Source organism: Amycolatopsis sp., assembly GCF_035276945.1.
Lineage (GTDB): Bacteria > Actinomycetota > Actinomycetes > Mycobacteriales > Pseudonocardiaceae > Amycolatopsis_E.
On sequence record NZ_DATELF010000136.1, the window covers coordinates 1 to 56,953 of the forward strand.

Sequence of the window (56,953 nt, forward strand, 5' to 3'; positions counted from 1 at the left end):
CCCGTGTTTCAGTGGCTCTGGTTTGCCGATTCCTTCGTTGCCGCCGCGTCCGATTTCCTTGAGCAGGTCATTGATCCGTTTGAGGACTTTTCGATCCTGAGCATGCCACCAGAGGCAGTCCTCCCGGGCAAGCTCATCCCATACGAGCTTCATTCCGCAAGCTCGTGCTGCGCGCCGCCGCCGGCCTCCAGCCGCTCGATCGCCGTGATGAGGCGGCGCGCGTTCTCCGGACTACGCAGCAGGTAGGCCGTCTCTTTGAGGGACTGGTAGTCGTCAAGCGATACGATCACTACTGGTTCGTGCCCCGCGCGGGTAATCACGACCTCTTCGCGATCATTGACCACGGAGTCGAGGGTTTCCGCGTACTTTGCGCGAGACTCGGAGTAGCTCATGGTCTTCACCAACTCTCTCCCTTCGACGTACGGAATGTTGTACGTCGCGCTCTCCTCGGGGTAACCGCGGCTGTTATGCCTGGTAGGCGGCCGCCTGGAGGATGAACAGGTCGGCGTAGCTGCCGCCCAGCGCCATCAGTTCCTCGTGGGTGCCCTGCTCGGCGAGCTTGCCGTGGTCGAGGACCAGGATCTTCTCGGCCTGTCGCACCGTGGAGAACCGGTGCGAGATGTAGAGGGTGGTGCGTCCGTGGGCGAGTGCGCGCAGGCGGGTGAACAGGTCGTGCTCGGCCTGCGCGTCCAGGGCCGAGGTCGGTTCGTCGAGGATCAGGATCGGCGCGTCACGGAGGAAGGCGCGGGCCAGCGCGACCTTCTGCCATTCTCCGCCGGAGAGGCTGACTCCGTGGTCGAACCAGCGGCCGAGCGGCGTGTCATATCCCTTCGGTAGTTGGTCGATGCGCTCCGCGGTGCCCGCACGGCGCGCGGCCTCCTCGACCCGCTGCCGGTCTTCGAGATGGTCCAGCTGCCCGAGGCCGATGTTCTCCGCGGCCGTCCCCTGGTAGGTCACGTAGTCCTGGAACATCGCGCTGATCCGGGCGCGCAGGTCGTGCGGGTCGAACTCGCGGAGGTCCACCCCGTCGAGCAGGATCCGGCCGGCGGTCGGGTCGTAGAGCCGGCACAGCAGCTTGATCAGCGTCGACTTCCCGGCGCCGTTCCGGCCCACCACCGCGACGGTTTCGCCTGGCCGGATCTCGAAGCTGACGCTGTCCAGCGCGCGTTCGTCAGAGCCGGGGTAGCTGAAGGAAACCTCCTGGAACTCGACGTGGCCGCGCACCTGTTTCGGCAGCGGCCGTGCCTCGGGCGGTCCGATGATCCGCGGTTTCACGGCGAGGAACTGGTAGAGCGTGTCGAGGTAGAGGTTGTTCTCGTACATCCCCGAAAAGCCGTTGAACAGGCCGGACACCGAGGACTGCACAGCCGTCGCGGCGCTGGTGTAGAGCGCGAGGTCACCGATGGTGAGCCTGCCCGCCACCGCCTCCAGCGCGATGTAGAGCGCGATTCCCGAGCCGGCGAGCGTGGACAGCAGGCTCCAGGCGGTGCCGACCAGGTTCCTGGTGGTGGTCAGCTTGCGTTCGCGCGCGTAGTAGGTCTGGCCGAGCCTGCGGAACCGGTCGACCAGGTACGGGCCGAGACCGAAGAGCTTGGTTTCCTTGGCGTAGGTGTCCGTGGTGACCAGCTGTGACAGGTAGTCCATCCGGCGCCGGATCGGCGAGATGAACAGCGCGAGCATGAAGGCGCGTGATCCGTACTTGGACTGGGAGACGAACGCGGGAATCGGGGCGAGCAGGGCGATCGCGGCGAGGAGCGGGCTGATCGACACCAGCAGTCCGACCATGCTCGCGAAGGTGACGGCCGTGCGGCCGAGTCCGAGCACCGAGTTCAGCATCGAGACCGGTCGTGACGGCGCTTCCTGCGAGGCCTGGCGCAACAGGTCGTAGGACACCGAGTTCTCGAAGAACGACAGGTCCATCCGGCTCGCGTGCGCCATCACCTGATGCCGGATGGTCAGCGTCATCCGTTCCTGGAGCATCTGCTGCGCGATGTTGGTGAGCGCGGTGCTGATCGCGGTGAACGTGAAGACGCCGAGCTGGAAGGCGGTCACCTCGACGATCCGCCCGGTCGTGCCGTGTCCCTGCACGGCCGCCACCACGGCGTCGAGCAGGAGCTTGGCCAGGTAGGCGGTGAGCGTCGGCATCAGTCCACTGACCACAGTGGACAGTACGACGACGATGGTCATGGCGGGGCTCGCCTGCCAGGTCAGTTTGGCCACCCTGGGCAGTCCGCGCACGGTGCCGCCGACGGAGGTGCGTAGCCGGTGCAAGCGGGCACGCAGGTCCTTCGGCTCGTTCGCTGGTTTCGGGTCGGGGATTTCGATCGGACCGGTGAGCCCGCTGTCGGCCACGGTGCTGCTCGCCTGCTTCAGTCGCCGCCTCAGCCTGGCATGGGGGCCGCCGCCGTGCATCAGGCGGTCACCGCCCCGTTCAAGAAGGCGTCGACCAGTTCCGCCGCCCGCGCCTGCTGATCATCGCGAACGCGGCTGAGCGGCATGGACAGGAAGATCCTGCCCAACTGCTCGGCGGGCAGGCGGAGGCGGTCGCGGTCCGGTTCGAACAGTTCGGCCACGGCGCCGCGCACGGCCAGGAAGGACTGCCGGCGGTCGGGACGGGGGGCATCGGGGCCGCGGGTGGGCGGCCTGCCCGAGGTTTGCATGGCCGCCACCATGGCACCGATCCGTCGCAGGTGGGCCGAAAGCGCGTCGGCCGCCTCTTCGAGCCGGTCGGCCAGTGGCTGGTCGAGCGAAATTTCCGCGACTGCTCGCAGCACGTCGTCCGGACACAGTGCTTCGAGCACGCATGCCTCGATCAGTTCGTTCTTGTCCTTGAACGCGCGGAAGACGGTGCCTTCGCCGATTCCGGCGGCGCGGGCGACCTGGGCGGTGGTGACCGCGGCGCCGTGTTCGATCACCAGGGGCAGTACCGCGCGGACGATCATCTTGCGGCGCATGTCCTGGCTCATCCCGGGGGCACTCCGCCTGGTTGTGGCGAGGTCATGCCTCCAGCTTGACGGAGTGAGTACTCACTCCGTCAAGTGAATTTGGCTCCGGGCCGCCTTGGTCGTGCCAAGACGGCCCAGCGCAGGACGTCAGTAGGTGATGGCCACACCCGGATCGGCGAGGAGCGCGCCGACGTCGGCGAGGAACTGCGAGCCCTGCTGGCCGTCAACCAGCCGGTGGTCGAAGCTCAGCGCCAGTTGCAGCACCTTCCGGACCTGGATCTGGCCGTCCACCACCCACGGCGTGTCCCGGATGGCACCGAACGCGAGGATCGCCGCCTCACCGGGGTTGATGATCGGCGTGCCGGTGTCGACGCCGAACACCCCGACGTTGGTGATCGTGATCGTCCCGTCCAGCATGTCCGCGGGCGGCGTCTTGCCGTCACGGGCGGTCGTGGTCAGCTGTTCGAGCGCGCGGGCCAACTCCGGTAAGGACATCGCGTGGGCGTCGCGGATCTTCGGCACGACGAGCCCGCGCGGCGTGGCCGCGGCTATGCCCAGGTGCACGTAGTCCTTGTAGACGATCTCACCGGCCGCTTCGTCCCAGGTGGCGTTCACGTCCGGAGTTCGGCTCACGGCCAGGCACACGGCCTTCGCCGCGAACGCCAGCGGGGTGAGCCTGACCCCGGCGAAGTCGGGGTGCTTCTTCAGTTTCTCCCGCAACTCCATCATCGGCGTGACGTCCACCGTGAGGAACTCCGTCACGTGCGGTGCGGTGAACGCGCTCCGCACCATCGCCTGAGCCGTCGCCCTGCGGACGCCCTTGATCGGCACCCGGTGTTCCGCCGCGCCCGTGGCGGGCTTGGTACGCACGGGAGCGGCGGCACGCTGGACGTCCTCCCGCGTGATCACCCCGCCCTCGGCCGACCCGCTCAGCGCGCTCAGGTCGACCCCGAGTTCCTTCGCCAGCTTGCGCACCGGCGGTTTCGCCAGCGGCACGTACCCGCCGGAGGGCGTCACGCTTGGCTTGCTCTGATCCACCGCCGCGGTGCGACGGGGCCGCCGGCGGGCAGTGGTGGCCTTGGAGCCGTAGCCGACGAGGGGCTTCATCTCCTCCTCGGACGGCGCCGGCGCACTGCCGTTCGATGCCGCGGCGCCGGCCGGGTCGACGTCGATGGTGAGGATCGGCGCGCCGACCGCGACCGTCTCGCCGGGGGCGGCCAGCAACTCGGTGACCACCCCGGCCCACGGGATGGGCAGTTCGACCGCGGCCTTGGCGGTCTCCACCTCCACCACGATCTGGTTCACCTTCACCTCGTCGCCCGGCTGGACGCGCCAGCCGAGGATCTCGGCCTCGGTCAGCCCTTCCGCGGTGTCGGCGAGCAGGAACTGCTTGAAGTCGGGCACCTGTCACCACCCCAGCGAACGGTCGACGGTGTAAAGCACACGATCCAGGCCCGGCAGGTAGTGCTCCTCGAGTGTCGATGGCGGGTACGGAGTGTCGAACCCGGTCACCCGCAGCACCGGCGCTTCCAGGGAGTAGAAGCACTCCTGCTGCACCCGCGCGGCGATCTCCGAGGCCAGCGATGACTCCGACGGAGCTTCGCTGACCGCGATCAGCCTGCCGGTGCGGCGCACCGACTCGAACACCGGCGCCAGGTCGAGCGGTGACAGCGTGCGCAGGTCGATGACCTCCAGCGACCGGCCTTCCTCCGAAGCCGCGGTCGCCGCGTCGAGACACACCTTCACCGACGGGCCGTAGGTGACCAGGGTCGCGTCCGTGCCGGACCGGACCACCCGCGAGGCGAACAGCGGGCCGCTCGGCGTCACTGTGTCCACTTCGGACTTCAGCTGGCCGTTGTGGTAGAGCCGTTTCGGCTCGAAGAACAGCACCGGGTCGTCGCAGGCGATGGCCTGCTGGATCATCCAGTACGCGTCGGCCGGGTTCGAGCAGGACACCACCTTGAGCCCGGCGATATGGGTGAACAGCGATTCCGGCGACTCCGAGTGGTGCTCGACCGCGCCGATCCCGCCGCCGAAGGGCACCCGGATCACCACCGGCATCTTGATCCGGCCCTGCGACCGGTAGTGCAGCTTGGCCAACTGGCTGGAGATCTGGTCGAAGCCGGGGAAGATGAAGCCCTCGAACTGGATCTCGCACACCGGGCGGAACCCACGCACGGCCAGCCCCACCGCGGTGCCGATGATGCCCGACTCGGCCAGCGGCGTGTCCAGTACGCGCTGCTCGCCGAAGTCCTTCTGCAGGCCGTCGGTGATCCGGAAGACACCGCCGAGCTTGCCCACGTCCTCGCCGAGGATGATGACCTTGTCGTCGGCCTCCATCGCGGCACGCAGGCCGAGGTTGAGCGCCTTGCCGATGGTCAGCGTCCGTACGTCCGGCCTAAGGTCGTCCACTTTGGACTTCACTGGTGCGGCCATCATCGCTCACCCGCCGCGGCGAAACCGTCGAGATAGGACAGGTACTCCTCGCGCTGGGCCTCCAGCACGGGCGAGGGTTCCGCGTACACCTGCGAGAAGACCCGGTCCGGCGGAGGTTCGGGCATGTTGAAGCAGAAGTCGCGGAGTTCCGCGGCGAAGGTGTCCGCCTCGGCCTGGATCTGGTCGAAGTAGGCCTGGTCGGCCATGCCGTTGCGAGCCAGATGCACCCGGACGCGCTCGATCGGGTCCCGGTGCTTCCACACCTCCAGTTCGTCGGACAGGCGGTAGCGGGTCGGGTCGTCGGTGGTGGTGTGCGCGTCCATCCGGTAGGTGAACGCCTCGATCAGCACCGGACCGCTGCCGTGCCGGCACTCGTCCAGCGCCCAGCGCGTGACGGCGAGGCAGGCCAGCACGTCGTTGCCGTCCACCCGGATGCCGGGGAAGCCGTAGCCGCGGGCGCGCTGGTACAGCGGCAGCCGCGACTGGCGTTCGGTCGGCTCGGAGATCGCCCACTGGTTGTTCTGGCAGAAGAACACCAGCGGCGCGTCGTACACCGCGGCCCAGACGAAGCCCTCGTGCACGTCGCCCTGGCTGGTGGCGCCGTCGCCGAAGTAGACGATGGTGGCTTCATCCGTTTCCGACGGATTGCCGTCGACGTCGGTGTTTCCCACCCGGCCTTCGAACTTCTGGCCCATCGCATACCCGGTCGCGTTGAGCACCTGGTTGCCGATGACGATCGTGTACGGGTGGAAGCCGTGGGCGCGAAAGTCCCAGCCTCCGTGGTCGGTGCAGCGGAAGATGCCGAGCAGTTCGCGGAAGTCGACGCCGCGGGTGAACGCCACGCCGTGCTCCCGGTAGCTGGGGAAGGCCATGTCCTGCGGTTTCAGCGCCCGGCCCGAGCCGACCTGCGCGGCCTCCTGGCCCAGCAGCGGAACCCAGATGCCCAGCTGGCCCTGGCGCTGCATGGCGTTGGACTCACGGTCGGCCCGCCGCACGAGCACCATGTCGCGGTAGAGCCCGCGTAGTGCTCCGGCGTCGACGTCGGAGATATAGCGGTCGAACTGCGGTGAGGTGACTCGCTCACCTTCGGGGGTGAGCAGCTGAGTCAGTTCAGCGCCACCTTCGGTCGTTGCTCGCAAACCGGCGATCACCTGCTCCCGGGACGGTTGCGCGGCCTGCGCGGCCGGTCCTTCACCGGGCTCCGGGTGCGTCCACTGTTCGGGGGACGACATGCGCGTGCTCTCCTCGGTGTCCATGCCGCTGAACTACTTGTGGTGGCCAGCGGCTTACTCCGGCGGCCACCCCCGCATCGATCTGTTGCGCCGGGTCACCGTCGGCCGTGACGGGTTACCTCGCCATCCTGGCACGAACCCGCGTCAGCGGGTGAGTCTTCGATCCGGTTTCGTTCCGTAAAACCCGCAATGAGCTGGGAAAATGCTTGGACTACCGAGTGTGGGCCCGCCGAAGGTCGGGTGTGCTTACCGCGTGTGACCAGGTGAGAGAGAAAGGTGTTGGCGGCGGGCGGCGCGCGTGTGCTCACTTGTAAGTGACCTCTATCACACCATGTCCCGCAATGGGTGAACACGGGAGTGGCAGGATGGGTCCGTGGAGCAGACAACCGTGCACACGACCGTCGCCCGGCTCTGGGCCGGCGAAATCCTGCCGAGCCTCTCCGGCCTCGTCGAGATCCCGGCGCTGTCCCAGGTGTTCGACCCCGAATGGGCCGCCAACGGGCACCTGGCCGCCGCGGTTGAGCACGTCCGGGGCTGGATCGCCGCCCGCGACCTGCCCGGCGCCACGCTCGACGTCGTCAGCGTCGAGGGCCGCAGCCCGGTGCTGCTCGTCGACGTGCCCGCCACACCCGGCGCCGAGGACCGGGGGACAGTACTGCTCTATGGCCACCTCGACAAGCAACCGCCGGTCGGCGGCTGGTCGGCGGGGCTCGACCCGTGGACGCCGGTGATCCGCGACGGCCGGCTCTACGGCCGAGGTTGCGCCGACGACGGGTACGCCGGTTACGCGGCGACGGCGGCGCTCGAGGCCGTTCGTGCCGCGGGCGGGCAGCACGCCCGGTCGGTGATCCTGCTGGAAACCGGCGAGGAGTCGGGCAGCCCCGACCTGCCGGTGTATCTGGAGCGGTTCGAGCGGCGGCTGGGGCGGGTTTCGTTCGTCATCTGCCTCGACGCCGGAGGCAACGACTACGAGCGGCTGTGGCTGACCACCAGCCTCCGCGGGCTGGTCCAGGTGCACGCCACCGTGCGGGTGCTCGGATCGGCGCTGCATTCCGGGCTGGCCAGCGGGATCGTGCCCAGTTCGTTCCGGATCCTGCGGCGCCTGCTGGAGCGGATCGAAGACACCGAGACCGGGCAGATCAAGCTCCCCGAGCTGAACGTGGACGTCCCGGCCAACCGGCGTGCCGAAGCCGCGGCGGCGGCCGAGGCCGCGCCCGGTGCGAACAGGTCGGCCTTTCCGCTGGTGGAAGGCATGCGACCGGTCGTGGAGGACGAGTTGGAGCTCCTGCTGAACAGCTGCTGGCGGCCGACGCTGTCGGTGATCGGCGCGGCCGGCTTCCCGGCCCCCAAGGACGCCGGCAACGTGCTGCGGGAGGCCACCACCCTCGCGTTGAGTTTCCGGCTCCCGCCCACCGCCGACTCCGCGGCCGCGCTGAACGCCGTCGAGAAGGCGCTTACCACCGACGTGCCGTATTCGGCGCAGGTCACGCTGTCCGGCATCGAGCACGCCGGCGGCTGGAACGCCCCGGACGCCGCGCCGTGGCTGTCGAGCGCGCTGGACAAGGTCAGCGACACGGTGTTCGGGGCGCCCGCCGGCAGCCTCGGCCTGGGCGGCTCGATCCCGTTCATGGGCCTGCTGGCCAGGAAGTACCCGGAGGCGCAGTTCCTGGTCACCGGCGCGCTGGGCCCGGACTCCAACGCCCACGTACCCGACGAGTGGCTGCACCTGGCGCAGGCCCAGCGCGTCACCGAAGCCGTGGCCCACATCCTGGACGCCCACGCCCGCGGCTGACCCGCGAGTCCCACACTCGACGCGCGCGAGTTCTGCGTTCCACACATGTGATCAGGTGTACGTCAGAGGTTCGGGTACCTGACCAGGGGAAACACGCTCGGAAGTGACGTGGGTCACAGTTTGGCGAGTCGGGTGGTGCCGGGCGGCGGAGGGTCACCCCCGGCGGGCGGCCACCCGGTCGGTGTAGGACTCGGTGCTCAGGTCCGCGTCGGTGATCCCCAGGTCCGCGAGCACCCCGCGCACGGTCCCCAGGGCGGCCGGTACGTCGTCCGGGTCGGCCATCGTTTCCAGTTCAAGGAACTGCTGTCCGTCGAGTTCGGGTATCCGAACGACGGTGGCGAGTAGGTCCCGGCCTTGGCTGGTGAACCGGTAGTTGGTGCAGTGCTTCTGGAATGAGATCAGCTCAACCAAGCCGAGACCGGCGAAGAGGGTGTGCAACACGTCCGGGCCGGCCACGGTGGTTTCGTGCTCCGGTTTCGCCCCTTCGCCGCCCTCGACCGGCGGTTGCTTGTAGGTCAGCACCACGCGCCGGGTGTCGCCGGTCGTAATGGTGCGCACCCGCAGTTCGTATCCGGCCGCGTCCATTGAATGGTCCGGCCGGTCGTAGTAGGTATCGGCGTGGACGCTCGTTTCTGGCTTCGCGCGTCGGGCGAGTTCGGCCCGCACCCGGTCAGGGCCACGCAACACGGCGGTCAACTCGGCTTCGACGGCCACGGAGGCTCCTTTCAGATCACGCGCCGCGCGGTGCGCCGAAACTCGCCGATCAACCTACGGAATCCCCGGGTATAGCGCGCCATGCGGAGATTCGGTGACCTGGTACATGGGGGAGGTGTGACCTTCGTGGGTGTCGCCGAACGCGGACACGAACAACGTCCCTGGGAAGGCGAGATGCCCTACTGCCAGCAACGCGAGTGCCTTGTTCGGTGGTGGGTGCGGTACGGGATACCGGCGCTTCTCATTGTCGCCGCAATCATCGTTGTCGGCCTGATCGTTGGCGCGCCACCGGGTCAATTCGGGTGCCAACGATCGAAACTTCCTGTATCTCGGGAACGGAAACCGAGACACCGGGGGTGTTGTGTGGGCGCAGCTACGGCTACCGGGGGCTTATCCGACCGATGCAATCTTTCATGGCCGCGTGCAGCGTGTCGAAGACGACAGGCGCGCAGAACGCAAGAACGCCGTCACAGCGTCCGGCCGCCATTTGCGCGGCCTCCTCCAGTACTGCAAGCGCGACCGGTGCATCTTTGTCCGCCTGACCGGTCTGGAGGTCTTTGATCAGCTTCGGGAACTCGACCCGTTCCCGTTGCCGGTAGCGGGAAGCCGAACCGATCTCCCGGTACGGCTTGTCGTGTAGCCGGAAGCCGTACACGTCGCCGTCCTTGGCGTGATGCTTGGCCTGTTCCTCGGGGCTCCGCTCGGTCGCGTGCCGGTTGAGGGACACGCGCTGTAGCTCACGGCCTACCGGTAAGCGGCCGTCGGAGATCAGTTGAGCCAGCTTGGCCAGTGTGCCGGTTGCTTTGTGTACGTTTGCGCTGGTCAGAGGTGCCGTGGGGGCGAACGTACCTTCGCGTACACCCCACGACAAGTTAGGTTCCCGTCGTGCGAGTTCCGCGTTGGGGGATCAGGCCAGCCGGGTCAGCTGCACCGAGACGTCCAGTGTGGACTGGCCGCCCCCGGTGTAGATACCCTTGAGCGGGGCCACGTCGGCGTAGTCGCGTCCGGTGGCGACCCAGACGTGTCGAGGGCCGACCGGGATCGAGTTCGTCGGATCGTGCGCCCACCAGGCGCCGGTCCACACGTCCACCCAGGCGTGACTTTCGCCCTCGACGGTCGTGCCGAGCTTCGCCTCCGGCTGCGTGTGCAGGTACCCCGACACGTAGCGCGCCGGGATGCCGACCGCGCGCAGCATCACCAGCGACACGTGCGCGAAGTCCTGGCAGACCCCCTCGCGTGCCTGCCACGCGTCGCTCGCGGTGCTGTGCACTCCGGTCGTGCCCGGCTGGTACTTCAACTGGTCGTGGACCCACTGGGAGATCGCCAGCGCCGCCTCCGCCGGATCCTTGCCCTTCCGCAGGTCGCGGGCCACGCCGGCGAGTTCCCGATCGTGTGGCGTGTAGGGCGTGACCTGCAGGAACTCGGTGTACTCGTCGATCACCCGGTCGCCGCGCAGGTCCGTCCAGGTCACCTCGCGCACCGGGACGCTGTCGTCCGGTGTTTCCACCACCGACGTCGCCATCACGGTGAACACCGTGTGCGGGGCGTGCAGGTCGAACGAGGTGACCACGGAACCCCAGTAGTCGGTGTACCGGTAGGCCCTGGTCGCGGGGTTGGTCTCGATACGGTTGGCCAGCACGTTCTGCCGCCGGTCCGAGCGCGGGGTCAACCGGGCCTCGTTGTAGGACTGGGTGGCGGGAGTCGCGTAGTGATACCCCGTCTTGTGAGTCACTCGAAGCTGCCAGCTCACAGCTCCCCCTTCGCGGCCTCGCGCGCTTCCGCGATCGCGGTCTGCCGGCGAGAACGCGCACGGTGGTCGCCCTGGTTGCCGCGAACTGAAACAAGTTCCATCAGAGGGAAACCTCCGCCCCTTGCCAGGCCACCCACGGCGAGGTGAGGAAATACTGCATGGACACGGCTTCCCCCACGTCACGGATCGTCGCCTGGAGTTCGCCGAGCCGTTTCGGCAGGTCCTCCAGCAGGTCCTCCGGATGCAGGAACTCCAGCTCGCTGCGGGCCCGGCCGATCATCCGCAGCGCCTCCGACTTCTCGCTGCGCAGCCTGGTCGGCGCCCGGTCAAGCTGTAGGAGGCAGTACTCCGCGCGCTGCAGTGCGTGGAACACCGAGCGCGGGAAGAGGTTGTCCCGCAGCAGGAACTGCACCACCCGCCGGGCGTCCACCGCCCCCCGGTAGGTGCGCAGGTAGGTGTCCTGCGCGCCGGCCGACCGCAGCACGGTCATCCAGCCAGGCGAGGAAGCGCTGTCCGCCACCCGGGACAGCAGCAGCCGGGTCACCATGTCCGCGCGCTCCAGCGAGCACCCGAGCACCATGAACAGCCAGCCGTCGTCCCGGCTCATCGTGGAGTCGGCCAGCCCGGCGAACATCGCCGCCCTTTCCTCCACAAAGGACAGAAAGGCGTGCGGGCCGGCCCGGCGGGCGTACCGCTGCCGGTCGGGCACCGCGTTCCATGTCGCGTTCAGGCATTCCCACAGTTCGGTGGACACCACCTCGCGCGCGCCGCGGGTGTTCTCCCGTGCGGAGTTGATCGAACCCACGATGGAACTCGGGTTGTCCTTGGAGTAGGCGACCAGTTCGGTCAGCTTCCACACGTCGAGCTCGCCCTGGCCCTTCGGCGAGATGCCGAGCACGGCCAGCAACTGGCGGCTGGCGTGGTCCGGGTCGACGGTCGCGTCCTCCAGCAGTTGGTGCACCGACACGTTGAGGATCCGCGCGGTGTCGTCGGCGCGCTCCACGTAGCGGCCGATCCAGTACAACGATTCGGCATTCCGGGCTAGCAAGGGCCGGCCTCCTCATTGCTGTTGTTGCTGGGCGATGGTCAGCTCGGGCCCCTGCTCGGTCGCCAATCCGTCCACGTTGGACACAGAGCCGAGTGCGGGCTGCCCGAGCTCCCGGGCCGCGCCGGAGGATCGGGCGGCGAGCACCCAGGTGTCCTTCGAGCCGCCGCCCTGCGACGAGTTGACCACCAGGCTGCCCTCGCGCAGGGCCACCCTGGTCAGCCCGCCCGGCAGCACGAAGATGTCCTTGCCGTCGTTGACCGCGAACGGGCGCAGGTCGACGTGCCGGGGTGCGAGATAATCGTCCACTTTGGAGGGAACGGTGGACAGCTGGACCACGGGCTGGGCGATCCAGCCCCGCCGGTTCGCGCGGATCTTCCGGCGCAGTGCGGCCAGTTCCCTGGCGCTCGCGTCCGGCCCGAACACGATCCCGTAGCCGCCGGAGCCCTCGACCGGCTTGATCACCAGCTCGTCCAGGTGCGTCAGCACGTGATCCAACTCGTCGGGCAGCCAGCAACGGAAGGTATCGACGTTGGGCAGCAACGGCTTCTCGTCGAGGTAGTACTTCACCATCTCCGGCACGTAGGTGTAAACCAGTTTGTCGTCGCCGACGCCGTTGCCGACCGCGTTGGCGATCACCACGTTGCCCGCGCGGGCCGCGTTGAGCACTCCCGCGATGCCGAGCACGGAGTCCGGCCGCCAGTGCACCGGATCCAGGAACTCGTCGTCGATGCGCCGGTAGATCACGTCCACCGGCCGCTCGCCTTCAGTGGTGCGCAGGTAGACGACGTTGTCGCGGCAGAACAGGTCCCTGCCTTCGACGAGTTCGACGCCCATCTGCCGGGCCAGCAGCGAATGCTCGAAGTAGGCCGAGTTCGCCACCCCGGGCGTGAGCACCACGACCGCCGGATCCGCGACGTTCGGCGCCGCCGCGGCCCGCAGTGCGCGCAACAGGTGTGCCGCGTAGTCGCCGACCGGACGCACCCGATGCTGGGCGAACAGGTCCGGGAACACCCGGGCCATCGTGCGCCGGTTCTCCATCACGTACGAGACGCCGGACGGGTTGCGGAGATTGTCCTCCAGCACCCGGAAGGTGCCGGCCTCGTCACGCACGACGTCGATCCCGGCGACGTGGATGCGGACGCCGTTGGGTGGGTTGACGCCGAACGCCTCGCGCTGGAAGTGCGCGCAGGAGGTGATGAGCCGGCGGGGCAACACGCGGTCGGCGAGGATCCGTGCCTCGCCGTAGATGTCGTCGAGAAACGCTTCCAGCGCGCGGACCCGCTGGGCCACGCCACGTTCGAGCTTCGACCACTCGCTGGGTGAGACCACCCGCGGCACCAGGTCCAGCGGGAACGGCCGCTCCTGGCCGGACAGCGAAAACGTGATCCCCTGATCCACCATGGCCCGGTCCAGCGCCTCGGCCCGCGCGGTAAGCTCAGCGGCGTCCAGCCCGGCGATCGACTCGTACAGCGCGCGATATGACGTGCGAACCGTGCCGTCCGGCGCGAACATCTCGTCGTAAGCGCCGGCATGCGGTCGATGCGGCGCGAGATAGCCGTCGAACTGCGCGCCGGGGTGCCCGTTTCTGCCGGCCTTCACCGCGCGCGGCTTGAGACCGGCCAGGGGCAGCCGTGGCGCGGGCGTGGTGCTCATGGTCGTCATCCTCGCTCACGTTGCCACGCTCCCGCGACAACCGGGGTAACCCGGGTGTTACCAGCTCATTGCCGCTGAACGGGTTTTCTCAGGTCGTAGGTCGACGGCGCGACGCGGATGAGCTTGTCGGAGGCGTTCAGCGCGTTGCGCAGGCCTTCGCGGGTGATCGGCTTGTCCAGCCCGGCGCGGATCTCGTCCAGGTGCAGCGGCCTGCCCCCGGTCTCGATCAGCCGCGCGGCGTTGTCGGCGCTCGACGCGCTCGGCCCCGCGTACGGTTCGACGTCCCAGCCGGTGAGCGCGAACGTGCTGGGCGCGACCCGGACGAACCTGCCGTCGGCGTTGAGCCGGTTGTACAGCGGGCCACGGCTGAAGCGGCGGGGCAGCCGGCGCAGGATCTCGTCGAGATGCAGCGGCTCGCCGGTTTGTCGCAGCAACTCGACGGCGGAATCCGTCGCGCTCGGTATGCGGGAGCCGCGCTTCACCGGGGCGACGCGGTCGTGCACGCGATGCAAAGCCCGTCGTGGCTGGTGAAGTTCGCCTGCCGAGACGCGATAACCGCAGTACGACAGCCACGAGACGAGTTCGGCGTCATCCAGGGCGAAGCCCCAGGCCGCGAGCACCTCGGCCGGGACCTGCCCGGCCAGCTCGCCGACGGCCGACCTGGTCGTGCCCACCGCCGAGGCCAGGTCCGGCACCGCGGCCCAGTCGCCCGCCACCTCGAACACCCCGCCGAAGCGGGCGAGCACCCGCCAGGCCGCGACATTCGGCACGATCACCGGGTACTCCAGGGCGGGATGGCGGGTCAGCAGGCCGGCGAACGGGACCACCGGCGCGATTTCCGCGCGCAGCCGTGCGCACCAGTCCGTTAGCGGGCCGCCCCGGGCGATCACCTGCCGGACCCTGCTCTCGAATTCGGCCTCGATTTCCCGCCGTTGTTCCAGGGTGGTGGGAAGGTATTGGCCGAACCAGCGGTAGGCATCCGCCTCGTCGGCCCACAAACGGCGGCGCAGTACGGCCAGTTCGCCATAGGTCACCGCGTCGGTGACCGCTCTCAACTCCGTGAGCGCGTCCACCCAATCGACGATAGCGTCGCGGACGGTATTTCTGCCCGGTTAGCCGCGCGGTGGTCGGTACGCGCGGTGGTCGGTATTTGCGCAACCTGGGTATATTTCGTGGCCTGGACCACGGAACCAGTCACCTTTGCGTCCTTCGCAGTAGGGTCGGTTGGACCAAGTGGAGGAGAGCCGGTAATGACAGTTGGCCAGGCGGGGCCGGTGGAGCGCGAGCTGCCGCCGCTCGATCCGTTCGCCGGAATACCGGACGGGCGGTATCACCTGGCCGCGGCGGAACTGCTGAGACCGTTGCTGGAACCGGACACCGGCGTATTGCAGCGCTGGCGCAAGCAGAGCAGCAACGCCCCCATCGTCCCGGTGGAAAACGCGTATATCACCGGAAAACTGGACCTTCGCGGGGCCGATCTGGATTGCCTGTTCCGCTTCGAGAACTGCCGGTTCGAGTTCGCGCCGGACGTGCGCGAGGCGAAGCTGCTGGGCCTGGTCTTCCGGAACTGCTGGCTCCCCGGGCTGAAAGCGCGGAACCTGCGCAGCCGCAACGATGTCCGGCTGATCCGCAGCGTGGTGCAGGTGGCGGAGTCGGCGGACGGCGAGACCGCGGTGCAGCGCGCGTCCAGCCGGGACCGCGGCATGCCGGACGCGGCCATCAACCTCACCGACGCCGTGGTGGAAGGCTCGGTCGTGCTGACCCGCACCGCGATCGACCACCCGCAGGGCAGGGCGATCCAGGCCGACCGGTTGCTGATCACCGGTGCGCTGCTGGCCTACCGTCTGCGGGCCGTCGGCGAGGTCCGCCTGCCGGGAATGCGTGTGGGCGGCAACGTCAACTTCTCGGGTGCCATCCTGGAGAACCCGGCGAAGTTCGCACTGGACTGCAACGGCGTGCAGATCGGTGGCAGCCTGCTGTGCGAGGTGGACACGTTCGGTGAGGCCGAGCGGTACCAGCCGTTCAGTGCGCGCGGGGTTCTGCATATGCCGAGTGCGCGGGTGGAGGGCGACATCGTCTTCCGTGGCGCGAACCTGCGCGGCCCGAGACGAGGCCGGGCCGAAGTGGATGGCGACCCGTACGAGGACCCGTGGCCGGCGCTGGTGGCCGACCGGGTGCGCGTGGACGGCAACCTGGAGCTGTCCGACGGGCTGTCGGCGAGCGGCACGTTGCGGATGATCAACATGCGGATCGGCGGCACGTTGCGGCTGTCACGGGCGAGGGTGAAGGTGACGCGGGGCGAGGTGGAGCCGTTCTACGACCGGGCCCTGCACCTCGATGGCAGCGAGATCAGCGGGGACATCGAGGCCAGCGGGCTCCGGGTGCCGTCCGGCCAGCTGCGTTTGAAGGACGTGCAGGTCGGCGGCAACGTGCTCGCCAGTCGTGCCCAGCTGTTGCACGCCGGGCGGGACGTGTTGTCCGCGCGCCGGATGAAGGTGTCCGGAAACCTCGACCTCAGCGAGGCCATGGTCCAGGGCACGCTGCGGCTGCAGGGTGTCGAGGTCGGCGGCAGCATCGAACTCGACGGCGCGGAAGTCACCTTCGCCACGGTGCGCACGCACACGAGCTTCTCGGTCGATCTGCGCACCGCGCGCGCCGGGCGGGACATCAGCCTCAAGCCGTCGGGAGGCCGGTCGTTCCGGGCAGAGGGCGGCGTGAACATGGACGGCGCGTCGGCCGCCAGGCGAGTCGATCTGACGGCCGCGGTGCTCGAGTCGCTGCCAAAGCACGCGGTCGCGCTGGACGCCAGCGATGTCGGGGCGGACGAGTTCCTGCTGACCCCCGGCAAGGCGCCGGAGGGCCGGGTCGTGCTGCGGCACGCGCACTGCCAGATGCTCGATGACAACCCGGTGCTCTGGTCGGCCACGGGTGGCCTGGACCTCGAGGACTTTCGCTACGACGTGTTCAAGCACTCGATCGACATGCGGGACGACCGGGCCGTCGAGGAGCGCATCGAGCGGCTTCACAAGGCCATGGCCGGGTACCGGCCCGGCCCGTACGACCAGCTCGCGACCATGCTGCGCAGCAGCGGTAACGAGGAGCACGCGCAAACCGTGCTGTTCAGGAAGCAGCAGCACCGCTATGAGGCGCTCGCCCGCGGTTACCAGGTGCTGGGCCCGGGCGTGCGGTTGTGGAGCCGGCTGCAACGCTGGATGGTCGGTTACGGCTACCGCCCGGTGCGGGCACTGGGCTGGCTGATCGGTCTTCTGGTGGCCGGCAGCCTGTGGTTCGGCCTCGGCACCGACGACTGCGTGACCAGCGGTCCACCGGGTTACTACATGGTTCACGGCCCGCGCTGCACGATCGACCAGCAGGACAGCGGAATGGCGTGGAACCCGGTGTTGTACACGGCGGATCTGCTGGTGCCGATCGTGGACTTCGGCAACAAGGGCCGCTGGTACATGCACGGCGTGGACCAGCTGGTGAGCGACGGTTTCATCGCGGCGGGCTGGATCCTCGCCACCACGGTCGCGGCCGGCGCCGGCCGGCTGATCCGCCGCAACACCTGACCCACCCCCACAGCCGCAGAAGTCACACACCGCAGATGTGGATCTCGCGAGATGGCAACGGGGACTCACACACCGCGGGTGGGACTCGCGCGGGGCAAGTGTGGACTCGCGACCCAAGCGAAGCGACTACACGAAAGGCCGCGGATAGCCAGGGAGCGAGGCTCAGGAACGCGCGGCCGAGATGGGAACTGGCGAAGTCGCGGTGGTCCAGGGGGCTTGCCCCTGGACGGGGTCTGGGGGCCCGACCCCCGGAGAAAGAGCGATGGGGCTCACCTGCGAAGCGCGAGGGGGGTGGCCCGGGGCCCCGAGCGGACGACGGGATTCGAACCCGCGACCCTCACCTTGGCAAGGTGATGCGCTACCAGCTGCGCTACGTCCGCCTGACTCCGATGAACCGGAGCGAAACAGAGTCTATACCGGTCACATTCGGTGGTTGACGGCCACCCGGTAGGAGGGAACATCGTCACTCCAGGAGTACGGGAGGTGACGACGGGCCTTCCGCTCCGTATGGTGTCCACATTCACCAAACGGGGGAAGGTGGCCTGCCGGATGACGGAGGATGCGGTGCCGGAACAGCGCGCGGCGTCGGCCGACGAGCAGGCACTTCTACTGCGTCTCCGGGCGGGCGAGGACCAGGCGTTCAGCGAGTTGTTCGAGTTGCACGCTGCGGCGGTCCGGCGGCTGGCGCGAGGGCTCGCCGCGGATGCCTCGGAGGCGGAGGACATCACCGCCGAAACCTTTTTCCGGGTGCTGCAGGCGTTGCGGCGAGGCGCCGGTCCCAAGGACCATGTCCGCGCCTACCTGTTGACGGTGGCCCGCCGGGTGTCGTGGGAGTGGCATGGCGCCCGTCGTGACGTGCCGGTCACCGATGACGAGCTGACCTACCGGGCGGGAGCGGATGCCGACGCGCACGCGGGCACGGCCGAGCGCAATCTGATCGCGACGGCGTTCACGAGCCTGCCGGAACGCTGGCGAGCGGTGTTGTGGCAGACCGAGGTCGAGGGTGAGCAGCCCGCGGTGGTGGCTCCGCATTTCGGCCTGAGCGCGAACGCGACGGCCGCGCTGGCCAGGCGGGCGCGTCAGGGCCTGCGTGCCGCCTACCTCCAGGCGCATCTGGCGATGAACCGGACGTCGGATGTCGGCTGCCGGGGAGTGATCGAGAAGCTCGGCGGGTACACCGCCGGCAGCGTGACCGGTTCCGAAGCCCGCCGGATACGCTCCCACCTGCTCGGTTGTGCCTCCTGCCGGTCGATGCACGCGGAGTTGCGGGAGGTCTGCTCTTCGCTGCGCGCCCACGCGGGCGCGCTGGTGGTGTTCGTTCCCGCGACCGTCGCCGCGGCCGGCGCGGCATCGGGTTCGGGCACGCTCGCGGCCCTGAAGGGCGTGCTGCTGTCGAAGCTCAAGGTGGGCGTCGCGCTGCTTTCGACCACGGCGGCCGGGGTGGTGGGCATCACCGTGGGGCCGACCTTGATCGGCCCGGCCCAGTCGTATCCGATCAGTTTGCCCGGCCAGAACGGCGTCGAGCTGAGCATTTCGACGCCTCCGCCGTCGCTGCCGAGCATGCCGCCGGTGTCCGCCGCGACGCCGGACGAAGCGACTTTGAGCTATGCCGGCCGGCCGGAGGTGCGTCAGTCCGGCGGCACGACGGTCGGCGTGGCGTCACCACCACCGCCACCACCGGGTGCCGCGCTGCCCGGGGCGATGGCGAGCCTGCCTGACGGCCAGCACGCGAGCGATGTCAGTTCCACCTCGGGTATGCCCGACATCGAGCCGCACACCGGCTCCCGCGATGACGCGGTGACGACTTCGCCGGTGACGACCGCCGAGAGCCACGGGCCGCCCGACACCACGATGACGAGCACCACGAAGTCGCGCCCCTCGAAGAAGCGCCCGCGCGAGGACATGGACGACGGCTCCCCGTCCCGGCGGTGCCGGCCCGGCAAACCGCGACCGACCAGTTCCACGGAAAGCCTGCCGGACGGCACGACGAGCGCCAATTCAGGCGAAACCGGATAGTTGATCTCGACTGGGCCTCGCGCGGCCCTGCTTGGCCCGGCTACCGTTAACCACGCTCAGGAACGATCGGGCGAAGGGCTGTGGGCATGAACCGGGTGGTGCGCGGCGAAGACAGTCGGGAGTGGGTCGTCCGGGCGCAGATGGAGTGGCGCCGCCCGGCCACCGTGGAGGACTTCGAGCATGACGTGGCGGGCAGTCCCGTGCCCGGCTTCGTGATGCTGACGGTGACCGTGGTGCTGGCGGTCATCCTGGTGGCCTGGCTGCCGGACGGGGTGGTCGTGCCGGCCTGGGTGATCTACGGACTGCTGCTGCTCGCGGTGTTCTTCCCCCTGCGTTGGGTGCTGAACCGGCCGTGGAAGGTGGTCGCGGAGACCGAGGGCGACCTGATGGGCGACCGCCAGCCGGAGCGCTGGGTCGGCGTGGTCTCGGGCATGTTCCGGGTGCGCCGGGAGGTCGGCGATGTCGTCAAGTCGATCCAGAGACACTCGCTGCCGGACTTCGACGGCCCGCTGCACCCCATGGACTAGTCATGCCTGAACTCCCCGAGGTCGAAGCGCTGGCCCACCACTTGCGGACGTACGCGGTGGGCAGGACGGTCACCCGGATCGACGTGGTGTCCCTGGCCGTACTCAAGACCGTGAGTCCACAGTGGACGGATTTGCACGGCCGTGAGGTCACCGCCGCCGGCCGCTACGGCAAGCACCTCGACCTCGACTGTGGCGGCCTCCACCTCGTCGTTCACCTGGCCAGGGCGGGCTGGCTGCGCTGGTCGGACTCGCTGGCCCCGGCCCCGCCGAAACCGGGCCGTGGGCCGATCGCGCTCCGCGTGCACCTGTCCGACGCCGACGGCGGGCGCCCGGGGTTCGACCTCACGGAGGCCGGCACGAAGAAGGGCCTGGCGGTCTGGATCGTGTACGACCCCAAGGAGGTGCCCGGCATCGCCCGGCTGGGTCCCGACGCGCTCGAACTGGACCGGAAACGCCTCGGCGAACTGTTCGCGGGGCGCACCGAGCGGCTCAAGACCGCGCTGACCGACCAGTCGCTGATCGCCGGCATCGGCAACGCCTACTCCGACGAGATCATGCACGCGGCCAAGCTCTCGCCCTACGCCACGCCCGGCAAGCTCTCCGACGAGGCACTGGACCGGCTGGCGGCGGCGATGCGAGAGGTACTCACCAGCGCGGTCGAGCGTTCGGTCGGCCAGGACGCCGCGCGGCTCAAGGGCGAAAAACGCTCCGGTCTGCGGGTGCACGCTCGCACCGGCCTGCCCTGCCCGGTCTGTGGCGACACCGTCCGCGAGATCTCCTTCGCCGACAAGTCGTTCCAGTACTGCCCAACCTGCCAGACCGGCGGCAAACCGCTCGCCGACCGCCGGCTGTCCCGCCTGCTCAAGTAAAGGAGGTCCGGGGGGACCCCGGTTACCGCCAGCAACCCGCGGCCAGGTGTTTCGTGCGATCGCTCACCCGGACAGCGGCTGGCGCGAGCGGCGCCAAATCGATCCAGTACGCATCCTCACTCTGGGTAGAATCGGCTTCGCCGCAACGTAAGGAGATCTGAACACAATGTGGGCTGGAAGGCTTGCACCCCGCTCACCGAGCGCAGAGCATTAACGCCGTGTCCGACTTGCCGATCGCGCAGATCCTCCCGTGGACCGTCACGGGGTTGCTGCTGATCGCCCTCGTCGTCGTCATCGCCCGCTCGCGTAGACCGAGCAGTTTCGTGGACGACGCGGTTCTCGAGGCCGTGTACCACATGTCGAAGGCCACGCCGGATCTCCGCGAGGGCTTCGACCAGAACTCCGCGGACCGGATCACCTCCCAGTTGCTCGAACTGCTCAAGTGCGTCGCCATCGGGATCACCGACGCGGAGGGCACGCTGGTCTCGTGGGACGGCGAGGCCAACGACCACTACGTGGACCTGACCTCGCCCATCGGCCTGGCGATCCGCAAGCACCGGCGTGAGGTCGTCTCGCACGACGACGTGCCGTGCGACCACCGCGGCACCTGCAAGATGAAGACCGCCGTGATCGTGCCGCTGATCGTGGACGGCGAGATCGAGGCGGTGCTGATCGTGGTCGGCCGCAGCCGCGGCAAGCGGCTGATCCAGATGGCCGACGCGGTCGCCCAGTTCGTGTGCACCCAGTTCGAGCTGGCCCGGCTCGACGAGTCGAAGCTGCAGCTCCAGCAGGCCGAGATCAAAGCGCTGCGCGCGCAGATCTCGCCCCACTTCATCTACAACGCGCTCAACACGATTTCCTCGCTGATCCGCAGCGATCCCGAAGAGGCGCGCGAGCTTCTGCAGGAGTTCGCCGACTTCACGAGGTACTCGTTCCGCACCTCGGGCATGTTCACCTCGCTCGCCGACGAGCTGCGCAACATCGACCGCTACCTCACGATCGAGCGCGCCCGGTTCGGCGGCCGCCTCGAGGTCCGGCTGAAGATCGCGCCCGAGGTGCTTTCGGTGGTCGTGCCATTCCTGATCATCCAGCCGCTGGTGGAGAATGCGGTCCAGCACGGCCTGGCGAACAAGCCCAGCGGCGGCATGGTCACCGTGACCGCGCAGGACTACGGCACCGAGGCGCTGATCAGCGTCGAGGACGACGGCATTGGCATGGACCCGGCCAGGCTGGCCGACCTGCGCAACTCGCACCGCACCGGCGCCCATGTCGGGCTCGGCAACATCAACGCGCGGATGCGCCAGCTGTTCGGCGACGAATACGCGCTGATGGTCGAGACCGCCCCGGGCGCGGGGATGAAGGTGACCCTCCGCGTGCCGAAGTTCGCTCCCGGCGTGCGTACCGATCTGCCGGACTTCTCGGCTTCCGTGCCCGCACAGGAGCCCCGCAACGGCTCGCCCGCCCACGCTCGCCGAGGCGGCTGATTAGCCAGCCCACCATCGCCTTTAAACGAAGCGCTCCACGCTGTGGTCATGCCTTCGAAGGCAGCATCGGCATCACGTAGTAGGTCAGTTCGGTCTCGGCGGGTTCCACCGGGCGGACCGCGGTCGCCCGCATGCCGGGCTGGATGTCCAGCCGGACCAGGTTGCCCGCGAACGGCCGTAGCGCGTCAAGAAGGTAGCGCGCCTGGAACGAAGGCGAAGTCCGGCCTTCGGACACCTCCGCCTTGATCGTCTCCTCGGCCTCGGCATCCCGTTGGCTGTGTGCGCGGACCCGGATTTCGGCGTCTCCCACGTCGAGTGTGAGGACGCCTTTCGAGCCGGTGTACAGGTTTGCCCGGCGCACCGCTGAGGCGAGGGCGCCGGCATCGACGGTCACCCTGGTGTCCACCGAGGACGTGTGGATCGCGTTCTCGGACAGGAAACCGCCGTCGAGTACCGCGCTGCTGACAACGCTGTCCGGCCAGCTCAGCCCGAACCGGTTTCCGCCCGCGTGCAACGCCACGGTCCCGGTGGCCCGCTTGCCGATCTCGGCCAGCAGTGTGGCCGGAACCAGGGTGTCAAGGGGGTCGTCCGCGCGGTGGATCGGCACCTTCGCGACGGCCATGCGGTAGCGGTCGGACGCGACCAGGCGCAGCCGTTCGCCCTCGGTACAAAGCCGGACGCCGGTGAACATGGGCAGCGAGTCGTCGCGGGACGCCGTCGCGGTCACCGTGCCCAACACGGCGACGAGTTGCCCGGCGTCCACTTGCCACCTTCGGCGGTAGCTCCGGCACGCCCGGATGCAGGTCGAGGTCCAGCAGCGGCAACGCGAACCGCGCGTTCGGCACCCGGACCACCAGCCGAGACCCCTCGACGACCAGGCGGACCACCGGGTCTTCCAGCGTGCGCAACGTCTCGGCGAGCGGTACGGCGGGCACGAGCACGGCGCCTCCGCTGTGCACGGTGGCCGTGCAGGCCGCCTGAATCGCCCGCTCGCGGTCGTTTCCAGCCAGAACGAGGCGATCCCTGTCGGCGTCGAGTCGAAGGCCGGACAGCACCGGTGTGGCGGAGCCCGTCGGCGGCATCCCGCCGACGGCGTATGCGGCTTCGGCGACGTTCCTGGTCGCGGCGGTGAGGTCCATGCCGCGCACCATAGAGCAGGGCACCGACATTGAACGTCGCCGCGGATTGACCGTACAGCGGAACGTTTCCGTTGAGGGCGGTGGTGGGCTGGCGGGTGGGCCTAACCTGGTCAGCATGGACGTCAGAAGTGTCACCAGCAGGATTCCGGGTATCGGCGATCGAGGCGAGCGGAAGGACGTCGTCGCGGTGGTCAAACTGCACGGCGTGATCACGCCGACGCCGACGCCGTTCGCCCGCGGGGTGATCAATTTGGCGGCCGTCGAGTCGGCCCTGACCAGAGCGTTCGACCACGACCGGCTCAAGGCCGTCGCGCTGCTGATCAATTCGCCGGGCGGGGCGCCGACCCAGTCCGGGCTGGTCGCCGAGCGGATCAGGCAGCTGGCCGCCGGCAAGCCGGAGATACCCGTGCTGGCGTTCTGCGAGGACGTGGCGGCCTCGGGTGGCTACTGGCTGGCCTGCGCGGCGGACGAGATCTACGCGCACCGGACATCCATGGTCGGTTCGATCGGCGTGATCAGCGGCGGGTTCGGGTTCACCGGGCTGCTGGAGCGCTTTGGCGTCGAGCGCCGTCTGCACACCGCCGGCGAGAACAAGGCGCGGCTCGACCCGTTCAGCCCGGAGAAGCCGGAAGACATCGAATGGCTCAAAAAGATGCACACCCAGCTGCACGAGCTGTTCGTGGACTGGGTGAAGAAGCGCCGGCCCGGAAAGCTCGCCGACACCGAGGAGCTGTTCACCGGAGACGTGTGGCTCGGTTCGCGGGCGGCGGAACTCGGCTTGATCGACGGTATCGGGAACCTCCAGGAAGTGATCGCCGACCGTTATCCTGACGCGGAAATCTCCGTCGCGGAACCGAAAAGGTCGTTGCTGGCCAGGCTGGGCCTCGGCGCGCCCGCCGCCGCCAGCGCGATGTTGGACGCGCTGGCACAGCGCGTCGTCTGGTCGCGTTTCGGCCTGTGAGGTCTTCGCCCGGCAGCGGTATGGACATACGGGATATGCACTAGGCAAGATGCGAAGCACTGTGAGTGCGCACAATGACACCCGAAGGCTCATCGTCCTCGCTGTGGACGACGAGCCCCATGGCCTGAACCTGCTGGTGGACGGCCTGCGAAACAATCCCAACATCGGCAAGGTGTTCAAGGCCGTCGACGCCGCGGAGGCACTGCGTCTCCTCGCGTCGGACGATCCCGAACTCCGCCAGCGCAAGGAACAGGGGCTGCCGGTCATCGACGCCGTGTTCGCCGATCTCCAGATGCCCGGCCTGTCCGGCATGGAGATGGCCAAGGTGTTCTCCGCGCTGAACCCCGCGCCCGTGCTGGTGTTCGTCACCGGGCACGCGCACGAGGCGGTGAACGCCTTCGACCTCGGCGCGGTGGACTACCTGCTCAAGCCGTGCAACCAGAGCAGGCTGGACCGGGCGGTCGACCGCGTGCTGGAGAAGGTCCGGGCGGTACCGGCGCCGGCGGGCCACAGTGCCGCGCCGGCCAAGCCGGACGACGACGAGGTGATCCCGGTCGAACTGGCGGGGACCACCAAGCTCGTGCCCCGGTCCACGGTGCGCTGGGTGGAGGCGCAGGGCGACTACGCCAGGCTGTTCACCGACGACGGGAACAGCCATCTGGTCCGCATCCCGCTCACCCAGCTCGAGGAGCGCTGGGCCAAGGCGGGATTCGTGCGGATCCACCGGTCGTTCCTGGTCGCGCTGAATCTGATCACCGAGCTGCGGATGGGCCAGGGTGGCTATCAGGTGGTCATCGGCAACGAGGAAAAGCTGCTGCCGGTCTCCCGGCGGCACACCCGTGAGCTCAAGGATCGGCTGACCGGCCGATGAACGGGGAAGACGTCCACCACCGCGCGGGCGGGGTCCGCGAACCGGACCCGACACTGGGCAAGAACTTCCACGTGCCCGCGCCGGTGGAGTCCGTCCCGCCCGCGAGGGAGCCGGAGCCGCCACCTCCTCCGCCGGTCAAACCGCCGAAACGGCAACGCGTGGTGCTCGCTGATCCCCGCTCACGCTCGACGCCGACGCTGCGCGCCCGGGTGGAACTGGAGGAGCAGACCAGTTGGGGAGAGGCGCTGATCAAGGATCTGGTCAAGCGGCAGATGCGCACGGCGCTGTTGCTGGGCCTGCTGGTGCTGGTAGCGTTCGGCTCGCTGCCGCTGATCTTCTACCTGTCGCCGGGTTTCGCCGCGAGGCGGGTGATCGGCGTGCCGTTGGCCTGGCTGTTCCTCGGGATCCTGCCGTTCCCGCTGCTGCTGCTGGTGGGCCTGACCTACAACCGGCTCGCCGAAGGGCATGAGCGCGACTTCGTCGACATGATCGAGAGTTAGAGAGTGTCCTGAGAGTGTTGCGTTCCCTGAGACAATCCGTGGTGTGCAGCTGAACCCGTGGGCGTTGACCGCTGTGGTGCTGGTCGCCGTGCCGACCTTCTACCTGGGGCATCGCTCGTCCCGGTTCGCCAGCTCCACACACGACTTCCTGGTCGCCCGGCGGACCGTGCGGGCTCGCCGCAACGCCGCCGCCGTCTCCGGTGAGTACCTCTCCGCCGCGTCCTTTCTCGGGGTCGCCGGAATCGTGCTCAAGGAGGGCGCCAACGGCCTGTGGTATCCGATCGGTTTCACCGCGGGCTACCTGGCGCTGATGTTGTTCGTCGCCGCGCCGCTGCGACGGTCCGGCGCGTACACGCTGCCGGATTTCCTGGAGGCGCGGCTGGGCTCGGTGGTGTTGCGCCGCTTCGCCACCGCGTTCGTGGTCTTCATCGGCGTGCTCTACCTCGTGCCGCAGCTGCAGGGCGCGGGGCTCGCGGTGAGCACGGTGCTGCCCTGGCCGACGTGGGTGGGCGCGCTCGTCGTGACCGTGTTGGTCGCGCTCAACGTCATCGGCGGAGGCATGCGTGCGATCACCGTGGTGCAGGCCTTCCAGTACTGGCTCAAGCTGTTCGCGATCGCCATCCCCGCGTTCGTGCTCAGCGCGGTGTTTCTCAGCGGAGCGAAGCCCGGCCCGGCGGGTCCGCTCGGTTCCCCGGCGCCGCCGACCTTCGCCACCGAGACCACTGTGGACATCCAGACCGACGTGGTGCTCGAGGTGAGCACGTTGACGCCGGTCCACGTGCAAGAACCCGGTGCCGCCACGTCGCACCTGGTGGCGTGGGTGTCGGGCGCCACCGAGCACGTCGCCAAGGGCACCAAACTGACCTTCCCGGAAGGCACCACCACCCCCGTGGTCTCCGGCGCGACCGCCGCCAATGCCGACTGGCTGCGTCCCGGCGCGGGCGGGTTGACCGACCTGCTCCAGACCTACTCGCTGATCCTCGCGCTCTGCTTCGGCACCATGGGCCTGCCGCACGTGCTCGTCCGCTTCTACACCAATCCCGACGGCAAGGCCGCCCGCCGCACCACCGTGCACGTGCTGTTGCTGCTCGGCCTGTTCTACCTGTTCCCGATGCTGCTGGGCGCGATGTCGCGCATGTACGAGCCGCAGCTGCTGGTCACCGGCAGAACCGACGCCGCGGTGCTCATGCTGCCGAGCGCGATGCTGTCCGGACTGGGTGGGCAGATCCTCGGCGGGGTGACCATGGCGGGCGCGTTCGCGGCCTTCCTGTCCACGTCTTCGGGACTGCTGGTGAGCCTCGCCGGGGTGGTGTCCACCGACCTCTTCAAGGGCCGGGTGTCGCACTTCCGGACGGCCGCCGGGATGGTCGCCGTGCTCGGGTTGGCCGTCGCGCTGGTGTTGCGGCCCACGGACCTGTCGATCAGCGTGGGTATGTCGTTCGCGCTGGCCGCCTCGACGTTCTCGCCGCTGCTGGTGCTCGGCGTGTGGTGGCGCGGGCTTACCTGGCCAGGTGCGCTCGCGGGGATGATCATCGGTGGCGGTCTGGTCCTCACGGCGCTGGCGGTCACCACCGTCAGCGGCTACACCGGCGGCTGGGCGCCCTGGTTCGCCGTTCAGCCGGGACTGATCACGGTACCGGCCGCGTTCGTGGGCACGATTCTGGTCAGCCTGGCCACCCGCAGCGGCAGACCGGGGGACGTCAACTCCGTCATGTTGCGGCTGCATGCTCCCGATCCGCTGGGCTTCATGCGGGACCGGGCGGTGGACCGGTTCGGCCAAGCCGACGAAAGAGTACGCTCCGGCCGGGGAAGGCACAGGAAGTAGGTAACCGTCAAGGCAAGCGAAGAAAGCGGGTCAACTGTCAGTTTTGTCGGTTATCACCCGTTTAGCGGTTCCCGTTGCTCCAAGTGACGGAATCTCGACCCTGAACACGATCTGTAACTAGTACTTTTGGGTACAGAGCGCACTTGAGGGCAATCCAGGCTACTCAAAGCGAGATTTCTCACCCGAATGGATTAACAACTTTTCGGGCCTTTGCGGGCAAGATCTACGCGCGTCCCCCAACGGGAAGAGGAGAGATCGTGCATACGGAGGTTGACCCGTGACAAGTACAGCCCAGGACCTCGAGAAGGACACAGGTCCGGGTACTGACTGGCAGCAGGTGCAGGGGAGCGCAGAGTTCGTAGAGTTGCGGAGAAGGCTCCGGGTCTTCGTTTTCCCGATGACCGTCCTCTTCCTCGCGTGGTATCTGCTGTACGTTCTGCTCGCCGACTACGCCCACGGCTTCATGGCCACGAAGGTGGCAGGCAACGTCAACGTCGGGTTGATCATCGGCCTGCTGCAGTTCGTGTCGACCTTCCTCATCACCGGGCTCTATGTCCGGTACGCCAACCGCAAGCTCGACCCGGTGGCCGACAAGATCCGCGGCGAGATCGAGGGCGAGCCGGTCGCGGCCGCGTTCACGGTCGAGCCGAGCGCGGCCGAGACGAAGGTCGAGGAGCCGGTCAGCGAGGCCAAGGTCGAGGCCGGGACCGAAGAGGCCACTGCTGGGACTGCCGCTGCCGAGACCGACACGGAAGTGGACGCCGGCGAGACCAAAGCCGAGGAGGACACCGCCGAGAGCGAGAAGACCGCTGGCGAGACCAAGGGAGAAACCAAGTAATGTACCTTGCCGCGGGAGTCGAGGGCAGCAACCCCACCCTCAACATCATCATCTTCACCCTCTTCGTGGTGGTCACGCTGGTGATCGTGTTCTGGGCGAGCCGGAACACCAGGACCGCGTCGGACTACTACGCGGCAGGCCGCGCGTTCACCGGTCCGCAGAACGGCATCGCGATCTCCGGTGACTACCTGTCGGCCGCGTCCTTCCTGGGCATTGCGGGAGCGATCGCGGTCAACGGGTACGACGGGTTCCTCTACTCGATCGGGTTCCTGGTCGCGTGGCTGGTCGCCCTGCTGCTGGTCGCGGAACTGCTGCGCAACACTGGCAAGTTCACCATGGGTGACGTGCTCGCGTTCCGGATGAAGCAGGGCCCGGTGCGGGCCGCGGCCGCGGTCTCCACGCTGGTGGTCTCGCTCTTCTACCTGCTGGCGCAGATGACCGGTGCCGGTGGCCTGGTCAACCTGCTCCTCGGTGTCAGCGGCAACGTCGGCCAGGACATCGTGATCGCCGTCGTCGGCGTGATCATGGTGCTGTACGTGCTGATCGGCGGTATGAAGGGCACCACCTGGGTGCAGATCATCAAGGCCGCGCTGCTCATCGTCGGTGCCTTCGCGATGACCCTGTGGGTGCTCGGCAAGTACGGGTTCAACTTCTCCAGCCTGCTGCAGCACGCCGTGGACAAGGCGGGCGGCGGCACGAAGGGGTCGGCCCTGCTCGGACCGGGCAAGCAGTACGGCAAGACCGGCACCTCGAAGCTGGACTTCCTGTCGCTGGGCATCGCGCTGGTCCTGGGCACCGCGGGTCTGCCGCACGTGCTGATGCGCTTCTACACCGTGCCCACCGCCAAGGACGCCCGCCGCTCGGTGGTCTGGGCGATCGGCCTGATCGGCGTGTTCTACCTGTTGACGCTGGTGCTCGGGTATGGCGCCGGCGCGATCGTCGGTGCCGACAAGATCGGGAAGGCGCCAGGAGGCCAGAACTCGGCGGCCCCGCTGCTCGCGCTGGAACTCGGCGGGCCGGTCCTGCTCGGGTTCATCGCCGCGGTCGCGTTCGCCACGATCCTGGCCGTGGTGGCCGGGCTGACGATCACCGCGTCCGCGTCGTTCGCGCATGACGTGTACGCCAACGTGATCAAGAAGGGCGCGGTGGACAGCAAGAACGCCGAAGTGCGGGTCGCCCGCATCACGGCGCTGGTGATCGGCGCGGTCGCGATCGTCGGTGGCATCCTGGCCAAGACCCAGAACGTGGCGTTCCTCGTGGCGCTGGCCTTCGCGGTGGCGGCCTCGGCGAACCTGCCGACGATCCTGTACTCGCTGTTCTGGAAGCGGTTCAACACCCAGGGCGCGCTGTTCAGCATCTACGGCGGGCTGATCGTCACCATCGTGCTGATCGTGTTCTCGCCCGCGGTGTCCGGTACGGCCACGTCGATGATCAAGGGCGCGGACTTCGGCTGGTTCCCGCTGTCGAACCCGGGCCTGGTGTCGATCCCGGTTTCCTTCTTCCTCGGCTGGCTCGGCACGGTCCTGTCCAAGGAGAAGACCGAGAAGTACGCGGAGATGGAGGTGCGTGCCCTCACCGGGGCACACGCCGAGAAGGCCGCCGCCCACTAAGGACGGTGCAGTCCGGCCGTGCCTTCCGGGGCTTGCCCCCGGAAGGCACGGCTTCCTTTATGGGCAGGGAACGCGACCGGATGGGAAGATGGACGGCGTGGTGAATCCTCAAGAGCTGCCGACCGCGTCCGTGTCCGAACTGCCGGACGACGGGATTTCGCTGCTGGACGTGCGGGAGCCCGACGAGTGGGTCGCCGGGCACGTGCCCGGGGCGGTCCATATCCCACTGGGCGAACTGCCGGGCCGGGTCGGCGAACTGAGCCGGTTTCCCGACGACAAACCCGTCTACGTGATCTGCCGGAGCGGTGGCCGGTCCGCGCGTGCCACGGCCTGGCTGAACGCGAGCGGCTGGGACGCGGTCAACGTCGCGGGCGGCATGAAGTCGTGGCACGTCGAGGGGCGCCCGGTGGTCAGCGAACAGGCCGGCGCGGCACCGGAAATCCTCTGAACGCTCATGCATCGGCACGGAGAAGCGGCGTACGGGTACCACAGCCCGAGGCCGTTCCGCGCGCGCCCGCGGGTGCAGTGGGTCGCTTCGCCGCCTCCCGGGATCTACCAGGCGCGCCGGGTGCGCCCTCCCGAGCGCTACACCGGCCCGCCCGCGTACCCGGTCCCGCCACGCTGGGGTTTCCCCAACCTCACCTGGCGCGAGCCGACGAACGTGCCCGGGTTGCCGTCGAGCTTCCCGACGCCGATGGAGCGCACGAGGCTGCTCGCCCGCAACGCGGTGACGGTGCTCTGGTTCATGGCCGGCCTTGCCACCGCCGGCTCGGCCGCCGAGTTCTGGCGGTACGCACTGCTCGTGATCAGCCGTAACTCCGCACTCGATGCCGGCGTCGTCAGCATGTCGGACACGTTGGAGGTCGTCTCCTCGCTGCTTTCGGTCGTCTTCGGGCTGATGGCGATCGGCTGTGTGCTGTGGTGGCTGCTCATCGTCCGGCAGGCGGTGGCGCAGGAGACCGGCCGCGAGCCGCCACGGTCGTCGCGGCAGGTGCTGGCCGGCACCCTGCTGCCCCCGCTGAACCTGGTCATGGCCGGTTCGATCCTCGCCGAGCTGGAACACGCCGTGCTCCGCCGCCCGGCCGAGGAGCGCCCCCGGCCTTCGCGGCTGGTGCTGGCGTGGTGGGCGGCCTGGGCGGTCAACGAGCTGCTCATGGTGCTGGTGATCGTCTGGCGGCTGCGGGACGGCATCCAGGCACAGGCCGACGGGGTGCTGCTGAGCGGCTTGCTCAACGCCTCCGCGGCGATCCTCGCCGGGCTGACCGCGGTGGTGGTGCACCGGCTGAGCAGCCTGGTCGCGCCGGTTTCGCCGCGCCGCCTGCGCCTGCGCCGCGTCCTGTCGGTCCGCGACGCGCCCGACCCGGCCCTCCGCCCCACCCGCCCGTCGGGCGCTTCACGCTGAGACAGGCAGGGTCACCAAGCCCCGGATGACGAACTCGGGCCGCCGCTGCGGTTCGTCCGCCAGCCGCAGTCCGGGCAGCCGGGCGATGAGCGCATGCAGCGCCGCGGCGATCTCGATCCGGGCCAGCGGCGCGCCGATGCAATAGTGGATCCCCGCGCCGAAACCGATGTGCGGGTTGGGTGAGCGGCCGACGTCCAGGGTGTCAGGCGCCTCGAAGACCGCGGGGTCGCGGGCGGCTGCGCCGAGCAGGGCGGCGATCTTCTCGCCCTTGGCGAGGTGGAAACCGGCGATCTCCACGTCTTCGGTCGCGGTTCGCTCGAACAACTGCAACGGCGCGTCGTACCGGATCAGCTCTTCGACCGCGGTTTCGACCAGCGCCGGGTCGTCGAGCAGCCGTTGCCACTGGCCGGGATGCCGCAGCAGCGCCCGGACGCCGTTGCCGATGACGTTCACCGTTGCCTCGTGCCCGGCCATCAGCAGCAGCACCCCGGTGGCCACGACCTCGTCGCCGGTCAGGTCCGCCCGCACCAGGTCGCTCACCAGGTCTTCGCCGGGATGCCGGCGCCGGTCGTCCGCCAGCTCGCGCAGATGGCCGGCGAATTCGCCCGCGGCACGTTCGGCGGCGTCCTGCTGCGCGGTGGGCAGCCCGTACTCGTACATCTTCACGATGGCGTTGCTCCACGACACCAGCCGTGACCGGTCCGCCTCCGATACCCCCAGTAGTTCGGCGATCACCGCGACCGGCAACGGCTGTGCGAGATGTTCGAGCAGGTCGGCGTCGTCGTCCATGGCCTCGGCGAGGTCGGCGACCATTCCGGCGGCGATTTCGGCGACCGTCGGCCGCAGCCGTTCGACGTGACCGCGTCCGAAGGCCGAGGAGATCGATCGTCGCAACCGGGTGTGCGCGGGCGGCTCGTTCTCCAGCAGCGAGTTGCGGTGCAGCAGGTTGAACGAGACGAACCGTTCTGGCGGGGACGCGTCGGTCCAGATCCGGCCGAGTCCGCGATGCCGCAACACCGCCGAGGCCGCGCTGTGGGAAACGGCGATCGCCATGCCGAGACTGTCGTGCCGGTGCACTTCGCCGGCCGAGCGCAGGCGCGCGAACTCCGGGTAGGGGTTGGCGAGGAAAACCGGATCATTGGGGTCGAACACCCGCTGAATCTAACCCGTCACGGCGCAGTATTCTGCCCGACATGGGTAAGGCAGCGCGTAAGAAGAACAAGGCGCCGAAGGTCCGCGACGTGTTCGTGGCACAGCCGTTCGAAGGACTCGCCGCCGAGCCCGAGCTGATCGCGCTGCGTGAGTTCATCCCCTCGGCCACCGCAAGACTGTCGCTTGTGGACAGTTCGGACCGGGTGGTCACGCTCGGCACGGTGCTGCCGATGGCCGCGGCCGCGCTCGTGCGTGCCGACGGCGAGGTGTTCCTCGGCCTGCAGGTGCAGACCCGCTCCTCCGACATCAGCCGCGACCTCGGCCGCGCCCTGCGCTGGGCGTTGGAGGCCGAGGAGGGCGACGTGCTGTCCGTGCCCGACACGACGAGTGCTCCGGGCGAGCGCGAACGTTTGCAGGACCTCCTCGAACCCGGTGCCGAACTCGACGTGACCCTGCACAGCGACTTCTCGTGGTGGCTGCCGGACGACACCGAGCCCACCGGCGACGTGCAGCTTTCGCTGGAGCGCGCCAACGAGGCCATCATGCCCACCGAACGGCTCGGCCCCGGCTCGTACTGGGTGCTGGCCGGCGAGAAGGCGCACCTCCGCTGGGTGCGCCCCGAGCCGGAGAACAAGCTGTTGCAGGCACTGGCGCGGCTCTCCGCGGCTGGTGAACTCGGATTGGGCGAGGGTTCGCGCTACGCGGGCTCCTTCCGCGCACACGGTCTGCTGGTGCCGGTCTGGGACCTCGACCCCGAAGCGCACGTGCGGGAATGGGTCGAGCCCGCCAAGCAACTCGGCGTGCGGCTGGACGCGGCTCTGGCGTCGCTGGACGAAGAGCCGCTGAACGCGGCCGAGCGGCGGGCCCGTGACGGGCTCATCGGACGCCAGCTCACCCTGCGGTGATCTTTCACATCTGCTCGGCCGCGGAGTGGACGGGCGAGGAGTACCGGGCGCCTTCACTGGACACCGACGGCTTCATCCACTGCTCCGACCTCGGCACGGTGCACCTGCCCGCCAACGCGTTCTACGCCGGGCGGATCGACCTGGTGCTGCTGCAGATCGATCCCGGAAAGCTCGACGTGCCGCTGCGGTGGGAACCCGGGCAACCTCCGCACCCCGCCGGTATCTGGTTTCCCCACGTCTACGGGCCGATCAAGGCCGGTGCGGTCGTCGCCGTGCACGACTTCCTTCCCGGGCCCGGCGGCACCTTCCTGCCGCCCGCCGCCGTGAGCGCACCGATTCCATAACCAGGTTGAACGTCGGCTGCCCCCCGCGCGTCTACAGATCGATCTGTTGAAGCAGACAGGCAACCACTGGGGGGCGATGTGCGTGGAGTAGGCGAAGAGCGAAGACCCATGGCAGAGGGAGAAGCCGCGGTGACCATGACGGCGCCTGCCGCGGTGAGCCTGCCGCTGCCCGCATCGTCGTCGGTCGACCTCGCGGACTTCGGGGAGTTCGTCGAGGCCAGCCTGCCCGGCCTGCTGCGCTACGGGCACGCGCTCACCGGCAACTCGCACGACGCCGCGGACCTGGTGCAGGCCGTGCTGGAGAAGATCGGCGCCCGCTGGTCCCACGTCCGGCGCAAGACGGGCGACCCGCTCGCCTACGTCCGCCGGTCCATGGCGAACGCGCATATCTCCAGGTGGCGGCGCACGCGCCGGGAGAACCTCGTCGCGGAAATCCCGGACAGCGTCGCGGCCGCGCGAGCGGACCCGTTCGAGCACGAGCCGCTGTGGCAGGCGCTGCGGGAGCTGCCGCCGAAACAACGTGCCGTTATCGTGCTGCGGTATTACGAAGGGCTGTCCGAGGTGGAGATCGCGGCGACGCTCGGGGTCAGTCAGGGCACCGTGAAGAGCCAGGCCAGCAAGGCGATCGCCAGCCTGCGCAAGAAGATGGGCGAAGGGAGGGAGGCGAGTTGACCGCCCACGACGAGTTGGACGGCGAGCTGCGGCGGCTGTTCGGCGACGCGCGTCTCGACCTGATGCCGCGTGAGGGCGCGGAAGAGGCCGTGGTGGCCGGGGCGCGGCGGATCAAGCGGCGCCGGACCGCCCTCGCCGCGACCGGTGGGGCGCTGGCTGTCACGGCGCTGGTCGCGAACGGCCTGGTCCTGGGTGGCCTGAGGACGGGATCCGGCCAGTCGGCCTCGCCGCCCGCCGAGCCTGTGCTTACCGGCTCCCCGACGTCGTCGACGGTGCCGCAGGTTCCGGCACCGTCGGCCGGGACGATATCGACGGAGAACGGGGCAGCGGACGCACCGTCGCCGACCTCGACGGTGCCGGGCTCGTCGCGCAAGCCGAGTTCGACCGCCCCCTCTCCCCCGGAGCGGGTGCTGACCGTCCCGGTCCTCGGCCCGTCGGGTTACGGCAAGCTGCGGCTCGGCATGTCCTACCAGGAGGCAAGCGCGACCGGGCAGCTCGCGGATCCGTCCACCGCACCAACCACCAAGTGCGAGACCTACACCTTGGTGGAGGGTGTCGACGCGATTTCCGGTGTGGTGATCTCGCAGACGGACGGAATCGTTTCGTTCCAGGGCGAGGCGGTGCGCACCCCGGAGGGCATCGAGGTGGGCTCTTCGACGCTGGCGCAGTTGACGAGGAGCTATCCCGGGCTGGTGAAGGGGAATGCCAACTGGTGGACCGCCTCCGCCGGATCGGGGGCCACCTACTCGTTCTTCGTCACCGACGACGGGACGGTGACGAAGATCCTGCTCGACACCCCGGCCTACGACAACTGCGGCTCATAGGGCTCCGCCGGCGACCGGGGGCATGGTCGGGTCGGCGGCGCCGTCGTCGTCGACCACCGCTTCGCGGGCGAGGAAGTTCTCCACGTCGAACAGGTCGCCGTCGGCGCGCTTGACGATGTTGAGCAGCGTGGTCATCTGGGCGATCTCCTCGACCTGCTCCTTGAGGAACCACTGCATGAACTGCTCACCCTGGTAGTCGTCCTCGTCGCGGGCCGTCTTGGCCAGGGTCTTGATGTCGGCGGAGACCTCCTTCTCCTGTTCGAGCGCGAGCTCCACCAGTTCGGCCACGCCGGCGAATTCGTTGCGCACCTCGCCGGTACCCGGGATTTCGACGTGATGGTCGGTGTCCATCAGGTACCGCACCAGCGCGAGCGCGTGATTACGCTCCTCGACGGACTGGCGGTAGAAACGCTTCGCCAGCTGCGGAAGATCGTCGTTGTCGAACCAGACCGCCAGCGCGAGGTACTGCTGCGAGGCCTTGAACTCGTTGTGCACCTGCTGCTGCAGGAGCTCGTAGAACTTGGAGCGTGGTTCCTTTTTCCTGATGGCCATACCGCCACGATAATGGAATCGCGTCAATATTTCCCACTTCGCTCTGGTGATCTTCGTCCTGTTTGGCTAGGCTCACTGCGCAAAGGTCGTGCTAAATTCGGTTAGGCATTCCTAAAAAGAATTAGGCAAGCCTTTCTTTGCTTTTACACCGGGTCACGCTGGATCGGGCAGGACATGCAGCGTGGCCCGCCCCGGCCGGAGCCCAACTCCGAGCCCGCGATCGGCAGCACCTCGATCCCGGCGTCCTCGAGCCGGGCGTTGGTCTCCATGTTGCGTTCGTAGCCCACGACGACCCCGGGGGCGAGCGCGAGCGTGTTGTTGCCGTCGTCCCACTGTTCCCGTTCGGCGGTCACCGGATCGAGTCCGGTGTCGATCACGCGGAGCTTCTCGATGCCCATCGCCGCCGCCGCCGCGTGCAGGAACGGCTCCGGGCCCTCCACGCGCAGCGAGCCCTCGCTGTCCCGGCACATCGTGTACGCCACCAGGGAATCCCGTGCCAGGGGATACATCACGACGGCATCGCGGTCGACCATCGTGCACACGGTGTCCAGATGCATGGTGGCGCGCGCCTGCGTGATCGGAACCGCCAGCACTGTGTGCGCCAGGTCGTCGGCGAACACCGACCGGGCCAGTGACTCGGCGCCGGCCGGGGTGGTCCGCTCGCCGACCCCGACCGCCAGCACGCCGGGCGCCAGCAGCATCACGTCGCCGCCTTCGACGGGCGCGGAGTGGGCGCCGTAGGCGCGGGCGGCGTGCCGGCATCGCGGATGGTAGGCGTAGATCAGGTCGAGCAGCGCGGTTTCCCTGCGGCGCGCCGGCATGGCCAGCGAGGAGATCGCCACCCGGTCCGCGATCCACACCGAGGAGTCCCGGGTGAACAGCAGGTTCGGCAGCGGGTCGACCACGAAGTCGTGCGGGTGGTGCATCTTCCGCACCAGCGAAGCGCCCTCGGACGCGGGCAGCTCCTCGAAGGTGACGCCGGACATCAGGGCTTCGGCCAGGGTCGCGGCGTCCACAGTGGACAGATGAGAGCGCAGCGAGTCGGCGAGGTCCTCGCCGAGCCGCCTCTGGTCCACCGCCGACTGGAGTGCGGCCGTGTGCGCCCGCGGGTCCGCCAGCGCTTCCCGCAGCACGTCGGCGAGCAGCAGCACCTCGACGCCGCGGCCACGCAGGACATCAGCGAACGCGTCGTGCTCCTGCTGGGCGCGGTCGACCCACGGAATGGAGTCGAACAGCAACTGATCGTTGTTGCGGGGAGTGAGGCGCTTGAGTTCGTTGCCCGGCCGGTGCAGCATCACCGCACGCAGCGGCCCGACCTCGCTGTCCACTCGAGGGGTCACGCATGCAGGTTACGGCAGCCAGGACAGATGTCCACGCAGCAGCGAATAGCCCACGAAAGACACCACGTCCAGCAGGGTGTGCGCGACGATCAGTGGCCACAGCCGGTTGGTGCGCTGCCAGACCCGGCCGAACGCCAGGCCCATGACCAGGTTGCCGACGAACCCACCGAAGCCCTGGTAGAGGTGGTAGGAGCCGCGCAGCACGGCGGCCGTGAGCAGTCCGGCGTTCTCCCGCAGGCCGAGCTGCCGCAGCCGGGTGAGCAGGTAGCCGACGACCAGAATCTCCTCGGCGACCGCGTTGCCCGCCGCCGACAGCGTCAGCGCGACCGGCCGCCACCAGGTGTCGTCCAAAGTGGACGGTTGGACGGCCAGGTTGAAGCCCAGTTTCCAGCCCACGAAGTAGAGCGCGAGTCCCGGGATGCCGATCAACGCGGCCAGTCCGGCTCCCCACAACGCGTCCCGGCGCGGGCTCAGCCGGTCGAGGCCGACAGCCGACAGCCTTGTCCCGCCGCGGACCAGCAGGTACGCGCCGAGCGCGCCCCACGCGAACAGTTGCGCCGCGGCCAAGAGCTGGGCCAGCAGGTCGAGCAGGTCCGAGGCGGCCTGCGGCACGTTCAGCGCGACGTGCTGCCGGCTCAGCGGCTCGGGGCGCAGCAGCGAGTCCAGCAGGGACACCAGGCTGCGGGCCCCGGACATGCCGAGGGTGACCGAAAAGACGATCAGCAACTCGATCTTGAGCCGTCGGCGTTGAAGTTCGGCGGTGACCGGTTCGGGTACCTCCGGGCGCTCGGGGCGCAGCCAGTCGCGGACCAGGGATGTCACCCTCGCACGCTACCGTCTCGAACCATGAACATCGCCACCGCTGATCGCGTCGACCGCGGCGAACTGCTGGATTTCCTGCGCACCCGGCACCGGGCCGTCCTGATGACCACCCGGGCCGACGGCACCCCTCAGCTGTCCCCGGTGACCAGCGGGATCGACACGCAAGGCCGGTTCGTCGTGGCCACCTATCCGCAACGGGCGAAGGTCCGCAACGCCCGGCGTAACCCGGCCGTGTCGGCCTGTGTCCTTTCGGACGAGTGGAACGGTCCGTGGGCGCAGTTCGATGGGCAGGCCGAGGTGCTCGACCTGCCGGAGGCGCTGGAACCGCTGGTCGAGTACTTCCGGTGCATCTCGGGAGAGCATCCGGACTGGGACGAATATCGCGAGGCCATGCGGCGGCAGGGCAAGAGCCTGATCCGTGTCACCATCACGCGCTGGGGGCCGATCGCCACCGGCGGCTTCCCGCCCGAGCTAGCGTAGGCCCGCGAGGAACGGGCAGCCCACGAGCCGGCGAAGCTCCGCGGCCAGTTGCGGCGGGTTCCGCACCGGCCGGGAGAAGGCCAGGCGCACGTCGTGATCGCCCGTCGCGGTCTCGACCCGCAATCGCAGCCCGAACCGGTCCAGGCCCAGTGGCCGGATCCGCCCGTCGCGCAACTCCTCCGGCACATGCCGGGTGAGCTGCCCGACGACGTCCGGGTGCCGCGTTTCCAGATGCCGCAGCCACTCGGCCTCGTAGGCGAGGAACGGGTCCGGCGAAGCCGCGCTGAAGACGTGCGGCTGCAGGGAGTGGGTGCCCTCGGCGTCCGCGAGGACCATGGACGCCGCGGTCAGCCAGCACATCCGGGCACCGTGCCCGAGGCCGAGCAGTCGTGGGTCCGGGCGCGTTTCCGCTATCCGGAGCGCCTTCGCCCGCGCCGAGGCCTCGCTGAGCGGACGCAGCCAGCCGGTGATCCACAGCAGCCCACGGACGGGTTCACGAAGCTCGACCGGGGCCGGGTCGGCCAGCTCCAGCATCACCGCGACCTCGTCCTCTCCGAGCAGGGGATGCTCCTCCCGGAGCAGGATGCTCACGCTCCCGCTCGGGTGCACGTGATGCAGTTCCGGCACCACACGCGGACCGGAGGCGACCGGCATGAGCGCACCGGAGGAGTTGCGCGACGCGATGGTCCTCGCGCGTTCGGCGGGGCTGGGCGTCGGCGGATGACGGGTTTCGGTCACGAGCCACCTCCTACTTAGGTGAGCCTAACTTAGGCCGGTGACGCAGGGAAGTGCTCGGATTCGGGGGACTCGCGTGGCCGGGCGGCGCGGCACCAAGGTGCACGCGGATCGAACGGATTTGTCCGCTTATCGTACGCTACTAGCGTGTCCCTTGTGTCAAGCGCTGCGGAACTCACGCCACCCGGCCCTCGTGGAATTCCACCCCTGTTCGCGCGGCTCGTAGACGATTCGGCGCTGTTCCCGCCAGGGGACGCCAACATGCCCGAAGCGCTGCGCGCCCACTTCGCGACCCGAGCCGGCGAGCATGCGGGACTGCTCGGCGTGTTCCTGTGCCAGGCCTCGCGGCTACCGGAGCTCATCACCGAGTTGATCAAGGTGAAGCCGAAGGAGCCGCTGCCGCTGTCGCTGATCATCGACACCGGGCTCGGCGGGGTGCCCAAGGCGATCTCCATCGTGGAGTCGCGCAGCGAGCTGCTGTCGCTGCGGATGGTCGAGATGCCCGCACCGTCCGATGTGGACGAGGTGTGGCTGGAGCGGGTCTCGGAGTTCGTGCCCGAGGACGTGATCCGGGTGGTCGAACCGAGGCGGGGCGTCGGGTGGCTCGACGGGGTGCGCAAGGTGATCGAGCACGGTAGCTGGGCCAAGATCCGGTGCGGCGGCCTGTCCAGTGAGAACTTCCCCAGCGTCGACGAGGTAGCGGACTTCCTGTCCGTGGTCAGCGGCTACCCCGGCGCCTCGTTCAAGGCGACGAACAGCCTGCACCGGGCCGTCCGGCACCAGGAGGACGAGACCGGGTTCGTGCACCACGGCTTCCTGAACCTGCTGGTGGCGGTCGGGCGCTGCCTGTCCGGCGGGAACGTCCGCGAGGCGTTGGCGTCGACGGACGCCGAAGTCCTCGCGGAGGAGGCGCGCGGCCTGTCCGAGCCCGCCGCCAAGGCCGTCCGCGCGCTCTTCGCGTCTTACGCGTCGGCGAGCTTTGTGGAGCCGGTCGCCGATCTAGAGGTGCTTGGCCTGCTGTGAGTGCCGAGGGGTCGCTGACCCTGGAGCGCGGCCTCGCGCTGCTGCAGGCCGTGGCGGACGCGGGCGGTGAAGTCGCGACCATCTCGGAGCTCGCGGACTCGATCGGAGCGAGCCGGGCCGCCGTCTACCGGCTGCTGACCCCGCTCGCCGCGCGCGGCCTGGTACGGCGGGACGGCAGCAAGGTGCGGCTCGGCGTGGGGGTCCTGCGGCTGGCCGAGCAGGTGGTGCCGCAGCTGCGCGAGGCGGCACGCCCGGTGCTGCGGGACCTGGCCGAGAAGGTCGGCGCGACGGCGCATCTGTCGGTCGCCAACGGAGATCAGCTCGAGTCCGTTGCCGTGGTGGAACCTTCCTGGACGAACTTCCACGTCGCCTACCGGGTCGGCGCACGGCACCCGATCGGCGCCGGGGCCGCCGGCAAGGCGTTGCGGCTGCGTCCGGGCGGTCGCGGCTGGGCCGCGGTGACCGGCGAGGTGCAGCGCGGGACCAGCGGGCTCGCCGCTCCGGTGCGCGGAGTGCCGGGGCTGCGGGCCAGCGTCGGCGTGGTCACGCTGGGTCCGCTCGACGCGGAGAAGGTCGGGCCGCGCGTGCTCGAAGCGGCGACCGCGCTTACCGAGGTGTTGCGTTGAGCAGTGGCCTGACCATGGTCAGCAGCAGGGCCACGTCTATGCCGAACAGCACGCGTTCGAACAGGCCGACCGCGATCTCCGGATGGACCTGCGACCACAGGAAACCGCCCAGGACGACCGCGACTCCGCCCGCGCTGGCCGAGGCCAGGCGGCGGATGGCGGTTCGGCGCGCTTCCCACGGGCAGGTGCCGCCGGGGCCGCGGGTCAGCAGCCAGGCCGCGGAGGGAAGCGCCACGAACGCCACGAGCGCCGCGATGTTGTGCACGTTCCCGCTCAGCGAGCGCGGCGCCCCGGGCGGGTCGACCTCGAACAGGGTCAGCACGGTCAGCCCGCCGCACCACAGACCGAGCAGCGTGAGCGCCGCACGATCACGCCGGACCCCGGCGATGCCGACCAGCAGGGCGGTCGAGCCGAGCACGAGGGCGAGGCACATCGCGGTGAACAGCGGTGCGGCCGAGAATCCGAGGCCCAGCCGGCCGTAGACGTACTCGGACAGCGTCTGCGAGATGGGGCTGATCTGCCCGGCGAGCCGGAAATGCAGCTCCAGCGAAATGGCGACGGCCAGCGCGACGCCGACCACCGCGAGACGGCCTGGCAGGGTCGAGACGGTTTTCACGGCGGGCTCCTCGACAGATCAGCCAGTTACGGGCGAAGGGCAGGGCACCCGGACTTCACTGCCCGTTCACCCTGCCCTCATCTGGACGTCGATCGAGGTTAGGAGATCAACTGGTCGGACGCCAAATCGTGGCGGGTGCTCACCGCGAACGCTCAGCCGGTGACGAACTGCACCAGGGCCAGCGCGGCGAAGCCGGCGAAGGTGAAACCGGCGATTCGCTGGAGCAGCTTCGGCCGGATCCGGGCACGCACCTTGTGCCCGATCAGCACGGCCACGCCGGCGACCACGACCAGGGACAGGAACGCGCCGACGCCGACGGCCAGCGGTTGCGCGTAGCGTGCGGCGAGCCCGGCGGTGGCGAGCTGGGAGGCGTCACCCCATTCGGCGGCGAAGAGCACGCCGAACGACGTGACGGCCGAGCGCAGGAAGGGCACCGGACAGGGGCCCGAGCGCGAGGCGTCCTCCTCTCCGTCACCGCCGGGCGAGAACCCGGCGCGGAGCAGCATGACGGCGCCGACGCCGAACAGCGCCGTGACCACGCCCGCCACCACCTGATCCGGCAACAGCGTCAGCGCGTGCCCGAACAGCACCGCGACCAAACATTGCACGGCGAACGCGGCGGCGACGCCGGCGAATACCGGCCAGGCCCGGAACCGGGTGGTCAGCACAAGGGTGGCGACCAGTGTCTTGTCCGGCAGCTCCACGGCCAGGACCAGGGCGAACGTGCTGACAAGCGCCAGCAGGGCGGTCGACATCGGTGGTGCTTCCCCCTTTCACCGCAACGGTAAAGGGGGATTTTCGGAAACGCCAGCGGATGGGAATAGCGAATTATTGTTTTTGGTGTGGTCGGACTATTTTTTCGGTCTGCCTAAATCAATTTTGCCGGCCGCCTCAGTCGAGGATTCCGGGTACCGTCGCGGCACCCTTGCGCGCCGGCCGGCCGTCGAAGGTCGGCAGGTCGGGATGCGGTTCCCGCAGCGCCTCGAGGTTCACCTCCGAAGGATACGGACTCATCACTCTGTTTGTCGGCAGGACCTAGGTCCTGCCAAGATCAGGACCCTCGGACCTGACGCGGGCGGGGGTGCCGGGAGCAGGCTGACGGCGTGGATGTGCTCCAACTCGCGCGGTGGCAGTTCGGTATCACCACCGTCTACCACTTCCTGATGGTTCCGCTGACGATCGGACTGTCCGTGCTCGTCGCGGGGATGCAGACGGCCTGGGTGCGCACTGGCGAGGCGCGCTACTACAAGATGACCAAGTTCTGGGGCAAGCTGCTGCTGGTCAACTTCGCGATGGGCGTGGTGACCGGAATCGTGCAGGAATTCCAGTTCGGGATGAACTGGAACGCCTACTCCCGGTTCGTCGGTGACGTGTTCGGCGCGCCACTGGCGATGGAAGGGCTGGTCGCGTTCTTCGTCGAGTCGACGTTCCTCGGGCTGTGGATCTTCGGCTGGGACCGGCTGCCGAAGAAGGTGCACCTGGCCTGCGCCTGGGCGTTCTCCCTGGCGACCATCGCGTCGGCTTACTTCATCCTGGCCGCGAACTCGTGGATGCAGCATCCGGTCGGGGTGGACCTCGTCGACGGCAGGCCGAGGATGAACTCGATCTGGGCGGTGCTGACGAACAACACCGCGCTCGCGGCCATTCCGCACACCATCGCCGGGGCGTTCTCGGTGGCGGCGGCGTTCCTCGTCGGGGTGGCCGGCTGGCACCTGTGGCGCAGGCGCGATGAGCATGCCGGGGTCTGGCGGTCGTCCCTGCGGCTCGGTGCGTGGACCGGTGTGGTGTCCTTCGCGGTGCTCGCCATCACCGGAGACATGCAGGGCAAGCTGATGTTCGAGCAGCAGCCGATGAAGATGGCGTCGGCCGAGGCACTGTGCCACACCGAGCAGCCGGCCAGCTTCTCGATCATCGCCATCGGGGACGTGGCGAAGCAGGACTGCGAGGACGTCAAGACCTTCAGCGTCCCGGCGCTGCTGTCGTTCCTCGCGCACCACGATTTCTCGACGGAGGTGAAGGGCGTCGAGGACCTCGTGGGCGAGTACCAGGCGCATTACGGCACGAACTATCCCAACGATCCCGCGCTGGGCGAGTTGGCCGGCAAGCCGATCGACTACACGCCGAGCCTTCCGGTGACCTACTGGGGCTTCCGCGCGATGATCGGTTTCGGCGCTCTTTCGGTGGGGATCGGCGTGCTCGCGCTGTGGCTGGCCCGCGACCCCCAAGGGAGAAGCAAGGCGCGCCCGAATCGTCTCCGAAGCCGAATCCGCGACTCGAAATGGTTCCCGCGCCTGCTTCTGCTGGGGATCGCCACGCCGTTCATCGGGAACAGCGCGGGGTGGATCTTCACCGAAATGGGCCGCCAGCCGTTCGTCGTCGCGCCCAACCCCACGGGTATCGACGGCGTGTGGATGTTCACCGCCCAGGCCGTTTCCCGGCTGTCCACCGGCGAGGTGTGGACCTCACTGATCGCGCTGACCACCGTCTACCTGGCTCTCGGCGCCGTCGAACTGTTCCTCATGCACAAATACGTGCGCGGCGGCATAGAGGGCGTGCTTCCCCCGGAAAAACCCAAGCAGAACAGCGATTCCGGCGACGCACTCGCCTTCGCCTACTGACGACGCCCGAAGGACCAACGCGATGAACCTCCCCACCCCAACCCCCCACCCTCCCGGGGGGCGACCCCACGTCCAGCCTACCGCCGCCCGGTGCTTTTTCCCGGGTCACGCGGAAAGTTGTGGACAACCGGGGTCGCTGTGGACAACTCCGTGGATAACCGCGGCGGCGGCCGTGGAATGTCGGGGGCGTGTGCTATGAGCCTCGAGACGGCCTGGTTCTGCATTGTCGCGGTTTTCTGGCTGGGATACCTGTTCCTGGAGGGCTTCGACTTCGGGGTCGGCATGTTGCTGCCGATCCTCGGCCGCGACGACACCGAGCGCCGCGTCATGATCAACACGATCGGTCCGGTCTGGGACGGCAACGAGGTGTGGCTGATCGTGGCCGCGGGCACGATGTTCGCCGCCTTCCCCGGCTGGTACGCGTCACTGTTCTCGGCCGCGTACCTGCCGTTGGTGCTGGTGCTCCTGGCGCTGATCGGCCGCGGTGTCGCGTTCGAGTACCGCGGCAAGGTCGATTCCGAACGCTGGCGCCGTACCTGGGACCGCGTGATCATGGCCGGTTCCTGGATAGCGCCCCTTGGCGTCGGGCTGATCCTGACCACCACCTTCGTCGGGCTTCCCCTCGACGCGCACGGCAACCGGATCGGGTCCGCGTTCGAGGCGATCCGGTGGGACACCCTGCTTGGCGCGCTCGCCGTCGCCGGGTTCTCGCTCGTGCACGGCGCCGCCTTCCTGACCCTGAAAACCGCGGGCGAGTTGCGCGAACGCGCGAGGCTCCTCGCCCATCGCGTGCTCCCCGTCGCGCTGCTGCCCCTGCTGGCGCTGCTCGTGCTGGTACAGGCGCGCGAAGGTACATTGTGGACATTCGTGTCACTCGCGGTGGCGGTGGTGGCGGCCGGTGTCGCCTGGCGCAAGCTGGCCGTCGACCGTGACGGCGTTGCCTTCGCCGCACTCGGAGTCACCATCGGGGCCGCCGCCGTAACGCTGTTCGGGGCGCTCTACCCCGACGTCCTGCCATCCACTGTGGACTTGGCGAACTCGTTGACCGTCACGAGCACGGCAGCCAGCCCGTACACCCTGAAGGTGATCACCTGGGTCGGCGGATTCGGGGCCCCCGCGGTCCTGGTCTACCAGGGCTGGACCTACTGGGTCTTCCGCAAGCGGATCAGCGTGCGGCATATCCCGCCGGTGCACACCCCATGAGCCTTCCCGGACGCACCATCCTTCCCGCATTTGTGTCCAAAACGGACACATTGCGCCCGGGAAAGGGTCCGCTCGGCGCGCTGCCCGCCCTGTCGATGGCGGCGCGCCGGGCGCTGGGCCTGGCGGGGGTCCTCGCGCTGCTCAACGCCGTCGCACTGGTGGCACAGGCATTCCTGCTCGCCTCGGCATGTGCGGAGATCGGGCACGGTCTCCCGGCGACCAAACTCGCCGCACTGCTCGGTGTGGTGCCCGCGCGTGCGGCTGTCGCCTGGGCGATGCGCCTGGTCGCCGCTCGCGCCGCCGCGGGAGCCAAGGAGGAACTGCGTGCCAGGGCGGTCGACCACGCCCTGCGGCTGGGTCCGGAATGGATCGCCGCACGCGGTCCGGGCGAACTGACCGCGCTGACCACCAAGGGCCTGGACGCGCTCGACGCATACTTCACCGAGTACCTTCCGGCGCTGGTGACCGCCGCGGTCGTCCCACTCGCGGCCGGTGCCGCCGTGCTGTTCGCCGACTGGCCGTCCGCGGCGATCATCGCGCTCACCGTGCCGCTGTTGCCCGTGTTCGCGATCCTGGTCGGAAAATACACCGCCGACCGTTCCGCGGCGGCCGCCGACACGATGCACCGGTTGTCCGGTCACCTGCTGGAACTGGTTCGCGCGCTGCCCGTACTCGCCGCGTTCCGCCGCGCGGAGGCACAGGCGGAGGCGGTTGGCCGGGTGTCCGACCGGCACCGGCGCGCGACCCTGAAAACCCTGCGGGTCGCGTTCTCCTCGGCATTCGTGCTCGAACTCGCGACGATGCTGTCCGTCGCACTGATCGCGGTGGTGATCGGAGTCCGGCTGGTGTCGGGCGATCTGTCGCTGACGATCGGGCTCGCCGTGCTGATCCTCGCCCCCGAGTGCTACCAGCCGCTGCGCTCGGTCGGCGCGGCGTTCCACGCGAGCGAGGACGGCGTCGAGGCCGTGCGACGTGTCACCGAGATCCTGGCCGAACCTGCACCCTTGAACGGTTCAGTCGGTTCAGTCGTTGCCGGTCGTGCCGAAGTCCGGGTGGACGGGTTGCGGGTGTCGCGGCGGAACGGCTTCGCGCCGGACGGCGAATCGTTTTCGGTGAAGCCCGGCGAAATCGTGTGGTTGCGCTCTCCCAGCGGTGCCGGCAAGTCCACGACCCTGTCCGTCCTATTAGGATTTGTCATGCCGCGCGAAGGAACGGTCACAGTGGACGGCGTTCCGATGAGTGAGCTCGATTTGGCCGCCTGGCGGCGCAATGTCGCCTGGGTGCCGCAGTCGCCGGCCTTCACCGGCGGCACCGTTCGCGCGGAACTCGAACTCGCCCTGGCCGACCAGGACGAGGATCCACTTCCCGGTGAGATCGAAGACGTACTGGCGGCCATGAACCTCACAGGTTTCGAGTCCGCGAGGACCGACCGGCTTTCCCTGGGGCAGCGCCAGCGCGTCGCCGTCGCCAGGGCGTTGTTGCGGGTCCGGCACGGGGCGTGGCTCCTCCTGCTCGACGAGCCCACCGCGCACCTCGACGCGACGAACGCCGCAAGCGTGATGGCGGCAGTGGAAGCCACCCGCGATTCCGGCGCCGCGGTGGTGATCGCGGCGCACGCACGCGACGACCCTCGGGTGTCGAACGCGCGGCCTGCCGCCGCCGTGGGGACGCGGCCGGAAACTTCGCAGTTCGTAGGAAACAGCCTCGGGAAACTGACCGACCATCGACTGGTCCTGGGAGCGGTACTCGGCGCGCTCGCGCTGGTCTCCGGTCTCGCGTTGACCGCGGTGTCGGGATGGCTGATCGCGAAGGCCGCACAGCAGCCACCGATCCTCACCCTCACGGTGGCCGTGGTCGGCGTGCGCGCGTTTGGGCTCGCACGAGCCGGGCTCCGCTACATCGAGCGGCTCACGACGCACGACGCCGCGTTCCGAATCGCCGGACGGTTGCGAGTGGACCTGTGGCGCGCGCTCGTGCGGATCGGCCCTGCCAGAGCCCTCGGCCTTCGCGACGGTGAGGGTCAACGACGGCTGGTCGCCGACGTCGACACCGTCCGCGACCTTCTTCCCCGGGTGGTCACGCCGCCCCTCGTCGCCGGCGCGGTGCTGGTGAGCGCGGTCGTCGTGCAGACCGTCCTGCTGCCCTCCGCCGGCCTCGTGCTTTTCGGCGCTGTGTTGTCAGGCGCGCTTGGCGGACCGCTGCTCGCACTCCGACTCGAGCGCCGGGCCACTTCCGCGCTCGCGTCCGGGCGGCGGGACGTGAGCGCGAAGGTGCTCGCGCTGTTCTCGGTCGCAGCCGAGCTGCTGGCCTTCGGCGCGTACCGCTCGCGCCGAGCCGAACTCGCGAGCGCCGACGCTCGCCTTGCCGCGCAAGCCCGTCGACAGGCCGTCGGCGCCGGTGCCGCGGACGCGCTGATCACCTTGACCACCGGCCTGGCGGCCGTGACCAGCGTCTGGCTGGCGGCCTTGGACGGGCGGCTCGACCCGGTGCTCGCACCCGTTCTCGCGCTCGTGCCCCTCGCCCTCGCCGAGGTGCTGGCCCTGCTGCCACCCGTCGCCCAGCATTGGAACACTCTCCGCCGCTCTCGTGTTCGTCTTGCCAACCTGGGGGAGGCGCCCGCCCTCCGCTTCGAGCGTGACAACGAGGCACACGTCACCGGGAACATCCGCTGGCCCGGTGGTGAGCCCGTGCTGCACGGGGTCGACGTACGGATTCCGGCGGGAAAGTGGGTCGCGGTGACCGGGGCGTCGGGTTCGGGGAAGTCGACCTTGCTGGCCGCCTTGCTGGGTTTCCTCGACGTGCGGGGCAGCCTCCCCACGGAGATCGCCTGGGCACCGCAGGATCCGCAACTGGTGTCCACCACGGTCGCCGAGAACCTGCGCCTCGCCGACCCGCACGCCACCGACGACCAGTTGATCGAGGCCCTTCACCTCGCCTGCCTGCCGGACCTCGGCCTCGACACCGTGCTCGGCAGCGCGGGTAGCGGCTTGTCCGGTGGCCAGGCCCAACGTCTCGCGCTGGCCCGCGCACTCGTCGCCGCGCCGAAAGCTCAACTCGTGCTCCTCGACGAGCCGACGGCACACCTCGAAGAACCCACGGCGGCCAAGATCCGCGCCAACCTGCGCACGGTGCTCGCCGGCCGGACCGTCGTGTTCGTGACGCACCACCTGGCGGAATCGGAGGAAGCCGACCTCGTGCTGGAGGTGTGCGACGGACGCGTCCGTACCAGGAAGGGCGTCTACCCTTGACACTGCTCATGGAACCGACTCTCGCCGCGCAGGCGCTGTCCGCGGCCACCGAGATCACGACCGCGGCACTGTCCGGGGACGAGCCCGACACGGTGCTGGGCTCGGTCGTGCAGAAGGCCGCGGAGCTGGCACGTGCCGACCTCGGCCTGGTCATGGTGCGCGCGGACGACGGGAGTGTCTCCGTGGAGGCCGCGCACGGCTGCCACACCACGGAGCTGCGAGGTCTGGTCCTGCCCGCGGAGTCGGCCGCCGGCCAGGTGGCCCGCGGCGGGGACACCGTGGTCGCCGCGGACTTCACCACAGATCCGCGCACGGCACCTTACGTGCCCGGCGAGCTGTCCGGCTTCGGACCGTTCGCGGCCGCGCCCTTCGGGTCGGGCGGCCGGGTGCTCGGGGCGCTGGCGGTGTACCGGCTGCCGGAGTCCGAGGCGTTCTCCCCGGCCACCGTCGAGGTGCTGACCGCGTTCGCCGCGCAGGTCGGCGTGGTCCTGGCGCTCGCCGAAGGAGCCGACGCACGGCACCGGCTCACCCTCTACCAGGAGCGCGAGCGGATCGCCCGCGAGTTGCACGACGTGATCGTCCAACGACTGTATGCGGCAGGTATGCAGCTCGACCGCGTGCGCAGGCGGATGCGCAAGCGGTTCGCCGGAACGGACGCCACCCGGCTCGGCGAGGCGATCGACCAGCTCGACCAGACCATCGAGGAGATCCGCGCGACCGTGCGGGGACTCCGTTCGCCCGCTCCGGAACCGCAGCCGGCCGCGGACCTCGCCGAGTCGGCCCGCGACGAGATTCGCATCGCCGGTGAACTGCTCGGCTTCCCGCCGACGCTGGAGCTGTCCGGCGAGTTCGCCGACATCCCCGCCGAGCGGGCCGACCACATCCGGGCGGCGATGCGCGAAGCGCTGTCCAACGCCGTCCGGCATTCCGGCGCCAGCGAGATCAGGGTGACCTTGCATCGTGACGCCCGGGAGGTCCGGCTGCGGGTACGGGACAACGGGTCCGGCGTGCCGCAGGGGGTGGCGACTCGTGGACTGCGTCATCTGGCCGAGCGGGCGGACAGCGCGGGTGGGAAGTTCTACATCAACTCCTCACCCAGCCTGGGCACGCTCGTCGCGTTCGACCTGCCCCTTTCCCGCGAGGTCGCGCGCTAACGCGGTCGCGTCACCAGGGTGACTTCGAGCGTGACCTGCGGCCCTGAGGTCGGCGCCCGGCTGCCGCGATCGCGTTGCCTTGACGACGTACCCCTGGCCGGCTCTCGGCTAGCTCCTGTCTCGCCGGGCGACCCAGGCGGCTGCCTGCGTCCGGCGTTGCATGCCGAGCTTGGCGAGCACCGAGGTGACGTAGTTCTTCACCGTCTTCTCGGCCAGGAAAAGGCGTTCGGCGATCTCCCGGTTGGACAGTCCGTCGCCGATCAGTTCGAGCACGCTGCGCTCGCGTTCGGTGAGCTGGGCCAGGGCGTCGTCGTCGTGGGGATTGCGGAACTTTTCGAGCACCCGCGCGGTGGTGAGCGGGTCGAGGAGGGACCGGCCGGCCGCGACCTCGCGCACCGCGTTGACCACGTCCTGGCTACGCACCTGCTTGAGCAGGTAGCCGGAGGCGCCCGCCATGATCGCGCCGACCATGGCCTCTTCGTCGTCGAAGGCGGTCAGTACCAGGCACTTCGGTGGATTCGGCTTCGACCTGAGCTCCCGGCACAACGCCACGCCGTCGGCGTCACCGAGGCGTACGTCCACCACGGCCACGTCCGGCTCGAGGTGCATCGCGACGGCCAGCGCCTCTTCAGCACTGCCCGCTTCGGCGACGACCTCGATGTCCGGTTCGTCGCCGAGTAGCTCCCGCAGCCCCCGGCGCACCACCTCGTGATCGTCGACGAGCAACACCTCGATGGCCATACCATGAGATTACGTGTGTGCACACAACGCGCTGGCCCGGCGTCGTCGGTGTGCTTACGTACGTAGCCATACAGGTGGAGCTACCGATTTGTCGACAGGCTTTTTCCGTGAAGCTTACGGGTGCCGTTGGTCGACCAAATCGGAGACGAAGCATGTCAGTGACGACGAACCGCATCCCTGCCCTCCCCGGCGAGCGTCCGCCCCGGCCGCCGCTCTACGACCAGTTCTTCTACATCGCGCTGTGCAAGGTGGTACGTGGCGAAATCGGCACCACCAGCCTGAACGGCGCGCTGAGGCACCGAACCGACGAACTCCCCGCACGTGTCGTGGGTGCTCTGTTCGTGCTCTATCGCGACGGTTTCGTCGCCCTGGGTAGCGAACCCAACCCGCGAGACGGGTGGCGCCAGGCCAAACTCACGTCACGTGGTATCAGGCTGCTCGCCGACTGGGGCGGCCCGGTGACCCGGGAACCCTGAGGGTCACCCGGCGAAGGAGGCCCAGACCCGGCGGGACGCGGCCTCCGGGTCCGACGCGACCGAAACCGGTACGTCCCAGATCCGGGTGAGCGCTTCCCCGTCGCGGTACTCGGGCCAGCCTGGGTCGCCGGTCGTCGCGAAGGACGTCCACGCCTTGCGGAGTTCCTTGCCGAGCAGTTCGGCCTCGGCCGGCGCGGCGCCGCCGAACAGCATGACGGCGAACGGGTCGTCAAGGTTGCCGAAGATCAGCGGGATGTCGAGCGCGTGGCAAGCGCCGAGCACCGGGCTGGGCCACGTGAGCTCGTACAGGTAGCTGCGCCCGGGGTGGTTCTGGGCGCACCACAACGAGGGCATCCGGAAGATCCGGTCGGAGAGGATGAGCTCCGCGAGTTGGTCCTCGGCCAGTTCCGGGTACGCGCCGCGATAGCCGGTGAGCGCTGACGGCGGCAGTCCCAGCGCCTCTGGCTTCCCCGGTGCCGCACCCATGATTCGGGTGAACAGCCGGTACTCGTCGCGGTTGAACCCGGCGATCAGGTCCACTTCGCCGCGCAGCCCGTGCCACGCGCGCCCGCGCACCACCTCGCCGTCGATCACCGGTCCGTACGGCGTGATCTTCCCAGGGGCCGCCTGCACCCCGTGAATCGCTTCCGGAGTGATTCGCGCGAAGGCCTCGACCGAAAGGTCCGAACCGAGCGCGGTGGCGATCTGCTCGCTGGAGCGCCTGGCGTTTTCCTCCGGAAGGAACCCGTCGGCGATGCTCTGCCCGATGGCCCGGCGGAACAGACCGCGCCCCGCCTCGGCCGCCGTCAGTGCCGCCACCGCGGTCGCACCGGCTGATTCCCCGAAAACGGTGACATTGTCCGGATTTCCGCCGAAGCCCGCGATGTTGTCCTGCACCCAGCGCAGGGCCGCGACCTGGTCGAGAAGCGCGCGGTTGTTCGGTGCGTCAGGCAACCAGCCGAAGCCCTCGAAGCCGACCCGGTAGTTCAGCGTGACCAGGACCACCCCGGCCCGCGCCAGGTTCGCGCCGTCGTACTGCGGCTGGCTCGCGGCGCCGATGAGGAACGCGCCGCCATAGAGCCAGACCATGACCGGGAGACTCGCGCCCGGATCGGGTGTCCAGACGTTGACCGTGAGGGATTCTGTGCTGTCTCCCGGATTCCACAACGACGGCAAGTCGGGGAACCGGGAGGGCTGGGGCACCGCGGCGCTGTATCGCGTGGCGTCGCGGACACCGTCCCAGCTTTCCGGCGGTGCCGGCGCCTGGAACCGGCGGGGACCGTCGAGCGAAGCGGCATACGGGATTCCCCGGAACACGGCCAAGCCGTGCTCCACGCTGCCCTGGACGCTGCCGTACGTGGTCTTCATGATCGGAGTCACGGCTCCATGCTAAGTACCCGCCCGCCATTCACCCACCTTTCCGCTCAACGGAAGCTCAGTCGCGAGCTCCGCCAGCCCGCGTTCCCGTCGTGCGTGTTCTACGTTCGCGTCGCGCGTGTTCCCCGTTGCGGCAGCGTGCCCCCTGCGTCTGGTTCACCTCATCACATCACGGTAAGCGGTTCCTTTATTGAGATGATCGTCGACACGGCAGCCCTGGCTAAGCCGTCATCGCGGTCAGGAACTCGTGGGTCTCCGGATCGGTGGAATACACGCAGGTTCCTTGCATGCCCCGGGTCAGCAGCACCTTGTAGGTATTCCGGATCAACGCTCCGAAGTGAAGTTCCGCGGCTTTCCCGACGCTCGGGTCGTGCGAATACTCGCGGCGGGCGACCCACTGGTCACCGCGCCGGACGAAATCGGGTCCGAAGATCACGCCGGACCAGTCGTACTCAAATCCTTGAGCCGTGTAGATGCAGCCCACCTGATTGAATCCGCGATCGTCCGAGGCCCAGTAGTAGGACTCTGGTGCGTCGGGAACGCGTTTGTTCGGCTTCGCGTTCCACGGGCGCCGCCATTCGCCGATCTCGACGTCCGGCACGAGTGTCTTCCCGTGCCCGGTGGACGCCGGGTCGCTCCATGGCCAGCAGAAACCGGCGGCGAGGCGCGCTGTTCCGCCATTGCGTTCCCGCTGTTCGAGAAGCCATGACTCGATCGCCTCCGGTGACGCCGCGCTGGTCACCGTGAAGTCGTCGTCCGTCGCCGCGGCGATGCTGCTCCAGGTGACCGCCGGCCGGCGGTCGATGCCGAGCAGGCGGGCCACCCACTGGTCGAACGCGTCCGAACCGCCGCAACGGAACTGGCCTTCGAGGCGAACGACGTCCACCCGGCAGGCCAGGGCTTCGGCGGCCGCCGTGATTTCCGTGAGCGAGCCCATCTCGCCGGGCCGCACGGTTTGGTGCTCGTCGAGGAGAAAGACCGGCACCCAGGCGACGTCGATCAACTCGTCGATCTGCCGGCGAGCCCTGTCGCGCACCTCTCGCCGGGTATACCGATTCGCACTGGTTTCACGAATCCGGTGCGATTCGTCGCAGACCAGCACGTCCAGTTCCCGTGGTTCGGCGTCCGAGTAGCTGTTGAAATACTTGAACAGCGTCTTCACCCGCGCGCTGCGGCTGCCGGCGACCTTGCGCATCGTGTTCGTGAAGGCGCTGGATCCGGTCGCGTGCTGGACGGTCCGCCCCCGCCTGGCGAGTTCGCCGAGCAGGCTCAGTGCGATCACGCTCTTGCCCGAGCCGGGTCCGCCCAGGACGACCACGACGGTTTGGGTGCGGGCCGCGCGTGCGCGTTCGACCGCCTGGGTCACGAGCTTGAACGCCACTTGCTGCTCGTCGAGCAGCACGAACTGCTCGCGCTCCTGGATCTCCTTGGCCGCCAGGTTGAGCAGTGGTTTCGTCGGCGCATGGTGGAAGCCCAGGAACTGGTCACCGGCCCGCCGCGCATCCTCGCGGCTACCCTCGGCGTCAAGCAGCGAGCACAGGTGCTCGAGGAGTTCAGCCCTGTCGTCCAGGGTGAACAGGCGGCCGAACTCGGTCTGCCGATACTGCCTCAGGGAGGAGATTCCCGAGACGCTCGCGTTGTGCAGATAGGCGACACCGTGCACGGATCCGGGCCGTTCGGCGAGGGCCGGCGTGGAATCGACCAGGTATTCGCAGTAGAGGCGGACCTGTTCGGCCGGATGGAGCACCGGGTCACGGTAGGCGTCGATGGTCACGAGTTCGGCCGCGAAGAGTTCGGCCCTCGACCACTGTTTCAGTTCGACGAGCACGTAGCTGGCGTCGCCGCTGCGCGGATGGACCCCGCAGAGGACCGCGTCGACCCGTTTCGGGCTGTGGGGAAGCTTGTGTTCGAGCAGGACCTCGACATTGCCGAGACCGGCGTCGACGAGGTCCGCGAGGAACAACGGCAGGCTCTTCGCCCACGAACGCACTTCGCCCGCTCCGGCTCGTTGCTCCCACTGAAACCGAGCCTGCTCGTTCAGTGATTTCGGCAACCGGCCGGCTTTCGCCTCGGCAAGCAGATGATCGGCACTTTGCCGGACAAGAGCCACTGAGTCTTCCCCCACTGGGCACGCGTGATCCACGTGCGGGTGGGGGCAGCGACGAAGTGGTTACTCCGGTGCCCGTCGGGCCGCGCCTGACAGGTTAGTCGATCGGTCCGACGGTTTTGGCCGGAAACCGGTCTTCGTTGCGGTCGATCTTGGCGTCGGCGGCCGCCAGCAGGTCCACGCCGAGCACGTCCGCCAGGCGGACGAGGTAAATCGTGACGTCGGCAAGTTCGTCGAGCACGTCGGCCCGCCGCTCCGGGTCCCGCATGGCGTCGGAGGCTTCGTCGGGGGTGAGCCACTGGAACAGGGCGACCAGTTCGCCGACTTCACCGGAAAGCGCCATCACGAGGTTCTTCGGAGTGTGGTACTGCTCCCAGCCACGGTCGGCGGCGAAGGCACGGAGGCGGCCGGCCAGGTCGTCAAGGGTCACGTCGTCAGGAGTCGGGTCGTCAGGAGTCGGGTCGTCAGGAGTCACAGTGCGTGGATACTCCATCTGGAGTTTGCGGTGGGATGCGGTATCACTGTGGGTATGTCGCCGATCCCCGAGCTTCAGCAACGGCAGATAGATCGCTGGTGCGAGCGGCGTGTCCCGGTGGGCAGGCGCGACGAGACGAAGGTCATTTCCCGGTGGCGCGGCCGCACGGTCACGCTGGTCGAGAAGCACACGGGGTGGCTGGACGGCGGGGGTGGCAAAGAGCGGCCGTTCGCCCAGTTGAGGTACGGCGCGGATGCACTGTGGACGCTGTACTACTGGGTGGACGCAATGGGCTGGCGCAGGTATCCGGACAGTCTCCCCGAGACCTCACCGGTTCCGCTGCTCGAGGACATCGACCGCAGCCCCCTGAGCGGCTACTTCTTCGCCACGTGGTGATGTGACGTAGCGTGTTCTATGTTCCACGGAAAGCACACTGTTGGGCGAAGGTGTCCCCCCTTGGTGTCGGGCAGGATGATCGGCGTGACGTCGTCCCCGGATCTGCGCTCCTACCTGCGCACACTCGATGCGGAGACGTTGGCCGAGCTGCTCCTGGAAGAGGCGGGGCGTGACGCACGGTTACGCCACGAGCTGGAGCTTCGGGCCGCGGCCCACGACAAGGTGGGGCCGGTTCTCGACACTCTGCAACGTCTGCTCGACACGGGGTCGAAAGCCGACCTGACCTCGCTCGCGCTTCGCACGGTCGACAGCGCCGACGGCGCGTCCGGGGCCGAGCGGCGACGAGCGATCGCCCTCTATGCACGTGCCTGCGCCGCCCACCCGCCTACGCCCGAGCGGCTTGCCGACTGGATCCTGGCCACCCAGTTCGACCGCCCCGGCTGGCCCGAGGTCGAGCTCGCCGACTTCGCCGGGGCGCTGGGCCGCCGTGGCCTCCGGCGAATCGAATCCGTTGTGCACGATGAGTTGGCGGGGCCACGTGCGGTGATCGCGCGGCGGCTGGCCGAGCAGGTGGCCGAGGTGACAGGCGACGTCGACACCTTGCTGACCCTGCTGGCCGCGAAACAACCGTCGGCGGAGGTCAACCTCAAGATCATCCGCGTGCTGCGGGCAGCGGGTCGGCACGTCGACGCGATCGCCCACGCCGCCAAGACCCGGGTTCCGGAACAGCTTCCCCGCGGTGGTGTGGTCGCCCTCCGCCGAGCGGAGTTCCGGCGGAATCCGAACAGCGCGACCTACCGGGCGCTGCGTGAGGTGGCGATCGGGCTCGGCCGGTGGAACCAAGAGCGAGCCACGGCGCTCGCTCTGCTCGTCGAGCGTGCCCCGGCCGACGCGATCCCGGCCTACCGTGACCATGTCGACGAGTTGATCAAGAGCAGGGATCCGGCCGGGTACCGGCAGGCCGCACTGGCCCTGCGTGAGCTGCGCGGCCTGCACCGGCGCGCGGGCACCTCCGCCGAGTTCGGCCGGTATCTGGCGGGCCTGCTGGAGACTCACAAGCGCAAGACTCGCCTGCTGATCGAAATCAGGAACGCGCGGATCGCCGTGCCCCGAGTGGCGCCCGGCCGCAATCCTGCCACTATGGGCGCGTGAGCCCTGTCAGCCGTGGTCGAAAGCCCAAGAAAAAGGTGGCACGAAAGAAGCAGCCGCTCGACGAAGAAGTGCGCGAAGCGTTCGAGAGTGTTCTCGAAGACTTCGCCAAGGTGTCCGACTCGACCGATGCCCTCGACGTCGAGTTGCTTGTCTCCGGCTCCCTGGGCAGCTGGTGGCATCCGGGACAGCCGGAGCAGGTGAACCGCCTGCTGGGCTTCCCGCTGATCTCCTGTGCCGCGAGAACCGGGACCAGAGCCGGACTCGGTCTGCTTCGGGGAATGCAGGCCCTGGGCGTGACCGGCGAGCAGCGCGAACGAGCCCGCGCCGCGGCGGACCGGCTCGCCGCGGAAGGTGTTTCGGAGCCGGCGTGGGAGCCCATGCTGCGGGAGGTCACCGTCACCGAATGCTGGCAGGAGGCCGACGTCTACGGTGACCGGTCCGCCCTGCTGCTGATCTGTGACCGTGCCGGTCGGCGCCACGGTCTGGTCGTCAAGATCGACTTCAACGGCGATGGTCTGACCGACGCGTTCCTCACCGCGGAACCCGACGCCGTCCTGAGCGACCTGCGCGGAAACAAGTTCACGACGACCGGGCAGGTCAGCCTGCCGCGAGCCCGCCGGATCATCGAAGACGCCATCGAAACCAACGACTTCGTGCTCAGCCTGTTCGACAAGCCCCAGCCGGCCGACCCGCTCACCGAACCGCGCGCGTACCTCATGGCTCGCCTGCGCGCG

General features: G+C 68.9%; 53 protein-coding genes, 1 tRNA gene and 2 pseudogenes (1 of these 56 cut by a window edge). 29 read left to right on the forward strand and 27 right to left on the reverse strand.

The genetic code is table 11. The annotated features are described in order from the left end of the window. The 7 genes from VJT49_RS23690 to pdhA form a co-directional block, all read right to left on the reverse strand. Window positions 1-153: type II toxin-antitoxin system YoeB family toxin (locus VJT49_RS23690; protein ID WP_324167198.1), on the reverse strand; the 153-nt coding region annotated here is incomplete at its 3' end. After that, entirely contained in the window at window positions 150-392 is a 243-nt protein-coding gene (locus tag VJT49_RS23695; RefSeq protein ID WP_324167199.1) for a type II toxin-antitoxin system prevent-host-death family antitoxin, read from the reverse strand. The genes VJT49_RS23690 and VJT49_RS23695, both read right to left, overlap by 4 nt. Window positions 393-465: 73 nt before the next feature. Then, window positions 466-2,412: an ABC transporter ATP-binding protein gene (locus VJT49_RS23700; RefSeq protein WP_324167104.1), complete on the reverse strand. Its 1,947-nt coding sequence runs from the start codon at window positions 2,410-2,412 to the stop codon at window positions 466-468. Then, window positions 2,412-2,966 carry a TetR/AcrR family transcriptional regulator gene (locus VJT49_RS23705; RefSeq protein ID WP_324167105.1) on the reverse strand — a complete coding sequence of 185 codons (555 nt, stop codon included), beginning with the start codon at window positions 2,964-2,966 and terminating at the stop codon, window positions 2,412-2,414. The genes VJT49_RS23700 and VJT49_RS23705 overlap by 1 nt, the downstream gene beginning before the upstream one ends. Window positions 2,967-3,092: 126 nt before the next feature. Continuing rightward, window positions 3,093-4,349 carry a dihydrolipoamide acetyltransferase family protein gene (locus VJT49_RS23710; protein WP_324167106.1) on the reverse strand — a complete coding sequence of 419 codons (1,257 nt, stop codon included), beginning with the start codon at window positions 4,347-4,349 and terminating at the stop codon, window positions 3,093-3,095. A 3-nt stretch (window positions 4,350-4,352) separates the two neighbouring features. After that, window positions 4,353-5,381 carry an alpha-ketoacid dehydrogenase subunit beta gene (locus VJT49_RS23715; RefSeq protein WP_324167107.1) on the reverse strand — a complete coding sequence of 343 codons (1,029 nt, stop codon included), beginning with the start codon at window positions 5,379-5,381 and terminating at the stop codon, window positions 4,353-4,355. Further along, window positions 5,381-6,613: a pyruvate dehydrogenase (acetyl-transferring) E1 component subunit alpha gene (pdhA, locus tag VJT49_RS23720; RefSeq protein WP_324167108.1), complete on the reverse strand. Its 1,233-nt coding sequence runs from the start codon at window positions 6,611-6,613 to the stop codon at window positions 5,381-5,383. Before pdhA ends, VJT49_RS23715 begins: the two co-directional genes overlap by 1 nt. 373 nt (window positions 6,614-6,986) lie before the next feature. Between pdhA and VJT49_RS23725 the strand changes: the two genes are divergently transcribed. Continuing rightward, window positions 6,987-8,405 carry a M20/M25/M40 family metallo-hydrolase gene (locus VJT49_RS23725; protein WP_324167109.1) on the forward strand — a complete coding sequence of 473 codons (1,419 nt, stop codon included), beginning with the start codon at window positions 6,987-6,989 and terminating at the stop codon, window positions 8,403-8,405. Between the two features lie 153 nt (window positions 8,406-8,558). Here the strand turns inward: VJT49_RS23725 and VJT49_RS23730 are convergent, their stop codons facing one another. The 6 genes from VJT49_RS23730 to VJT49_RS23755 form a co-directional block, all read right to left on the reverse strand. Then, entirely contained in the window at window positions 8,559-9,119 is a 561-nt protein-coding gene (locus tag VJT49_RS23730) for a class IV adenylate cyclase (protein WP_324167110.1), read from the reverse strand. Window positions 9,120-9,498: 379 nt separating this feature from the next. Further along, a complete protein-coding gene (locus tag VJT49_RS23735) occupies window positions 9,499-9,846 on the reverse strand; it encodes a hypothetical protein (RefSeq protein WP_324167111.1) in 348 nt (115 codons plus the stop codon). Between the two features lie 180 nt (window positions 9,847-10,026). After that, window positions 10,027-10,869: a transglutaminase family protein gene (locus VJT49_RS23740; protein ID WP_324167112.1), complete on the reverse strand. Its 843-nt coding sequence runs from the start codon at window positions 10,867-10,869 to the stop codon at window positions 10,027-10,029. Window positions 10,870-10,969: 100 nt separating this feature from the next. Next, window positions 10,970-11,917 carry an alpha-E domain-containing protein gene (locus tag VJT49_RS23745; protein WP_324167113.1) on the reverse strand — a complete coding sequence of 316 codons (948 nt, stop codon included), beginning with the start codon at window positions 11,915-11,917 and terminating at the stop codon, window positions 10,970-10,972. 12 nt (window positions 11,918-11,929) lie between these two features. Continuing rightward, on the reverse strand, window positions 11,930-13,570 hold the full coding sequence (locus VJT49_RS23750; protein ID WP_414636078.1) for a circularly permuted type 2 ATP-grasp protein: 1,641 nt from the start codon (window positions 13,568-13,570) through the stop codon (window positions 11,930-11,932). 65 nt (window positions 13,571-13,635) lie between these two features. Next, on the reverse strand, window positions 13,636-14,643 hold the full coding sequence (locus VJT49_RS23755; RefSeq protein WP_324167115.1) for a winged helix-turn-helix domain-containing protein: 1,008 nt from the start codon (window positions 14,641-14,643) through the stop codon (window positions 13,636-13,638). A 177-nt stretch (window positions 14,644-14,820) separates the two neighbouring features. On the opposite strand from VJT49_RS23755, the gene VJT49_RS23760 reads away from it, so the two are divergent. Further along, window positions 14,821-17,139: an oxidoreductase gene (locus tag VJT49_RS23760; protein WP_324167116.1), complete on the forward strand. Its 2,319-nt coding sequence runs from the start codon at window positions 14,821-14,823 to the stop codon at window positions 17,137-17,139. A gap of 307 nt (window positions 17,140-17,446) precedes the next feature. On the opposite strand, the gene VJT49_RS23765 is transcribed toward VJT49_RS23760, so the two are convergent. After that, window positions 17,447-17,519: transfer RNA gene (locus VJT49_RS23765), tRNA-Gly, on the reverse strand. Window positions 17,520-17,688: 169 nt separating this feature from the next. Between VJT49_RS23765 and VJT49_RS23770 the strand changes: the two genes are divergently transcribed. The 4 genes from VJT49_RS23770 to VJT49_RS23785 all read left to right on the forward strand — a co-directional run bounded on the left by VJT49_RS23770 (window position 17,689) and on the right by VJT49_RS23785 (window position 22,035). Then, entirely contained in the window at window positions 17,689-19,155 is a 1,467-nt protein-coding gene (locus VJT49_RS23770; RefSeq protein WP_324167117.1) for a sigma-70 family RNA polymerase sigma factor, read from the forward strand. A gap of 86 nt (window positions 19,156-19,241) precedes the next feature. Further along, window positions 19,242-19,682 (forward strand): DUF983 domain-containing protein, encoded by a 441-nt coding sequence (locus VJT49_RS23775; protein ID WP_324167118.1) that lies wholly within the window; start codon window positions 19,242-19,244, stop codon window positions 19,680-19,682. Window positions 19,683-19,684: 2 nt separating this feature from the next. Beyond that, a complete protein-coding gene (locus tag VJT49_RS23780) occupies window positions 19,685-20,551 on the forward strand; it encodes an Fpg/Nei family DNA glycosylase (protein WP_324167119.1) in 867 nt (288 codons plus the stop codon). Between the two features lie 209 nt (window positions 20,552-20,760). After that, window positions 20,761-22,035 (forward strand): GAF domain-containing sensor histidine kinase, encoded by a 1,275-nt coding sequence (locus VJT49_RS23785; RefSeq protein WP_324167200.1) that lies wholly within the window; start codon window positions 20,761-20,763, stop codon window positions 22,033-22,035. Between the two features lie 46 nt (window positions 22,036-22,081). Here the strand turns inward: VJT49_RS23785 and VJT49_RS23790 are convergent, their stop codons facing one another. Both VJT49_RS23790 and VJT49_RS23795 read right to left on the reverse strand, forming a co-directional pair. Further along, entirely contained in the window at window positions 22,082-22,798 is a 717-nt protein-coding gene (locus VJT49_RS23790; protein WP_324167120.1) for a DNA polymerase III subunit beta, read from the reverse strand. Between the two features lie 91 nt (window positions 22,799-22,889). Then, window positions 22,890-23,291, reverse strand: a pseudogene (locus tag VJT49_RS23795) (hypothetical protein); the annotation flags it as partial. Between VJT49_RS23795 and VJT49_RS23800 the strand changes: the two are divergent. The 8 genes and pseudogenes from VJT49_RS23800 (at window position 23,290) to VJT49_RS23835 (ending at window position 31,181) form a co-directional block, all read left to right on the forward strand. Next, window positions 23,290-24,135: a S49 family peptidase gene (locus VJT49_RS23800; RefSeq protein WP_324167121.1), complete on the forward strand. Its 846-nt coding sequence runs from the start codon at window positions 23,290-23,292 to the stop codon at window positions 24,133-24,135. The pseudogene VJT49_RS23795 and the gene VJT49_RS23800 overlap by 2 nt on opposite strands. Before the next feature lie 49 nt (window positions 24,136-24,184). After that, window positions 24,185-25,006: a LytTR family DNA-binding domain-containing protein gene (locus VJT49_RS23805; RefSeq protein ID WP_324167122.1), complete on the forward strand. Its 822-nt coding sequence runs from the start codon at window positions 24,185-24,187 to the stop codon at window positions 25,004-25,006. Beyond that, window positions 25,003-25,506 (forward strand): hypothetical protein, encoded by a 504-nt coding sequence (locus VJT49_RS23810; RefSeq protein WP_324167123.1) that lies wholly within the window; start codon window positions 25,003-25,005, stop codon window positions 25,504-25,506. Before VJT49_RS23805 ends, VJT49_RS23810 begins: the two co-directional genes overlap by 4 nt. A gap of 43 nt (window positions 25,507-25,549) precedes the next feature. Continuing rightward, complete coding sequence (locus VJT49_RS23815) at window positions 25,550-27,331, forward strand: cation acetate symporter (protein ID WP_324167124.1); 1,782 nt, start codon at window positions 25,550-25,552, stop codon at window positions 27,329-27,331. Window positions 27,332-27,608: 277 nt separating this feature from the next. Then, window positions 27,609-27,950: pseudogene (locus VJT49_RS23820) on the forward strand (DUF485 domain-containing protein); the annotation flags it as partial. Window positions 27,951-28,168: 218 nt separating this feature from the next. Then, a complete protein-coding gene (locus VJT49_RS23825) occupies window positions 28,169-29,779 on the forward strand; it encodes a cation acetate symporter (RefSeq protein ID WP_324167125.1) in 1,611 nt (536 codons plus the stop codon). 88 nt (window positions 29,780-29,867) lie between these two features. Then, a complete protein-coding gene (locus VJT49_RS23830; protein WP_324167126.1) occupies window positions 29,868-30,227 on the forward strand; it encodes a rhodanese-like domain-containing protein in 360 nt (119 codons plus the stop codon). A 6-nt stretch (window positions 30,228-30,233) separates the two neighbouring features. Next, window positions 30,234-31,181: a DUF4328 domain-containing protein gene (locus VJT49_RS23835; RefSeq protein WP_324167127.1), complete on the forward strand. Its 948-nt coding sequence runs from the start codon at window positions 30,234-30,236 to the stop codon at window positions 31,179-31,181. On the opposite strand, the gene VJT49_RS23840 is transcribed toward VJT49_RS23835, so the two are convergent. After that, complete coding sequence (locus tag VJT49_RS23840) at window positions 31,173-32,333, reverse strand: cytochrome P450 (protein ID WP_324167128.1); 1,161 nt, start codon at window positions 32,331-32,333, stop codon at window positions 31,173-31,175. The two genes, VJT49_RS23835 and VJT49_RS23840, sit on opposite strands and share 9 nt — an antisense overlap. Before the next feature lie 41 nt (window positions 32,334-32,374). On the opposite strand from VJT49_RS23840, the gene VJT49_RS23845 reads away from it, so the two are divergent. From VJT49_RS23845 to VJT49_RS23860, 4 genes are all read left to right on the forward strand, one after another. Further along, the gene (locus VJT49_RS23845; RefSeq protein WP_324167129.1) at window positions 32,375-33,238 is read left to right on the forward strand and encodes a DUF5926 family protein; all 864 of its coding nucleotides are present in this window, start codon (window positions 32,375-32,377) and stop codon (window positions 33,236-33,238) included. Continuing rightward, complete coding sequence (locus VJT49_RS23850; protein ID WP_324167130.1) at window positions 33,235-33,582, forward strand: DUF952 domain-containing protein; 348 nt, start codon at window positions 33,235-33,237, stop codon at window positions 33,580-33,582. Before VJT49_RS23845 ends, VJT49_RS23850 begins: the two co-directional genes overlap by 4 nt. 135 nt (window positions 33,583-33,717) lie before the next feature. Next, complete coding sequence (locus VJT49_RS23855) at window positions 33,718-34,254, forward strand: SigE family RNA polymerase sigma factor (RefSeq protein WP_324167201.1); 537 nt, start codon at window positions 33,718-33,720, stop codon at window positions 34,252-34,254. Further along, window positions 34,251-35,078 (forward strand): hypothetical protein, encoded by an 828-nt coding sequence (locus VJT49_RS23860; RefSeq protein WP_324167131.1) that lies wholly within the window; start codon window positions 34,251-34,253, stop codon window positions 35,076-35,078. The genes VJT49_RS23855 and VJT49_RS23860 overlap by 4 nt, the downstream gene beginning before the upstream one ends. Here VJT49_RS23860 and VJT49_RS23865 read toward each other — a convergent pair. The 3 genes from VJT49_RS23865 to VJT49_RS23875 form a co-directional block, all read right to left on the reverse strand. Continuing rightward, window positions 35,073-35,630, reverse strand: a complete 558-nt coding sequence (locus VJT49_RS23865) for a ferritin (protein ID WP_324167132.1) — start codon at window positions 35,628-35,630, stop codon at window positions 35,073-35,075. The two genes, VJT49_RS23860 and VJT49_RS23865, sit on opposite strands and share 6 nt — an antisense overlap. A gap of 143 nt (window positions 35,631-35,773) precedes the next feature. Then, a complete protein-coding gene (arcA, locus tag VJT49_RS23870) occupies window positions 35,774-36,958 on the reverse strand; it encodes an arginine deiminase (protein ID WP_324167202.1) in 1,185 nt (394 codons plus the stop codon). Between the two features lie 21 nt (window positions 36,959-36,979). Then, window positions 36,980-37,792 (reverse strand): CPBP family intramembrane glutamic endopeptidase, encoded by an 813-nt coding sequence (locus VJT49_RS23875; protein WP_414636079.1) that lies wholly within the window; start codon window positions 37,790-37,792, stop codon window positions 36,980-36,982. A gap of 24 nt (window positions 37,793-37,816) precedes the next feature. Here VJT49_RS23875 and VJT49_RS23880 point away from each other — a divergent pair, with 24 nt between their 5' ends. Continuing rightward, on the forward strand, window positions 37,817-38,272 hold the full coding sequence (locus tag VJT49_RS23880; protein ID WP_324167133.1) for a PPOX class F420-dependent oxidoreductase: 456 nt from the start codon (window positions 37,817-37,819) through the stop codon (window positions 38,270-38,272). Here the strand turns inward: VJT49_RS23880 and VJT49_RS23885 are convergent. Then, on the reverse strand, window positions 38,264-39,010 hold the full coding sequence (locus VJT49_RS23885; RefSeq protein ID WP_324167134.1) for a DUF2470 domain-containing protein: 747 nt from the start codon (window positions 39,008-39,010) through the stop codon (window positions 38,264-38,266). The genes VJT49_RS23880 and VJT49_RS23885 overlap by 9 nt on opposite strands. Window positions 39,011-39,163: 153 nt before the next feature. On the opposite strand from VJT49_RS23885, the gene VJT49_RS23890 reads away from it, so the two are divergent. Further along, on the forward strand, window positions 39,164-40,030 hold the full coding sequence (locus tag VJT49_RS23890; RefSeq protein WP_324167204.1) for a hypothetical protein: 867 nt from the start codon (window positions 39,164-39,166) through the stop codon (window positions 40,028-40,030). Then, a complete protein-coding gene (locus tag VJT49_RS23895; protein ID WP_324167135.1) occupies window positions 40,027-40,656 on the forward strand; it encodes an IclR family transcriptional regulator in 630 nt (209 codons plus the stop codon). Before VJT49_RS23890 ends, VJT49_RS23895 begins: the two co-directional genes overlap by 4 nt. Here VJT49_RS23895 and VJT49_RS23900 read toward each other — a convergent pair. Both VJT49_RS23900 and VJT49_RS23905 read right to left on the reverse strand, forming a co-directional pair. Further along, complete coding sequence (locus VJT49_RS23900; RefSeq protein WP_324167136.1) at window positions 40,637-41,272, reverse strand: DUF998 domain-containing protein; 636 nt, start codon at window positions 41,270-41,272, stop codon at window positions 40,637-40,639. The genes VJT49_RS23895 and VJT49_RS23900 overlap by 20 nt on opposite strands. A 152-nt stretch (window positions 41,273-41,424) precedes the next feature. After that, window positions 41,425-42,027, reverse strand: coding sequence for a TMEM165/GDT1 family protein (locus VJT49_RS23905; RefSeq protein WP_324167137.1), 603 nt, complete (start codon window positions 42,025-42,027; stop codon window positions 41,425-41,427). Between the two features lie 348 nt (window positions 42,028-42,375). Between VJT49_RS23905 and VJT49_RS23910 the strand changes: the two genes are divergently transcribed. From VJT49_RS23910 to VJT49_RS23925, 4 genes are all read left to right on the forward strand, one after another. After that, the gene (locus VJT49_RS23910; protein WP_324167138.1) at window positions 42,376-43,890 is read left to right on the forward strand and encodes a cytochrome ubiquinol oxidase subunit I; all 1,515 of its coding nucleotides are present in this window, start codon (window positions 42,376-42,378) and stop codon (window positions 43,888-43,890) included. Between the two features lie 195 nt (window positions 43,891-44,085). Next, complete coding sequence (gene cydB / locus VJT49_RS23915) at window positions 44,086-45,093, forward strand: cytochrome d ubiquinol oxidase subunit II (RefSeq protein WP_324167139.1); 1,008 nt, start codon at window positions 44,086-44,088, stop codon at window positions 45,091-45,093. Further along, window positions 45,090-48,341, forward strand: coding sequence for a thiol reductant ABC exporter subunit CydD (gene cydD / locus VJT49_RS23920; protein WP_324167140.1), 3,252 nt, complete (start codon window positions 45,090-45,092; stop codon window positions 48,339-48,341). The genes cydB and cydD overlap by 4 nt, the downstream gene beginning before the upstream one ends. Before the next feature lie 8 nt (window positions 48,342-48,349). Then, entirely contained in the window at window positions 48,350-49,495 is a 1,146-nt protein-coding gene (locus VJT49_RS23925) for a GAF domain-containing sensor histidine kinase (protein WP_324167205.1), read from the forward strand. Window positions 49,496-49,603: 108 nt separating this feature from the next. Here VJT49_RS23925 and VJT49_RS23930 read toward each other — a convergent pair whose 3' ends face one another. Beyond that, window positions 49,604-50,236, reverse strand: coding sequence for a response regulator transcription factor (locus VJT49_RS23930; RefSeq protein ID WP_324167141.1), 633 nt, complete (start codon window positions 50,234-50,236; stop codon window positions 49,604-49,606). Between the two features lie 152 nt (window positions 50,237-50,388). Between VJT49_RS23930 and VJT49_RS23935 the strand changes: the two genes are divergently transcribed. Then, window positions 50,389-50,712 (forward strand): hypothetical protein, encoded by a 324-nt coding sequence (locus VJT49_RS23935; RefSeq protein ID WP_324167142.1) that lies wholly within the window; start codon window positions 50,389-50,391, stop codon window positions 50,710-50,712. A gap of 3 nt (window positions 50,713-50,715) precedes the next feature. Here VJT49_RS23935 and VJT49_RS23940 read toward each other — a convergent pair whose 3' ends face one another. The 3 genes from VJT49_RS23940 to VJT49_RS23950 form a co-directional block, all read right to left on the reverse strand. Continuing rightward, a complete protein-coding gene (locus VJT49_RS23940) occupies window positions 50,716-52,092 on the reverse strand; it encodes a carboxylesterase/lipase family protein (RefSeq protein ID WP_324167143.1) in 1,377 nt (458 codons plus the stop codon). 217 nt (window positions 52,093-52,309) lie between these two features. After that, window positions 52,310-54,199 carry a DUF2075 domain-containing protein gene (locus tag VJT49_RS23945; protein ID WP_324167144.1) on the reverse strand — a complete coding sequence of 630 codons (1,890 nt, stop codon included), beginning with the start codon at window positions 54,197-54,199 and terminating at the stop codon, window positions 52,310-52,312. Window positions 54,200-54,293: 94 nt separating this feature from the next. Next, the gene (locus VJT49_RS23950; protein ID WP_324167206.1) at window positions 54,294-54,626 is read right to left on the reverse strand and encodes a nucleotide pyrophosphohydrolase; all 333 of its coding nucleotides are present in this window, start codon (window positions 54,624-54,626) and stop codon (window positions 54,294-54,296) included. A 99-nt stretch (window positions 54,627-54,725) separates the two neighbouring features. On the opposite strand from VJT49_RS23950, the gene VJT49_RS23955 reads away from it, so the two are divergent. The 3 genes from VJT49_RS23955 to VJT49_RS23965 all read left to right on the forward strand — a co-directional run. Further along, entirely contained in the window at window positions 54,726-55,067 is a 342-nt protein-coding gene (locus tag VJT49_RS23955; protein WP_324167145.1) for a DUF3024 domain-containing protein, read from the forward strand. Between the two features lie 84 nt (window positions 55,068-55,151). Beyond that, window positions 55,152-56,219, forward strand: a complete 1,068-nt coding sequence (locus tag VJT49_RS23960; RefSeq protein ID WP_324167207.1) for a hypothetical protein — start codon at window positions 55,152-55,154, stop codon at window positions 56,217-56,219. Window positions 56,220-56,254: 35 nt separating this feature from the next. Further along, on the forward strand, window positions 56,255-56,953 hold the 5' portion of the coding sequence (locus VJT49_RS23965) for a hypothetical protein (RefSeq protein WP_324167146.1). Its footprint extends 489 nt past the window's final position; only the first 699 of its 1,188 coding nucleotides appear in the window; it begins with the start codon at window positions 56,255-56,257; its stop codon lies beyond the right edge, outside the window.

Bases quoted from the DNA above. Each gene is read 5' to 3' on its own strand.
- VJT49_RS23715 (WP_324167107.1), bottom strand. From the start codon at position 5,381: ATGGCCGCACCAGTGAAGTCCAAAGTGGACGACCTTAGGCCGGACGTA.
- VJT49_RS23855 (WP_324167201.1), top strand. From the start codon at position 33,718: ATGACGGCGCCTGCCGCGGTGAGCCTGCCGCTGCCCGCATCGTCGTCG.
- VJT49_RS23925 (WP_324167205.1), top strand. From the start codon at position 48,350: ATGGAACCGACTCTCGCCGCGCAGGCGCTGTCCGCGGCCACCGAGATC.
- VJT49_RS23770 (WP_324167117.1), top strand. From the start codon at position 17,689: ATGACGGAGGATGCGGTGCCGGAACAGCGCGCGGCGTCGGCCGACGAG.
- VJT49_RS23865 (WP_324167132.1), bottom strand. From the start codon at position 35,630: ATGGCCATCAGGAAAAAGGAACCACGCTCCAAGTTCTACGAGCTCCTG.
- VJT49_RS23705 (WP_324167105.1), bottom strand. From the start codon at position 2,966: ATGAGCCAGGACATGCGCCGCAAGATGATCGTCCGCGCGGTACTGCCC.
- cydD (WP_324167140.1), top strand. From the start codon at position 45,090: ATGAGCCTTCCCGGACGCACCATCCTTCCCGCATTTGTGTCCAAAACG.
- VJT49_RS23905 (WP_324167137.1), bottom strand. From the start codon at position 42,027: ATGTCGACCGCCCTGCTGGCGCTTGTCAGCACGTTCGCCCTGGTCCTG.
- VJT49_RS23830 (WP_324167126.1), top strand. From the start codon at position 29,868: ATGGACGGCGTGGTGAATCCTCAAGAGCTGCCGACCGCGTCCGTGTCC.
- VJT49_RS23835 (WP_324167127.1), top strand. From the start codon at position 30,234: ATGCATCGGCACGGAGAAGCGGCGTACGGGTACCACAGCCCGAGGCCG.
- VJT49_RS23930 (WP_324167141.1), bottom strand. From the start codon at position 50,236: ATGGCCATCGAGGTGTTGCTCGTCGACGATCACGAGGTGGTGCGCCGG.
- VJT49_RS23880 (WP_324167133.1), top strand. From the start codon at position 37,817: ATGAACATCGCCACCGCTGATCGCGTCGACCGCGGCGAACTGCTGGAT.
- VJT49_RS23805 (WP_324167122.1), top strand. From the start codon at position 24,185: ATGCGAAGCACTGTGAGTGCGCACAATGACACCCGAAGGCTCATCGTC.
- VJT49_RS23695 (WP_324167199.1), bottom strand. From the start codon at position 392: ATGAGCTACTCCGAGTCTCGCGCAAAGTACGCGGAAACCCTCGACTCC.
- VJT49_RS23750 (WP_414636078.1), bottom strand. From the start codon at position 13,570: ATGAGCACCACGCCCGCGCCACGGCTGCCCCTGGCCGGTCTCAAGCCG.
- VJT49_RS23810 (WP_324167123.1), top strand. From the start codon at position 25,003: ATGAACGGGGAAGACGTCCACCACCGCGCGGGCGGGGTCCGCGAACCG.
- VJT49_RS23800 (WP_324167121.1), top strand. From the start codon at position 23,290: ATGGACGTCAGAAGTGTCACCAGCAGGATTCCGGGTATCGGCGATCGA.
- VJT49_RS23760 (WP_324167116.1), top strand. From the start codon at position 14,821: ATGACAGTTGGCCAGGCGGGGCCGGTGGAGCGCGAGCTGCCGCCGCTC.
- VJT49_RS23955 (WP_324167145.1), top strand. From the start codon at position 54,726: ATGTCGCCGATCCCCGAGCTTCAGCAACGGCAGATAGATCGCTGGTGC.
- VJT49_RS23935 (WP_324167142.1), top strand. From the start codon at position 50,389: ATGTCAGTGACGACGAACCGCATCCCTGCCCTCCCCGGCGAGCGTCCG.
- VJT49_RS23780 (WP_324167119.1), top strand. From the start codon at position 19,685: ATGCCTGAACTCCCCGAGGTCGAAGCGCTGGCCCACCACTTGCGGACG.
- pdhA (WP_324167108.1), bottom strand. From the start codon at position 6,613: ATGTCGTCCCCCGAACAGTGGACGCACCCGGAGCCCGGTGAAGGACCG.
- VJT49_RS23775 (WP_324167118.1), top strand. From the start codon at position 19,242: ATGAACCGGGTGGTGCGCGGCGAAGACAGTCGGGAGTGGGTCGTCCGG.
- cydB (WP_324167139.1), top strand. From the start codon at position 44,086: ATGAGCCTCGAGACGGCCTGGTTCTGCATTGTCGCGGTTTTCTGGCTG.
- VJT49_RS23825 (WP_324167125.1), top strand. From the start codon at position 28,169: ATGTACCTTGCCGCGGGAGTCGAGGGCAGCAACCCCACCCTCAACATC.
- VJT49_RS23845 (WP_324167129.1), top strand. From the start codon at position 32,375: ATGGGTAAGGCAGCGCGTAAGAAGAACAAGGCGCCGAAGGTCCGCGAC.
- VJT49_RS23700 (WP_324167104.1), bottom strand. From the start codon at position 2,412: ATGCACGGCGGCGGCCCCCATGCCAGGCTGAGGCGGCGACTGAAGCAG.